Source organism: Mycobacterium riyadhense, from assembly GCF_963853645.1.
GTDB classification, from domain to species: Bacteria; Actinomycetota; Actinomycetes; order Mycobacteriales; family Mycobacteriaceae; genus Mycobacterium; species Mycobacterium riyadhense.
Window position 1 is genome coordinate 2,124,846 of record NZ_OY970456.1, and the last position, 54,685, is coordinate 2,179,530.

Here is a 54,685-nt window from a genome sequence, read left to right on the forward strand (position 1 = left end):
GGTGTACGCGGGCTCGGCGGCGACGATCGGGCTGCGCGCGGCGGCCCCGACGGTGGCCGCTGCCCTGGATCGCGGGGCTGCCTCGTTGACCGAAGCGGTGCGCCAGGGGTTGCCGCCGAATACCGGTGCGCCGGTGTTCGGCGCGCTGGACGGCGGCTACCAGGTATTGGTCGACGAGCTCGTTCGGCGTAGCCGCCTGGAGTGGGTGCGGGCGGCGGTAACGAAGGTTGCACCCGGTTGGCAGGTACACGACACAACCGGCGCCCGCCGGCACGCCGATGCGGTGATTCTGGCGATCCCGGCGCCGCGGGTAACCCGGCTGGTGGACGGCCTAGCGCCGCACACCTTCGCCGCCGCGAGCCGGGTCGTGAGCGCCTCGTCGGCGGTGGTGGCGCTCGCGGTGCCGCGCGAGACCCCGTTTCCGGAGTGCTCCGGTGTGCTGGCGGCCACCGGGGAACCGGTGCACGCCAAGGCGATCACCTTGTCGTCGCGCAAGTGGGGCATGCGGGGCGACGCGCAGCTCTTGCGGCTGTCGTTCGGGCGGTTCGGTGATGCCCCCGAAAGTTCGGCTGTTCGCGCGTCTGACCGCGAGTTGCTGGCCTGGGCTGTCGACGACTTGACGGCAGTGTTCGGAGTGGCCGTCGAGCCGGTTGACGTCCGGGTGCAGCGCTGGATCGACGCGATGCCGCAGTACGGTCCGGGCCACGCCGATCTGGTCGCCGAGGTGCGCGCCGGGCTGCCGCCGGGCCTCGCCGTCGCCGGCAGCTACCTCGACGGCATTGGCGTGCCTGCCTGTATCGGGGCGGCCGGTAGGGCCGTGGCGACCGTGGCACCATAGATTTCATGGCCAAACTCGACTATGACGCCCTGAACTCGACGCTTCGCTACCTGATGTTTTCGGTGTTTTCGGTGCGGCCTGGCGAGCTCGGTGACCAGCGTGACGCCGTTATCGACGACGCCGCCACGTTTTTCAAGCGGCAAGAGGAACTTGGCGTCGTGGTGCGCGGCCTCTACGACGTCGCGGGCCTGCGCGCGGATGCCGACTTCATGATCTGGACCCATGCCGAGCGCGTCGAAGCGCTGCAGGCCACCTACGCCGATTTCCGGCGAACCACCACGCTGGGGCGGGCTTGCTCGCCGGTGTGGAGCAGTGTGGCCCTGCACCGGCCGGCCGAGTTCAACAAGAGCCACATCCCGGCGTTTCTGGCTGGCGAGGAGCCCGGCGCCTATGTGTGCGTGTACCCGTTTGTGCGGTCCTACGAGTGGTACCTGCTGCCCGACGAGGAACGCCGCCGCATGCTCGCCGAACACGGAATGGCGGCCCGCGAGTACAAAGACGTCCGGGCCAACACGGTGCCGGCATTCGCGCTCGGCGACTACGAGTGGATCCTGGCCTTCGAGGCCCCGGAACTGGACCGCATCGTCGACCTGATGCGGGAACTGCGGGCCACCGATGCCCGGCGGCATACCCGTGCGGAGACGCCGTTTTTCACCGGGCCGCGGGTGCCGGTCGAGCAGTTGGTGAGTTCGCTGCCATGACCCAATTTGATCCGGCGGATCCGACCCGTTTCGAGGAGATGTATCGAGACGAGCGGCTGTCTTACGGGTTGCCTGCCGCTACACCTTGGGACATCGGCGGCCCCCAGCCTGTGGTCCAGCAGCTGGTCGCGCTGGGCGCGATCCGAGGCGAGGTGCTCGACCCGGGCACTGGCCCCGGTCACCACGCGATCTACTACGCCTCCAAGGGTTATTCGGCCACCGGCATCGACGGGTCGGCGGGGGCCATCGAACGCGCCCAGGCCAACGCGCTGCAGGCCGGCGTCTCGGTGGACTTCCAGGTGGCCGACGCCACCAAGCTGGACGGGCTCGACGGCCGCTTCGACACCGTCGTCGACTGCGCCTTTTATCACACCTTCAGCACCGAGCCCGAGCTACAGAAGTGCTACGTGCAAGCGCTGCGTCGGGCAACCAAGCCGGGGGCGCGGCTCTACATGTTCGAGTTCGGTGCGCACAACGTCAACGGGTTCAGCATGCCGCGGTCCTTGTCCGAGGACGACTTTCGCGACGTGCTTCCGATTGGCGGCTGGGAGATCACCTACCTAGGACCGACCACCTACCAGGTCAACATGAGCGTCGATACATTCGAAATGATGGCCGCGCGAAATCCAGACATGGCCGATCGGGTGCAGTCCGTGTTGGAACGGTTCCGGGCGATGGAACCCTGGCTGGTCAACGGCAGGGTGCACGCCCCGTTTTGGGAAGTGCACGCCACGCGCGTGGATTGAGTTTCGTCGAGACCGACGTTTTGCAGACAAAGTGCGAGTAGACGTCTGCAAAACGTCGATCTCGGCGCTATACGGCGCCTGGGACCAGGCGCAGCGCGATCGAGTTGATGCAATAGCGCTTGTCGGTTGGCGTGGGGTAGCCCTCACCGTCGAACACGTGGCCCAGGTGGCTGTAGCAGTTCGCGCACAAGACCTCGGTGCGCTTCATGCCCAGCGAGTAGTCGGTGCGCAGGAATACCGCGCTGGAGCTTTTCGGGTCGAAGAACGACGGCCAGCCGCAATGCGAGTCGAATTTCTCTGTGCTGCGGAACAATTCGGCGCCGCAGGCCCGGCATTGATAGATGCCCTGAACCCTGGTGTCGGTGTACTCACCGGTGAAGGGCCGCTCGGTGCCAGCTTGGCGCAGCACGGCGAACTCCTCCGGGGTGAGCCGCTTACGCCACTCGTCGTCGGACAGTTCGAGCTTGGGTGTCATGCGTCCACGCTAGCGCGCTTGGGCGTCAGCCACGCAGGATCCAAGCCGCCGTCGAGCCGGTTCTCCGCCTTCGCGTCCAGATAGCGGAAGTAGAGCACGCTGAAGACCACGATGAGCAGCAGTGACCAGCCGTAGGTGATTTTCAGGTACTCGAGGGCTCGGCCCCACCTCATCCAATTGAAGAGCAGCCAGCGGTCCAGCGTCATGAAGCCATAAATGCCCAACCACGCCGGCCAGTTGCGGACCACGGAGTTGGGCAGCACGACCGTCATTAGGAACGGGAACAGCATCATCGAGTAGTAGCCCTGGGCCAGCGACATGACCAGCCATGACCACAGCAGCAGCACGCCCGAGGAGGTGGTGAACCAGAACAGGGGATCGCGGGTGCGGTAGTAGCGATACAGCAGCCATAAGGCGCCGAAGGCGATCGCGGTGAACAGCAGCCGCAGCGCCACGATCAGCCAGGTGGGCAGGCCGAAGTAGAGGCCATTGCCCTGGATCGAGCTGTTGAAGTAGTCGCGGGTGCCCAGGATGTAGGGCAGCGTGCGGGTAAAGAAGTCCATCGGGTCGCTCACCAGCGGCAGCGCCACCAGATTGACGACGATTGGGACAGCGAGGGCGGCCACCAGCGCCCGCCATTGGCGGTTCAGCAGCGGCAGCAACAGCAGGGGACCGAGTAGGGGTTTGAGCACCAGCGTCAGCCCAATGGCCAGCCCGGCCCACCATTGTCGGCTAACGCTGCCGTCCAGCAGGCAGCGCAGAAACAGCACCTCCAGCAGCAGGATGCAGCCGTTGATGTTGGTGAACACCAGGGTGTTGGTCACGGTCTCGGTGCAGAACATGGCCAGAATCAGCGCGGGGGCGGCCACCGAGGACAGCGTGAAGTTGAACATCCGCAGCAGCAAGTATGCGGCGACGAGGATGGCCACGGTGTTGATCGAGATGAACAGGTAGCGCGACGGCGCGAACGGCAGGTAGCCGAACGGTGCCATCAGCAGGGTGCCACCGGGTGGGTATAGGTAGTGCGGGTCGACGTAGTCGAAGTGCTCGTTGTAAATGTCCCAGCCATGTCGGAAGTTCAGGACCGCGCGGTAAACCGGCTTGAAATCGTCGGTGATATTGCCGTTGGTCGTGAGCACGATGCTGCGGTGCAACACCGACAGGATGGCCGCCGGCCATAACACGGCCCGCAGGATTGATGCCGTTGTCGGTGGGGCGGTGGGGGGACGGAATGCGGCCAGCAGGGATTCGCGCAGGCCGGTTTGGGTCGAGTCAACTGCCGTCACCAGCGCACCGTACACCGGCGGGCGCGCCCGCGAACTTTCAGGCGGGACAGTAGGTGTCGGTGCCGGGCAGCTTGCCGGAGTCCAAATAACCGACCAACGGCGGCACCGTGCACGACGAATAGATGCTGGCGCCGTGGCCGATGCCCTGCCACATCACCCGCTTGCTGGCGGCGTTCGCGTTGATCACGGTGGCCGCCGTCGCGGCGACGCCCTCGTTGCCGACGATCGGATCGTTTTGCACACCCAGTAACAGCACGTCGACCTTGAGTTGCTTTGGTGGTTGGGCCGGTGAGCTGCTGGGCCAGTGCACGCATTTGACGAGGTTCAGCGCCGCGACCGTGCCGAACTGGGGATAAAGCTTGGCCCATGCGACCACCAGCTCGCGAACCCGGTCCGGGGTTGGGCGGTTGACCGCATCGCTGCAGGAGTTGACGAACTGGCCGTCGGTGTCCTGGGTGGCGTCGGCGCGGTTGATCAGATTGGACAGCGGGTTGGTGTCACCCGATCGGGCGGCCGCCAGCGCGTTGGCCAGGTTCGTGGTGGTGCTGATGCGATCGCCGGTGGGAAAGCCCAGTGCGGTGGTGATGGCGTTGGCGATGGACGCCACCGATGCGCGGCCGGGCGCTCTACCGGTTCGGGCGTCGGACAGCAACGCGCTGACCGCGCCCTTCGGGTCGGGGCCTAATGCGCAGTTCACCGCGATGCACTGCGCGGCGAACGCGTCAAGTGCGGCCTGCTGCCCCTTGACTTGTTGCTCGGCGGCGGCTTCGGCGTTGACTCCCAACGCGACCGGGGAGTCGAGGATCAGTCTGGCCACCTTGTCGGGACGCGATCCCGCGTAGGTCAGCGCCACCTGGGTGCCGTTGCCGATGCCGATCAATGCCAGCGCAGGCACATCCCAGAGGTTGCGCAGCCGTTCGATGTCCGAGGCGGCATGTTGGTTGTCGTAGGCCGACTCGCCGGGGGAGAGGGCGTCGGTGCAGTTGGTTGTGGCGGTATTGGAGATTTCGGAAAGGTTGGCCACCGGATCGTCGCCGGATTGGAACTGCGCCTGGTCGCGCATGTCTTCGCGGTCGAAGTGGTCGCGGCAGTCGATCGGGCTCGACATGCCCATGCCGCGGCGGTCGACGGCGACGATGGGGTGGCTCTTGAGGATGTCGGCGCCGGCGTGCGATAGCCAGACCGGCAACTGCGTCGACGACGGCAGGTCGGAGCCCGTGGTGAAGACGAGCGGGCCGGCATCCTTTGGGGTCTGATTCGAGCGGGCGCGGACCACGCCGATGCTCACCGTCGCGGACCCGCCGTTAACCGGGTCGAGATCGGCGTCGTAGCTCGCGCATTCGAGGTTGATGCCCGGTGCTGCGGGGACTCCAGCGTCCGCGGTGACCCGCGAGGTGCAATCGCGCCACGACAAGTCGTTTTTGGGTGCTGCGATCGGCGGCGGACCGCTGGGCGGCGGTGTCGTGGTGGCCGCGCCTTGCGGTTTAGCGCCGGAGCTGGTGGCGAAGCGCGGGTCGGCGCCGAAGACCGGGACGCAGCCGGTCAGCACTGTGGTGACCGCGAACAGGATCGTGGCGGACCTGATGTGCCGACTCATGCCGACCACAGTAGCCGCGCGGCAACGCTGCGCGCCGTGCAGCGGTTCGGCTAGGTCTTGACGTAACGGGTGTACAGGTAACCGGCATCGTCGGTGAGGACGTGCGCACAGCGCATTCGGCTGAGCAGCTGCCCGGCGCCCGTCGCGATGCGTCTAGCCAGGCCGCCGACGACGACAGGTGCGATCGTCAGGCAGAGTTCGTCGAGCATGCCGCGGTCGATGAACGAGCCGAGCAGCATCGGTCCGCCTTCGGTCAGGACGCGGGATAGGCCGCGAGCCGACAGGCTCGCCAGCAGCGCCACCTCGTCGACCCTGCCGGGATCGTCGCCTGAGCAGTCGACTACCTCGGCGGCGCCGGCGAGGCGGCGGCGCATCTCGTCGGCGGATGCGGCACAGGTGAGCACCAACGGTGGCACTTCGGTCCGGGTGAACACGCCAAGATCGCGGTCGATGCGACCCGACTTGGTGACGATCGCCAGTTGGGGTACTTCGCTTTGCTCCCGGGCCTGCCGCCGTTGGCGCTGGACGACGCTCAGGTGTGCGCCGGAGTAACCCTCGATGCGCACGGTGCCCGCGCCGACCAGGATGACGTCGGCGAGTTCGCGCAGCAGGTTGAAGACGAATCTGTCGCCGGGACCGGCCAGCGCACCGCTGGTGCCGTCGGCGGTAGCGCCGCCGTCGAGGCTGGTGATGAAATTCGCTCGCAGCCACGCGCCGTCGCATCCCTCCGGATACCCGTAGAGCCGGGAGAGTTCGGCGTCGTCGAGTTCGCGCTCGGATCCGAGCAGCGTCAGTGCTGGCTCGGCGGCCCCGCCTGCTTGAGAGTCGGGCATGAGCTTGATTGCAACACGCCGCTACAGTGCCTGCATGCACGGGGTGGGTCGGCTGGTGGATCGCTATCCGACGGTGTCGCCGGAGCGGCTGATCGCCCAACTGCGGCCGCCCCCGACGTTCGCGAAGGTGCGCTTTGCGACGTATCGACCCGACGCCGCCGAACCCACCCAGGCTGCCGCGGTCGCGGCCTGCCAGGAGTTCTGCCGGCAGGCCGTCGAGCGGCGGGCCGGGCGCAAGAAACTTTTCGGCAGGCGGGAGGTGCTGCCGGGTGTCGGGCTGTATCTCGACGGCGGATTCGGGGTAGGTAAGACGCACCTGCTCGCGTCGGCCTACTACCAGCTGCCCGACGTGCAGCATCCCAAGGCGTTCGCGACATTTGGGGAGCTGACCCAGCTGGCCGGGGTATTCGGCTTCGTTGAATGCATCGACCTGCTGGCTGACTACACCGCGGTGTGCATCGACGAATTCGAGCTGGACGATCCCGGCAACACCACCTTGATCGCGCGGATGCTTTCGATGCTGGTCGAGCGGGGTGTTTCGGTGGCGGCCACCTCCAACACGCTGCCCGAACAGCTCGGCGAGGGCCGGTTCGCCGCCCAGGACTTCCTGCGCGAAATCAACACGCTGGCAAGGATTTTCAACACCGTGCGGATCGAAGGACCGGACTACCGGCACCGCGACCTGCCGCCGGCGCCGCAGCCGTTGTCGGACGAGGAAGTGGCCGAGCGCGCCGCCGGCCTGCCGGGGGCGACCCTCGACGACTTCGACGCGCTGTGCGCACACCTGGCCACCATGCATCCGTCGCGGTATCTGACTTTGATCGAGGGTGTGACCTCGGTGTTCCTGACGGGTGTGCACGCCATCGACGACCAGAACGTCGCGCTGCGTTTGGTATCGCTGACCGACCGGCTGTATGACGCCGGCATCCCGGTGGTGGCATCGGGGGCGAAGTTGGACACGATTTTCAGCGAGGAGATGCTGGCCGGCGGTTACCGAAAGAAGTATCTGCGGGCCACTTCCCGGCTGTTGGCGCTCACGGCTGGCTGAGCTCCCGAACCATGACGTAATCGTCCTCGAGATGGGTGCCCAGTTGAAATGTTCTGGTGCCGTTGATCGTAAAGCCGTTCTTGACGTAGAAGCGTTGTGCGCGTTGGTTTTTCTGGTTAACCCCGAGCCACACGTAATCCAGGCCCCAGTCGGCGGCGGTGGCTAGCGCGGCATCCATCAACTTCGCTGCCACCCCCTGACCGTGAAAGTCGGCAAGCACATAGAGCTTTGACAGCTCGGCAGCGCGGCTCTCGAGCTCGGGAGCTTCGCGAATTAGCATGGCATAACCGGCAATTCGGCTGTCATGCCGAGCGACGATAATCGCGCGCTGCGGATCGCTGAGGTATGCCAGAAAGTGAGTTGGGGAGAGGTGGGCGTCGATGAACGACGAGACATGCTCGTCGGCAATTCCCGGCGGGCACGCCAGGGGAAAGGTGCCGGCCGCGACAGCGGCCAGCTCGTCGATGTCGACGGTATCCGTCGTCGCGACGTAGACGGTCAGTTCAGAGATTCCATTGCGCGAGGTGCTCGCCGGTCTTGCGGTCCAGCAGCACAACAACGGAGACCGGGTCGCGGTAGGCGTCCCAGTACACCCCGCCGCGGACCACCGATCCCTGCGGTGCGTTGCCCAGCGCGGCGTCCAACCAATCGGGTGCATCGCATGGCCGCGGCTTGTAGGCGTCGGCGAAGGGGGTGACGCCGTCGAAGGCGAAATTGGTCGCCATGATGTAGGAATTGGGCACCCGGACCGCGCGGACCGTGACGTCGGCGCGGGCTACCGAACTGCCGGGGAAGCTCTTGACCGGGACACCGCTGCGCGTGTAACCGAAGCCGGGCGGGGGGTCGACCGGTACCACGCTGCTGACGGTGACGTCGGCGATGTAGGTGCCGGTATCCACCCGCAGCGTGTCGCCGATGTGGCCGATGGGTGCGTCGCCGGCCCACGCGCGGGGCGCGGCGACGTCCACTGCGAGCAGGCTTGCGGCGGCGACCAGCAAGGTGGACAGGAGGAGCAGCCAGCGGTGCATCTTCGCATGATTACACACGCCGTTACGCCAGGGGGAGGGGTTGGCTGCCTCAGGTCGCACCGGCGCTCGTGCCGCCGGTGAGCGATTCGAGCGCGGCGACCAGGTCGACCTCGACACGTTCCTTGTCGACGCCGAATCGGTGCAGCGGTCCAGCTCCATCTTCGAGTTCGAGCAGTGCCAGCAGTAGGTGTTCGGTACCGATGTAGTTGTGGCCCAACCGAAGTGCCTCACGGAAGGTCAGCTCGAGCACCTTGCGTGCCGGGCCGCTGAACGGGATCAGCTCGGGGGTTTCGGCCGCGGCCGGGGGGAGCGTTATGGATGCGCGCAGGACCTCGGTGTCGATCTTCTGCCGTTGAAGCAGCACGGTGGCCAGGGCGGCCGGATCGCTGAGCATGCCAAGCACCAGATGGTCGGGGGTGATCTCGCTGTTGGCGGCTTGGTGCGCGGCGTTCTGGGCGGAAACAACCGCGTTGCGAGCCCGTGGCGTGAAGCGCCCGAAGCCCTGATTGGGATCCAATGTGGTGGCCTCTGCGCGCGGGACGAACCGTTTTTGCGCGGCCTGCTTGGTGACGCCCATGGCCTTGCCGATGTCGGTCCAGGAGGCTCCCGAGCGGCGCGCCTGATCCACGAAATGCCCGATCAAGTGATCCGCGACCTCGCCGAGACTCTCGGCAGCCAGGACGGCGTCGGCGAGCTGATCGAGCGCGTCGCTGTGGACTTGCTTGATGGCGTTGATCAGCTCGTCGAGGCGGATGGGATAGGTGATCTTCGTCGGTTCAGCCATAGCGTCAACATTAGGTTGACGATCGGATAGTGTCAACCTCAGGTTGACGATTGCCGTACGAGATGCATCGGTGGCGTCACTCTGGGACGATCGGAGGCGTTATGAACCTTCAATTGGCGCTGGCAAGCGCCATGGCCGTTGTCGGTGTAGCGGTAACTCTCGCGGGCCCGGCTTATGCCGATGCGACCGATGACCAGTTCCTCTCCGAACTTCGTGCTGGTGGGCTGACCTATCAGGACCCGGATCGCGCGATAGTGGCCGGTAAGTCGGTGTGCCAGTTGGTCAACGAGGGAAAAACCGACACCGAGATCGTCCGCGAACTGCAGAACCGCAACCCGGGATTCACGCAGTACGCCGCGGCCGAATTCACCACGCTCGCGGCCGCCGCGTACTGCCCCAAGTACCTCACCGGCGAGGGGCGAGGGCCGAAGCCGGGTAGCGGCGGCTGATAGCCATGAGACTTATCGTTGCGCTAGTCGGCGTTGCGGCCGTCATCGGCGTTGCCGCGCCGGCACACGCCGACGGCAACGACGACCGATTTCTCGCGACACTGCGACAAGCTGGGCTCACCTATCAGAACGCCGACGGCGCGATAGCGACCGCGAAAGCAGCGTGCGGATTGGTCCAGCGCGGCAGACCGATGGCCGACGTCGTCAAGGACGTCCAAACCAGCAATCCAGGACTGGACGCGGAGAGCGCCGCCAAGTTCACGGCGATCGCTGCCAACTCGTACTGCCCCGAGACCATTCAGCGTTACTAAGGCGGGGCTGGTCGCGACGGTCGACTGCAAATACGAGTTTGGGCTGCACGAACTCTGGTGCGCGATACTGGGATTGAACTTGTGCCTGAGCAAACTTCCGGTTGTGTGTTCTACCTGCATCAACAGGCTATTTACCTGCTGATACACCAAACAGTACTGTTAGAGCCAAGCGGAAGCAAGCGGAAGTAGCTACCGTCTGATGTAAGCTCATGTGGTGCATATGTGGTGCAACAGTCACGCGGCGCAGTGAGCCGCCAGAAGCCGCCGCCACGCTCAACCCGGCGTAGCTTCGGACGGCTGCGCCAATTCCGCAGCGGCCGCTGGAAAGCCTCGTACACCGGCCCCGACGGCAGTCTCTACGAGGCACCGCACACCTTCGCGGCCAAGATCGACGCCGAGGCGTGGCTTACCGATCGACGCCGCGAGATCGATCGCGAACTGTGGTCGCCGCCCGCCACCGGTGAACAGAAACGCACGGCGACCCAGCGGAAGAGGGCGGCCGCCGAGAAGTTCGAGGACTACGCCGCCCGCTGGCTCGCGACCCGCATGGTCAAGGGCCGCCCGCTGCGGCCCCGCACCATCGCCCACTACCAGAAGCTGCTCGACGATCACATCAAGCCCACGTTCGGCAAGAAGCCGATCCGCGACATCAGCATGCCCTCAGTGGACCGCTGGTACGCCCAGACGCTGCCCGACCAGCCGACCATGCGCGCGCACGCCTACTCGCTACTGCGGACGATCCTGGAAACGGCCCGCATCCGGGATCGACTGATCGAGGTCAACCCGTGTGCAATCCGAGGGGCCGGCACCGTGACCCGCAAGATCAAACCCAAACCGGCCAGCATCGAACAGTTGGCGACGATCGAGGCGGAAATGCCCGACCACTACCGGCTCATGGTGTCGCTGGCCGCGTGGTGTGCACTCAGGTTCGGTGAACTGGTCGAGCTTCGGCGCGGCGACGTCGACCTGAAAGAGAACGTGGTCAAGGTCCAGCGTGCGGCGGTGCGCGTTGACGGCGGCTGGCACGTCGGCGACCCGAAGTCCGATGCCGGCATCCGTGACGTTGCGATGCCGCCGCACATTGTGCCCGCTGTCAAGGCTCATCTGGCGCAGCACGTCAGTGTGGGTAAAGACGCGCTGTTGTTTCCCGCGAAAAACGGCGGCCACCTACAACCTTCGACGCTGGGCCGGCACTTCTACAAGGCTCGTGCCGTGGCCAAGCGAAACGACTTGCGCTGGCACGATTTACGACACAGCGGTGCCACGCTGGCCGCGCAAACCGGGGCCACGCTGGCCGAACTGATGAGTCGCCTGGGCCACTCGACCCCACAAGCCGCGATGCGCTACCAGCATGCCGCCCAGGGCCGAGACCGCGAAATCGCGGCGCTGCTAAGCAAACTCGCAGACAACAAGGGGTCATAAATGACAGGCGAACCATCGTCGTGGGCGTTCTGGGGTCCGCTGTTCGGCGGTCAGACAGACAAGTACGTCGTCATGTGCGGATGCGACGACGAACGCAACCCGTTGATAGTGGCCTGGATTGACGACGACCGGCGGGGGAGCGGCCGTATCCATGTTGGCGCAAACCATCACTGGTCTGAGACCAGCTACCGGGGGCATGTCGGCTATCAGGTTGGTCATCGAGCCTGCGGACGCAATATCGAGCTGAATCAGGACAACACGGGTGGGTTGATCGACGCGATACACCAATGGCTGACGGAGGTTGGGCCGGACCGCTGGACGTCGGTCCCTCACCACGCCGACGACTCGCTCATTGAGCGACGGCGGGTGATCCCGTTCGATTTGCTGTGCAGGCTCAACAGCGAACGCGGGAAGCGGCGACAAACCAAGACACGCCGCTAGCTTCCTTGCGGTTCCGGTCGGGGTGATCTACATTCGCGCCTAACCGTCCTCAGAACACCCTCTGGTCAGACGGTCTCTTATGAGACCCGAAAGGCCAGAGAATGCCGGACACTCTCCCCGCTCGCCGCAGATACGCCACACAACAGCAGGCCGCCGATTACCTCGGCGTCACTGACCGCACTATCCGGCAGATGATCGCCGACGGCCGAATCACCGGCTACCGCAGCGGCACTCGCTTAGTGCGCGTTGACCTGAATGAAATCGACGCCGCCATGCGGCCATTCGGCGGCGCCGCGTGAGCCCCGGCGGCGGCAGGCGGCCGCCGGAAAGAGATCGCCCCCCGGTGGTGAACCGAGGGGGCGAGACCGGGCAGGTCACCATCCATGATAAGGCCTATGACCGCCTAGTGGCCGCGCTACACGCCGCCGGCCGTAAGGTCATCGATCGCGGTGACGCCGCCCACGCCCAATGTCCCGCACACGATGACGGCCGGCCGTCCCTATCACTTCGGCGCATCGAGGGGTCCGTCCTGGTCCACTGCCACGCCGGCTGCCAGGCCAGCGACGTCCTGACCGCGCTCAATCTCGACATGCGCGACCTATACGACGATCGCACCGGGCAGATCTACGCTTACGGCGACGGCCGCAGGGTGCGCCGCACGGCCGATAAAAAGTTCTGGCAGTCCGGAAACACCAAAGGCCGCAGCCTATTCCACGCCGAACGCATCGGTGCCGCCACGACCGTCCACGTCGTAGAGGGCGAAAAGGATGTTTTGGCTGTCGAATCCGTCGGCGGCACCGCCGTGTGCTCGGCGATGGGAGCCGGCAAAGCCCACCTGTTCGACTGGTCACCGCTTCGTGGCCGCGAGGTTATCATCGTCGCCGACCGCGACGAACCCGGCCGCAAGCATGCCCGCGACGTCGCCGATATCGTGCGCGGCATAGCCGCATCCGTGCGCATCGTCGAGGCAGCAGCGGGCAAGGACGCCGCTGACCACATCGCCGCCGGGCACGCGTTAGACGAGCTGGTCGACGTCACACCGCCGGAGGTTGACGGGGCCGCGCTGCTGGACGAGCTGCTAGCCGTGATCAAGACGTACGTGGTGCTGCCCGACGATCATGCTGCCGTGTCGGTGGCGCTGTGGATCGCCACCACGCACGCGCTACCGGCGTTCGACTGCGCGCCCCGCTTGGTGATCACCAGCCCCGAGAAACGGTGCGGCAAAACACGTTTGCTCGACATCATCACCGGCACCTGCCACAAGCCCCTGGCAACGGTGGACGCTACCGTGGCGGCCATCTTCCGCTCGCTCGGCGGCGAACACCCGCGCACACTCATCATTGACGAGGCCGACGCCATATTCGGCAGCAAGAAAGTCGCCGAGCAAAACGAGGATCTGCGCAAGCTACTCAACGCCGGGCATCAGCGCGGCAAGCCCGCGCTGCGATGCGTTGGCCCGGCGCAGATCCCCACCGAGTTCGACACTTTCGCGATGGCCGCGATGGCCGGCATCGGCGCAATGCCCGACACGGTGGTCGATAGAGGCGTGAACATCACTCAGCGACGGCGTGCCAGCGGCGAGAAGGTGTCGCAGTTCCGAGCACGCCGAGACGGCCCGATCCTGGCGGCCCTGCGGGACCGGCTGGCCGCGTGGGCGGCCGCTCGTATCAACTCGCTGTCGACGCGCGAGCCAGACATGCCGGTAGAGGACCGTGCCGCCGACACTTGGGAGCCGTTGATCGCGGTTGCCGACGAGGCTGGCGGGCATTGGCCGACGACCTCGCGGCAGGCGTGTAAGGCGCTGGTTGACCGCGCCGCCGACACCGACGAGGACCGCTCCCTGGCCGTTAAACTGCTCGCCGACATCAAGGCGATATTCGCAGATCGGCGTGTGCCATTCCTGGCGTCGGCTGACCTGGTTGCCGAGCTGCGCCGCGTCGAAGACTCGCCCTGGAACGATTTCGAGCTGAATCCCAGCAAACTTGCCTACCGGTTGCGCGAATTCGGCGTCAAGCCCGGCCGAAACACCGTCGGAAGTGTGCGCGGGTACGCAATCGAGGCGTTCGCCGACGCGTTCTCGCGGTACACCCGTCAGAACCCGTCAGGCCCGTCAGAAACCACCGATGAGCAGGGGAAATCGTCTGACAGGTCAGAACCTTCTGACGGGTCAGGGTGTCAGACGGATTTAACCCGTCAGACAGAAACTGCAGATCAAATACCATATCTGACGGGCCAGACGGGTTCTGACGCCCCGCCTGCTAAAAACGGTTCAACGGCACGAAAGTTCACCCCGCCGACTGGCCCCGGCCGCTGCCACAAGTGCGGCTTCCACGTTGCGACCCAAGGCCACCGAGACGGCTGCTCAGCAAAGACGCGTGCGCCTATCGGCGGGATCACACCGACAACTCCGGGCATGACCGACCGGGTTGTGGCTGCCCTCGCCAAGGCGGTGGAGCGGTGACCGACCACACTAACGTCTCCTACGCCCTCGACCTGCGTCCCATCCTCGGTGAGATCGCCCGCCGCTGGCAGCATCTCCAACCCGGCGACCTGACCGCGCCCCAGGCGCTTCGGCTGTTGGGCGTCCTCACTGACATCGCCGAGGGCTCGACATGAGCGCCGCCGACCTGTTCGCCGCCCTCGGCGGCACCCCCACCCTGCCCGGCGCGCTGTGCAAAGGGCAGGCCCCAGTGTGGGACGAGGCACTGCCACCGCAGCGCGACCCCGACCCCGACGACACCGCACAGCGGCTCAGCTTCGCCATGGCGGCCTGCCGGCGCTGCCCGGCGCTAACCCCTTGCCGGGCATGGCTTGCAAGCTTGCCGCCACGCAAGCGGCCAACCGGCGTCGTTGCCGGACAACTACACCCAACCAACGGAAAGGCACCTCAATGACCCACCCATCCATCAAGGCCGCGACCGAGTTGATTCGCTACGCGAAGCGCACCGGCGACGACGCGGTATCCGCGGCCACCGCAGTCGAACTGGCCTGTGCCGGCCTGGACGCTGACCAACTACGGTCCGTGCTGCGCCTCCTCTGGCCCTACATGGCTGAGCTGTACGACTGCTTCCGCCTGTCCAAGGCCGCCGACGAACGACGCGAAGCCGCAGCTTTCGCCGAGATCGCCGCAATGTTTGGAGACCCCGACACCGACGCTGAGGCAGCCAACTGATGCGCAACGAAATCCCGCTCGACAGCGCGACGATCGCCGCGGTGCGCGGTGTGACCATCGCGGCCGCCAACATGGAAGGCGAGCTGTACTCGGTAGCCGTGCAGCACTGGACGCACGGGCTCACCCGAGACGAGCTGGTTGAGGTGATCGTGCTGCTCGGCGTGCTGCTGACCATGCCAACCACTGAGGCGGTCTGATGCCCACCGCCCCGGCCCGCGCTTGCTCAAGATGCCGACGCGCTGTGCCGAAAGGCCAGCGGTGCCAGTGTCATCCGAGCTGGGAAGGCAGTACCCGCGGCGGCTCCACCCGCCAGTGGCGCAAGATCCGAGCCGCCAAACTGCGCGCCACGCCAATCTGTGAATACGTCGACTGTCGTCACCCCGCCACCGAGGTCGACCACATCATGCCGAGAGCTGAAGGCGGCACCGACGACTGGGGCAACTTAGCCTCGCTGTGCGGAGAACATCACCGCGAGAAGACCGCCGAAGACAGCCGCCGAGGCCGGGAACGTCAGCGGGAGGGGGGCGGTCTGTGATCGCGACGCACCGCCCAAGCGGACACCGCTGCGGTGCCCGCGCGTGTGTGCGCTCAGAAAAACGGATCTGAAAATTGGAGGTTGATCCATGGGTGGTAAAGGCAGCGGCCGAATCTCGCGGCCGTCAGCGCTAAAGCTGATCGAGGGACGTTCACCTGGCCGTGATTCCGGCGGTCGCATCGTTGCGCAGACGCCGAAGTTTGTGCGGGAGGCACCGGACCCGCCGGCCTGGCTCGACGGTGCCGCACGGGACGAATGGGATCGTGTTGTCGCGGAATTGGAACCGTTGGACCTGTTGAAGTCGACGGACGCGCAGGCCCTGGCTTGCTATTGTCAGGCGGTCGCGGACCATGCTGCGGCGGTGGCGATTGTGGCCGCCGAGGGTCGCGTCATCACCAATCCGAAGACGGGCCATCAGCATCCGCATCCGGCGGTGGCTGATGCTCGGGCTTCTCGCGCGCAAATCTTGCAGTTCGCGCGTGAGTTCGGTTTCAGCCCGGCCGCTGAGCAGCGTTTGGCGTCGCTGCCCACCGATTCCAGCGACGACAGCAACCCGTTCGCCGGCTAGCTTCCGAAATGTCGTCGTGCGCTGCTAGAATCGGTTGCAAGCTCGGTATCTGTCACGCCGGAAGCCTGCAGGGGTGGGCTAACCCGGATACGCGGTCACCATGCGAATTGTCTGATTCCGCATGTCTATTGGTGACCGAATGAGCATCCTCTACCGTAACGCTGAACTGCAATCCGGCACGGGCCGGACGGTTTTTGGCACCGTCGTGCCTTACGGCGAGGAGATCACCGTCCGTGATTTCGACGGCGAGTATCGGGAGCGGTTCGCGCCCGGAGCGTTTGAGCGAAGCATCCGCGAACGCGGCCACAAGTTGAAATTGCTTGTGTCGCACAGCGCTGTAGCGAGGTATCCCGTCGGTCGGGCTGTCGAGCTACGCGAGGAGCGGTTCGGATTGTTCGCGGCGTTCGAGATTGCAGCAACCCGCGACGGCGATGAAGCGTTAGCCAACATCAAGGCCGGCGTCGTCGATTCGTTCAGCGTGGGCTTTCGGCCTATCCGGGACCGCCGCGAAGGCGGTGTTGTCGTCCGCGTCGAGGCCGCGCTACTTGAGGTCTCGTTGACGGGTGTCCCGGCCTACCCCGGCGCCGAAATTGCTGGCGTGCGGACGCAATCCCTCGTAATTCCCTACTCCACCGCTGTGCGGCGGATGAAACTTCTTGACCTAGGAGACTGACATGACCGACAGCGATATCGGCCGCCTGACCCACAGCGAAGCTGTGCGGGAACGGGACCGTCTGCGCACCGAAGCCCGCGCCATCCTCAACCGTGCCGGTGACGGTGCGGACCTGACCGGCGGTGACGCCGAGCGGTTCGACGAACTCACCAGCCGTGCCGAGGAATGCCAGACCCGCATCCAGCGCCTAGAACGCGCGCATGAGCTGGCGCTGGCCCAGGTCCGCAGCGGCGGCGAGGGTTTTGCCACCGAGGGCGGCGCGGTCGGTATGCACCGCATCGGCGAGCAACGCGACCCGTACGTGATCGACGCCGAGGACCGGCCGCCCGTGGATCGGCAGCGTGACGACGCGATGCGCGTGTTGGACCGCTCCCAAAAGGACGGCCTGTTGACCGCTGGCGGCGCTGAAGTCGTGGAGCGGCTGGTTGGGTCCGGCCCAGCCCCGGCGCGGTCGTGGGCGGTCCGCTGGGTCACCGAAAGCGGCTCCGGGCACTACCGCAACGCGTTCTGCAAGATGATCGCCGACCCGCAGCGCGGGCACTTGCAGTGGACCGGCCCTGAGGGCGAGGCGTGGCGGCGGGTGACCGCGTTGCAGGCCGAGCAGCGGGCAATGAACCTGACCGACTCCACGGGAGGGTTTCTCGTGCCCTTCGAGCTTGACAGTACGGTGCTGTTGAGTTCGGACGGCTCCAATAACCCGCTGCTGAAGATTTCGCGTGTGATTCAGACGGTTTCCGATGTCTGGCACGGTGTCACTTCGGAAGGTGTTGTTGCGGAATGGCTGCCCGAGGCCCAGGAGGCGGCTGATGCGAGTCCGACGCTGACGCAGCCCGCCATCCCCTCCTACAAGGCATCGGTGTTCGTGCCGTTCTCCGTCGAACTACAGGGTGATGCAACCACACTGATGCAGGAGTTGGGCCGGTTGTTGCAGGACGGGGCGGACCAGTTGCTCAGCTCCGCGTTCACAACCGGCAGCGGCGTCGGCTGTCCCACCGGCATCATCTCGGCGCTTGAGGGCGGCTCCTCGGTCGTGACCGGCGACGGCAGCGAAGCCCTGGCCGCCAGCGACATCTACAAGTTGCAGAACGCGCTGCCGCCGCGCTTCCAAGCCCGCGCATCCTGGTGTGCAAACCTGGCTATCCTCAACACGATCCGGCAGTTCGAGACGACCAATGGTGCGTTGAAGTTCCCTGAGCTGTCCGCGAATCCGCCGATGCTGCTGGGCCGCAACATATATGAGAACAGCAACATGGATGGGACGGTCAACGCCGCCGCCACCGAGACCAACCACGTGCTGTTGTATGGCGACTTTCAGCAGTTCGCTATCACCTTGCGCACGGGAAGTTCACTCGAACTCATCCCGCATCTGGTCGGGGCCAACCGCCGCCCCACGGGTGAGCGTGGAGCCTGGCTGTGGACGCGCGTCGGCTCAGATGTGTTGGTCGACAACGCCTTCCGGCTGCTGAAGGTCGCGACGACCGCCTAGTGAGTTCTTCCCTGGCGTGGGCGGGCTGTTTCGGTGCGGGCTTCCTTTCCCCGCCGGTGGGGTGCGGCCCGCCCCACCAGGGAACCGGGGGTAGGCGTGAGGCGTGAAACCGCAGGTCAGACCTACACCGGTGCGGCGGTGTGGCCGAATCGTTGGAACGCGGCCTGGCGGGTGATGCCGAGGGCTACGCCGATTGCTGCCCAGGTGTCCCCGGCCTCGCGGGCGGCATCCACCGCAGCCCGCAGCTCGGACTCCGCCGTCTCAACGGCTTCTTTCGCGGCGATGATGCGGCGCATGTGGCTGGCGTCGCGGGCCTTGGCGGGGTCGACGTCAAGGTTGTTCAGCCATTCGTCGATATCGGTCTTGTGCTTCACACTCATGTCATCACCTCAGGTAGTCGTAGAACTTCGGGCGTAGCACGTCGGCGTGGATGATCCGGGGCGGTTCGTCTGTCGGGATGATTAGCTCTAGCAGGCGCCCGGTCTGGTCGGGACCGATGACCAACAGTTGAACTTCGCCGTGGTATTCAAGTTCGACGTAGCGCAGCGCGTTGCGGTATGCGTGGAGCATGGCGTCGTCGCTGATGCCGTGCTTGCGGGCACTAGCCTTCACCTCCACGTGTAAACCTTACCTTTACAGCAAGGGCGTGTAAAGAGTTCCTTTACAATGCGCATGTCCGTTGTCGCCTATCTGACGACGTAGGGCCGGAAGCCCGGTTCAGGTGCGGAGTCGAGCCAGAGGTCGAAAACCCCGATTATGGCGCGTAGCAGTGAGGGCGGCCACTCTGGGAGGTCGACCATGTCGAGCCGGTCCAGCAATTCGCGTTGCAGGCGGTGGAGTTCGGGGTCGGCGGTCATCGGGTAACCCCGGCACGCTGGTCACCCTCAACGACGTTCTGCAGCCGCTCGCAGAACGCGAGGGCGTCGGTGATCTTCTCGGCCAGCTCCGTTGCCCGATTGCGGCGCGAGCCGGGCGGCAGGGCGTGGGCGGCGTTGAGTGCGGCTGTCCGCGCATCCAGCAGGTTGTGGCGGGCGCACGTCAGGTGCTCGGTTGAGGTGGTGGGTGTGATGGGCAGTGCAGGGGCCTTCCGTGTGGGTTTAGGGAAGTTCACCCGGCCCACCCCAGCAAATGTGGTGCGTATGTGGTGCAAGCCCTTGTTTGGTGGGCTAGTTACCTGCTCTTACCTGCACGAACTGTGGTGCGCGATACTGGGATTGAACCAGTGACCTCTTCCGTGTCAGGGAAGCGCTCTCCCGCTGAGCTAATCGCGCCTTTGGGGATCGAATCTGGAGGTGGAGACGGGAATCGAACCCGTGTGCACGGCTTTGCAGGCCGTTGCCTCACCACTCGGCCACTCCACCGCGGGGGATTGATGCCACTTGCACCTTCGAGCGGATGACGGGATTCGAACCCGCGACCCTCACCTTGGCAAGGTGATGCGCTACCAACTGCGCTACATCCGCGCGCAACGGACGAGATCGTCGCCCGGTGCGAAGCACGACGATAGTCCACGTGAGCGGGCCCACACAAATCTCTAGGTACATTGGGCGCGTTGGCCGTCGGTCGTCGAGGTAGCGCGCTCGATTGCGGTGCGTATCGTGCTAGTCTTCGACCTCGTTCGCCTCTCGGCGCCGGTCCCGTGGCTCAGTGGGAGAGCGTCCGCTTCACACGCGGAAGGTCGCTGGTTCGATCCCAGCCGGGACCACAGCTATCGTTGCTGCTCAAGCGTTGTTTTTGAGGATCATCCCTCGTCGTTGGGCCAAGTACGTGCTTGATCCGCCATACTAGGGTCGTCGCCCTTGGGTGTGCACCCCGTACTGCGTCGAAGCACAAGAGCCGTTCTTTGCACAGGTGCGCCGTTGTTGCGCAATTTCTGCTGCAGCACTTGCTATTTCGCATATTCACGTTGTTAGCTGTGCCGCATGACGACACACGCGATCGCGCCGCCTCCCGATGCCCGGCGAGTATTCGACTGGGAATCCGGCGGCACCGGGTGGGCTCGGTGGTTCGACGGCACTGCGCGCGCCGCGGGGCCCCGACGAGCTCAAGCGGCTCTGATAATCGCCAGCGCCGCCAGCCGAGCTCGCAACGCTCGCCAGCGGGCCCGCCGGCTCGGTCTGCGACTGTCCCAGCGTGGCGCCGTATTCACGCTCAACGACGACGACGGGGCCACTGTCAGGTCACCCCGCTCGCCGCGGTTGAGGCGTACCTCGGGCAGCGGTACACCCCGTGCCGACCCGGCCCGCAACGCACCACCAGTGCGCCGGACATCTGCGCCCTCTCCGAGTTGCGGTTCTGACACATCTCCGCACACGAGCGACTTGCGCGCCTCAGCCATGGCGCGCAGGTCAGCGGCCCCGAAAGAAATGGGTGTACCCCCCAGCCTAACTCCGGCAGCGGTAGCCAGTTTTCTTATCCAGCGAAGCGAATTGTTTCGGCCAGAACCTTGTTTCGTTCGAATTACATTGCAACACAAGCGATTCAGGTGCATTTGACGAGTCGGATCGCCGAGGACAGGCGCGGCATCGGATGGTTGCCGATTTTCGCTAGGGAAGGATTAGGCGCTCGGACCCTTCGTCGGCGGCCCTGAGGTGGGCCAGGAGACGGTGGCCGAAGTCGCTGATGTCGTGGATCAGGATGTGGCCGCTCCGCTCTGCTGGCATCCCCGTGCCGTCGCCGGGGTAAACGGTTGTCGTCGCGAGCGCGACCCCGGTTTGAATGAGCGCCGCCAGCACCGGAACGGCCTCGGCCTCACTCGCCGCCCGCATCACCTCGCCTCGCCGACCGTAGTCCTGGTCCTGTGAGGACGTGGCGGCTTCCGCCAACCGGCGAAGTGCGCTGATATGCACGGGTTCGAGCTTGCTCAGCGTGGACACGATGAGCGACGCCGGTTCGACCTTGTCGTCATCCTTGAATGCCGCAGCAGCAGCCCGTGCGAGGAGTCGGCGCTTGGCCTCCATGCTGGTGTGTGCGGCCGCCTCGATTGCTTGGTTGAGCAGCGGTTCAAGTTCCGGATTCTCATCGATGCGCATCAAAACGGTGTCCGAGCCGACGTCCTCGCATATCTCACGCGCGGTGATCTCGGCGCGATGCCGGACGCGTTCCACGATGGCGTCGAACAAGGTTTGTATCGGACCTCCGACTACCGGGATGGCGGATATGCCGCCGCTGATCAGGACAGCGATGACGGGTCGGGGCTTGTTCATGAAGTCGATACTCCGGTGTCGGGTGGTGATCGCCGGTGTAAGACACGCCCCGGCAGACGGCGCGACCTCAGCTCGGCTTACGGCATACCGGGCGGCGTTCCATCGCGCGTCGCCGGGCGGCGGTAGCGTTCCCTGACGTGGCTGTTTCCGTCCCGAGTGTCTCCGCGGTGAACCGTGCGGGCGATGTCTTACGCAGGCTGCGAGTGGTCGGGAATGTCGTCAGTGTCGCCGCTTGGATGGAGGGTCGGCCCCGAGCAGATCTTCGCTGCATTGGACACGCTGGAAGCGTGGCGCGCGGCGCATGCTCGTCCCCTTGGCGCTGCGACGAACGGACTGCGGTCCCGTGTCCAGACAGTGGGTTGCGGTCATATCGAGGTCTCGCAGCGGCTGAAACGTATTCCCACCATCATCGACAAGCTCGGTCGTGAACCTGGCATGAACCTTGGTCGGATGCACGACATCGGGGGCTGCCGTGCCGTCCTGCGAAGCCTGGAGGAAGTCCAGCGCGTCCAATCCAGATATGCGGGTGACCCTGTCACCGTTCGGACCAGGGACTATGTCGTGAAACCAAAGCCGGACGGCTATCGCGCAGTACACGTAATCGTCCGCTACCAGGGTCGTCTGATCGAAGTGCAGCTCCGCACGCAGGTCCAGCATGAATGGGCTTACACAGTCGAAAGTGTCACGTCACGGTTCGGGTTGGATATCAAAGTTGGCGGCGGCCCTGCGCCGGTGCGAGACTGGTTCGCAGCGGTATCAGAGGCGATGGCGCTTGAAGAAGACGGCCAAACTGTGGGTACAGAGCTACTGCATCGTGTAAATACACTGAGAAGGGCCGCGCAACCCTACCTGCAAGGAGTACGTCGATGACTGCATCGCTGAATCACTTCTTGCTCATGTTCGATCACAGCCGCGCTGAGCTAGTCAAACTGACGGAATTCGGGACCGATGTAAAGAGCGCGATGGCCGAATATGCCCGGCTAGAACGTGAGCACATCAAGGAGTCCGACTCGATCGAGATCGTGCTGATCGGCTCGGATTCGTTGGATACCGTGAAGGTCACCCACGCGAACTACTTCGACGGCACAGTCGCAGTCTCGAAGTACTTCGCCGGCATCTGAAAACTGGCCCGCTAGCAGCGGCCCCCGGAATTCTGTTCGACGAGCGTAGCGGCCATCGCAACCGCGCGCATCTCGGCGTCGTCGATGACTGTGTATCGCTCGGTGGTGGCGATCGGCTCGTGGCCGAGGAGTTGTTGCACGGCGCGGAGGTTGCGGGTGCCGCGGTAGGAGCGGGCCGTGAATCGGTGCCGAAGTGTGTGCATGGTCCAGCCGTCGGGTAGTGCTGCGGCAACGATCTTGCCGACGGTATGCGGGGCGAGGTAGCGGCCATTTACCTAGTGATTCGAGCGAGTTCGTGTGCCACCGCATCGAATGCGCGCAGTGTGTCCAGCATGTGCGGCTCATGGGAGTGCGGTTGGCTGGATAACTTGGCGGCCACCACCTCCGCGGCGCGGTTGACGTAGATCATCTGACCACACATGCCCAGGCACAACACGACGTTGCTGCCCGGGTAGGGGAACCACACTTGGTTGCGGTACATCCCACCGGGCAATTCGGTGTCGTCGGGGCTGGCGGCGAATGCCTGACGCGAGTCCGGGCCGCCATTGAGGGTGTCGGCGACCCACTCCGCCGGCACCACCTGTTCGCCTGTCAACGAGACACCGTCGTGCAAGAACAGCGACCCGAACCGGATCATGTCGGTAAGGCACGCGTTGATGCCGCCGTCGAAAAAGCCAGTGCCGACGGCGTCTACGGCGATGCTGGCGTCGCATTGGGCACCGATGCGACGCCACAGCAGCTCCGACATCAGTTCGGGCATCCGCTGGCCGCCCGCCACCTCGCAGATCCAGCCCAGTACATCGGTTTCGCACGAGCGATATTCGAAGGCGCCGCCGTGAGCCGACTTCTGCCGCAAGGTCAGCAGGAAATCACGCAGCGTGGCGGGGACGCCCGGACTGCTTTTGGGTGCCCACCCGATCGCCTGGTCAAGGACGTGTATCTCCGCGGCCGGGTCGCCGTAATTTTCTGAGAAGGCGATACCCGATCTCATGTCCAGCAGGTGGCGCACCGTCGCTCCGTCGTAGCCACAGGTCGCCAAAGCGGGAACGTATGCCGTGACCGGCGCGTCAAGCTCGATCGCACCAGCCCCGTGCAGCGCGCCGGCCACGGCGGCCACCAGCGACTTGCTCACCGAGAACAGCAGGTGCCGGGTCTGGGCCCCCATCCCGTCGAGGTACTCCTCAGCCACGATCGAACCGCGGTGGCCGACCGCCCACCCGTCGGTAGCGGTGGCCGCCATCACCGCGTCAACGGTGGTGGCAGATCCGTCAGTGCTGGTCACCCGGATCTCGGCCAGCGGAGCACCGGCCGCGGGCAACGCCGCGGCCGGCCCGGTCCCGCGCGAGATTACCGCGGTTGGCACGAAGTCTTCGACGTGCTGGAATGACCAATGCGAATACGGCGCCGACAGCCAGTTGTCGAGTGAGACACCGGCCGGGATCGGCCGGCTCACGCTCGTGCGACGAGCCGCGAGACGATCGGCGCGGCCGGCGTCAGGGGTGTTGAGACGTACTGCGCCTTGATGCCTTTCACCCAGCGCTGGCAGCGCTCGGTGAGGTGGTAGTCGCTGGTCTGCAGGTGTCCGCGGGTCACGAGCACGCCGAGTTGGGCGCCCTCGCAGCGTAAGTCGCCAGGCGCCGCGACGCGCATATAGAAGGCCTCGGACTCGTCGAGCAGCGTGGCCCAGTCGTTGCCCTGGCGCGCAAAGGAAACACGCCCGTCATCGTTGAGCCGCCACACACCGGTGCGTGGGGTCGCGGTGAACATCTCGATATCCGGCGAGGTCTCGCTGATTATCAGCTGACCCCAGACCTCGTCGTCGCCATAGCCGCGCTCCCAGCGTGAGTTGATTTCGTCGATGTCGAGCTCGTACTCCACGTCCATGTACTCGAGCAGGTGGAAGAGGAACAGTGGCATGTCGGCGTAGGCCTCGGTGGTCAAGTTCGTCATCGGGCTCGCGCCGGACAGGCGCGGGTTCACCTCGCCGAGGTAGAGCTCGTCGGAGTCCAGGTCGTGCAACAGGTCTACCTCAAAGTAACCGCGGTACCCCTCGCGGCGCAGGATGTCTCCCAGCTTGCCGACCATCTCTCGCGCCGCATGTGTCTGTGCGGGCGGCAGCACCCCGCGCCAGATGTCGTTGCCGCACCAGCTGCCCTTGCCGGGAGTCAGCTCCGGGTAGCCGACGAGACTTGTCATCGCGGGACCGATCACGGTGCCGTGGCGTGTCACGACGCCCTCGATGCACACCTCGACATTGCGGATGCGTTTCATCACTTTGACTTCTTGCTCGACCAGGTCGCCGGCGTGATCGTCCCAGTCGCGCTGGCCACGCACAAAGAACACCGTGCTGCCGGCGTCGCCATAAGCGGCCACGACGACGAGGTCGTCCCCCAGCCCGGCGCTCTGCGCGAGCGCCGACAGCTCGTCATAGCAGCCGACGCGCCCGATCACGTGAGGCACGCTCGGCACGCCCGCCTCGTCGGCCAGCCGTGTCATGACGAGCTTGGAGCCCAGGCGATGGCGCAGCTCCGCCGGGGGGTGCATGACTTCAAGCCCTGCCTGGCGCGCGAGGGCCTGGGTCTCCTCGTCAAGCATCACGAAGCAGGCCTTGCCGCCGGGCCCTCGTCGCGCGATGAACTGGAGTGTCTCGGGATCACGGAGGAGGTGGTTGCACACATCCCCCATGGACCCGAAATCAATACGGTCGCGCCGCCGGGGCACGAACACGCGCGAATGTTCGCCCTCAAAAGAGTCGTAGTAGGTGAGGTAGAAGAAGTTTCGTACCCAGCGGTACATGCCTAGCAGGTTGAACGGGGTCGGCGAGATGAAGTACAGCGGCACGGTGTTGGTGTGAAAGAACGCGCGTACGTCGGAGATACCGTGCAGCACGCGACGCGGCTCGGGCTCAGGTCCGCCGGCGGGCACTATCACGCCAGCCGCGGTGACGTCGACGGCTGGGCCCGGCGCGCCGACCGCGAGGGGGGCAGGGGCGCTGCGGTCAGCGCGACGGTGGTGAGTTCACATGGCTTCATGCCAAGAGTGTGCACCCGCCCATGGCCGCGTGGAAATGTGGAACGCCGCTCGTGAGCGAGACCAGCTGTACCGCGGATGCCGCGGGGCAGCAGCGCCGCGTTGCCGTTTGACCTGGTGCCGGCCCGCGACCAAGCGTCTTGAGGTTGATGAGGCCAGACCCCTCAAAAGGTTAAAAATTGTCCTCAACCGCCACGGCAGCAATCAGGTCCTCCGACGATTCACAAGTTACATGCCTGAAAATGCAGACGCCGGCCGGCGGCCGTGCAATACGATCACCGAGATCGGTGGGGACATATGACCAGACGACAACCTGATATGCCGGGGGATGCATGGGAGCGTAAGACGTTGACCCCGATCCGCCGAGCTGCCCAGTTGCCGCTCGTCTCCGTCAAAACGGAGCGCGAGCCGGAAGGCCACGTTTTCAGGGAGTGGAGAACGCCACCACAGCGATCGTCGTCCATCCCGCGTCGACGCTTCATCGCACCGGCGATCGCCCACAAAAACCCGAGTCGGTACCGCCAGACTCCAGATGTCCTCCACCGCCTGGACATTCGTCACGCACCGGCCGGTGACGCCGATGCACACCCGAGCGCGACGCTGACCGAGAGAATCCGTGCTATGCCGTGGGCCGTCGCGCCATGACCAGCACAACAGCGGCCGAACAGCTCGACAGCGATCACCCGTGGCCGGGGCTCGAGCCGTTCGAGGAAAGCGCGCGCGCGTTTTTCCACGGCCGTGACCATGAATCAGCGTCGCTGCTGACTCATGTCCTCGAGGCCCCGATCACGGTGTTGTACGGAGCGTCCGGTCTGGGCAAGACGTCGCTGCTGCGAGCGGGCCTGTTCCCGTTGCTGCGTGAGCGCCACTTGCTGCCGGTCCACGTGAGCTTCGACTTCGAGCTGGGCGCAGCACCCCTCGCTCGCCAACTACATCAATCGGTCTGTGACTCGATTCGCGCCGATGTGCCCGATCCGATGCTGCCTTCGCAAGATGAATCCCTTTGGGAATACCTGCATCGCGCCGACTTTGAGTTATCGAACGCGCAGAACGATCCACTTACGCCGGTGATTGTCCTCGACCAGTTCGACGAGCTCTTTACGCTAGGTAAACGGGTCCCGCATCTGGTCCGGGAGTTCCGCAATGACCTGGCTGACCTGGTCGAGAATCGCATTCCCCTCGATCTGGCTGCGCGAATCGAAGCCGACGAGGATGTGGCGGCACGGCTCCATGTGCGGAAGCGCAATTACAAGCTATTGATTAGCCTGCGCGAAGACTGTCTCCCCGAACTTGAAGGGTGGCGCCAGCTTATCCCGGAACTCGGGCACTCGCGGATGCGTCTGCTGCGCATGCGGGCACCCGAGGCACTCGACGCGGTACACAAACCAGCCGAAGAGATGATGCCCCGTTCGCTGGCGCGCCGGGTGGTGGGGATCATCGCGGGGGAGGAGCGCCACCGCGCTCGCGATGCGGCATTTGCCGACGTCGATCATCCTGGCGACGGCTGGGGCGCTGCCGGCGCTCTGGAGGTAGAACCCGCCCTGCTCAGCTTGTTCTGCCGCGAGCTCAATGAGGAGCGGAAGCGGCGCCGGCAGAGCCACTTCGACGAGCGGCAGGTCGAGGACGGCAGGCGTGACATCCTGTCGAATTACTACCAGTCATGCGTAAGCGATCTACCACCGCGTGTCGCGCAGTTCATCGAGTCCGAGCTCATCACCGAGAAGGGATTTCGCAACAGCTACGTGCGCGAGGACGCGGTGCCCTCGCGTCTCACCGACGACGAACTAACCCGGCTAATCGGGGCGCGGCTGCTACGGCTCGAGGAACGCTACGGCGCGCAACGCATCGAACTCACGCACGACGTGCTCACCGGCGTCATACGCGAACACCGCGACCAGCGGCGTGCGGATGAGAAGGCGGCATTGGCAGCCCGCGCGCAAAGCCAGCAAGCCGAACTCGAAGCCACCCAGCGGCGCGCGGCCGCGCTGCGGAAGCGCTCACGGATCCTCGTCGCCGTGTTGGCGGTCACCGCCGTCGTCGCCCTCGTGGCCGTAATGCTCGGTGTGCAGGCCGTCCAAGGCCGACACCAGGCGCAGACCCTTCTGCAGGAGAAGCTGATCGCCCAGCGGCAGATTCTGATCGCCCAGGCGCAGGACATGTTGGCCGGTAACCAGCCAGGTGGGGACGCGCGGGCGTTTCAGCAAATCCTGGCCGCGCGCGCCCTGCCCGTTCCGTCCGACGACGGCCCGCTCTACACCGCGGTGGCCCAGCGAGCCAGCACCCTCAAAATCATCACCGGCCATGCGGGCGCCGTAAACGGGGTGGTGTTTAGGCCCGACGGTCACCGGCTGGCCACCGCGGGTCTCGACAAGACGCTGCGGGTGTGGGATGCCGAGACCGGCCAACAGGTCGGCGCCCCCCTGACCGGCCACGAGGACAACGTGATCGGGGTGGCGTTTAGCCCCGACGGGCGCCTGCTGGCAAGCGCGAGCCTCGACAGGACGGCGCGGGTGTGGGATGCCGAGACCGGCCAACAGGTTGGCGCCCCGCTCCGGGGCCACACCGGCTCGGTGCTCGGTGTGGCGTTCAGCCCGGACGGCAACCGGCTGGCCACCGCGAGCACCGACCGGACCGTACAGCTGTGGGACGCCCGGACCGGTGCCCCGGTTGGGGCACGCCTCGTCGGCCACACCGGCTCGGTGGTCAGCGTGGCGTTCAGTCCCGACGGGCGGCGGCTGGCCACCGGCAGCGACGACCAGACCGTGCGCGTGTGGGATGCCCGGACCGGCCAACCCGTCGGTGCCCCTTTTGTCGGCCACATCGGCCCGGTCCTCAGCGTGGTGTTTAGCCCCGACGGTCACCGGCTGGCCTCCGCAAGCATGGATAAAACGGTCCGGTTATGGGACGCCGACACGGGTCGAGGGATCGGGTCGCCGCTCAGCGGCCACTTTGGGCCGGTGCAGAGTGTGGCGTTTGGCCCCGACGGGCACCGGTTGGCCACGGCGAGCGCCGACCAAACCGTACGGCTGTGGGACGCCGACACCGGCCGTGACCGCGGCCCGGCGCTCACCGGCCACGGCGGCATCGTGAATGGGGTGGTGTTCAGCCCCGATGGGCGCCGGCTGGCCACCGCCAGCAGCGACGGTACGGTGCGGCTATGGGACGCCGGCCAACCGTTCGGCGCCCCGCTCGTTGGCCACACCGGCGCCGTGAACAGTGTGGTGTTCAGCCCCGACGGACGCCGCCTGGCCTCCGCCAGCGACGACCAATCGGTGCGGCTCTGGGATGCCGGCACGGGCCAAGCGGCCGGCGCCCCCCTACTCGGGCACACCGGCGACGTCAACAGTGTCGCGTTCAGCCCCAACGGGCGCCGGCTGGCCTCCGCCAGCGCCGACCAGACGGTGCGGTTGTGGGACGCCGCGACCGGCCAACCGGTCGGCGCGCCCCTTAGGGGTCATAACGGCGCGGTGATCAGCGTGGTGTTTAGCCCCGACGGGCGCCAGCTGGCTTCGGCGGGCGCCGACCAGACGGTGCGGCTCTGGGACGCCGCCACCGGCACGTCGGTCGCCGCTCTCACCGGCCACACCGGCAAAGTTGACAGCGTGGTGTTCAGCCCCGACGGGCGCCGCCTGGCGTCCGCCAGCGACGACGGTACGGTGCGGCTGTGGGACGCCGGCACCGGGCAATCGATCGCCACCGTCACCGGACATGCCGGGCCGGTACTCGGCGTGGCGTTCAGCCCCGATGGGCGCCGGCTGGCCACCGCCGAAAGCGAAGGCACAGTTCGGCTGTGGAACGCGGGAACGCGACAATCGGTCGGTGACCCCCTGAAAGGAAACGGCGGCGCCGTGAATGCCGTGGTCTTTGGCCCCAACGGACGGCGGCTGGCCGCCGCCGAAAGCGAAGGCACGGTGCGGCTGTGGGACGCCACAACCGGCCAACCTTTCGGAGCCTTCCACGAAGGCCACACGGGCCCGGTGCTCAGCGTGGCGTTCAGCCCCGGCGGGCAAAGGCTGGCCTCCGCAGGCGCCGACACCACGGTGCGGCTATGGCCGGCGGATGCGTCGCCGGAGATGTTGTGCGCCAAGCTGACCACCAACATGAGCCGCGAGCAATGGCGCGACTGGGTGTCGCCCGATATGGCCTACGTCAGGCTGTGCCCGGAACTGCCCATCGCCGGTGAGTTCTGAAGCCGCACGATCGGGCTAACAAAAGCCGGGGCTTGTCGGTGACATCGTCCGCGGTTGGCGCACGCGGTTACGGTGCTCCGCCAGGGCCCATCATGCCGCCGGGGCCCATCATGCCGCCGGAACCGCCCATCATGCCCTTCATCATTGCGGGCATTCCCTCGTACACGAACCCGCTCACCTCGCGGGCGTGGGCACGGATGGCTTCGGTGAGCGCGGGATCGCCGGACGTTTCCTCGGCGATTACACCCGTGGGCGTGAGCGTCAACTCGCGGCGGTAGCCGCCGGCGTTGCGGAACAGGGTCGGCAGGCTCTGGCTCATACACATGACCTCGGCGCCTTGGTCGATATGCGCGTACATGCTCGACACGTGCGCCTGCAGCTTCGCGACGAGATCGGGAGAGCGTGATTGGGTTATGGTGCGCACTCCGCCGGGGATCTCCTCGACGGTGCGGGTGATTTCCGAGTGCCGGTTGAACATGTCCATGTAAAGGCTCATGTCGGCCGGGCTGGCGCCCATCATGCCGCCATCGGTGAGGCGGATCCGGAGGACGGGTGATCCCAGGACGCCGCGCAGCGAATACCCAATAGCGACAGTCGCGCCCGCGCCGAGCACAGCGAGCGCCGCCCGCCGTGTGAACCTAATCATGCGACGGTCGTTCGTGCGTCGCCGTCGGCCGCGCCGCTGCGTCCGAACCGGCGTAGCCGCAGCGAATTGGTCACCACGCTCACCGAAGAGAATCCCATCGCGGCGCCCGCAATAACCGGGTTGAGCAAGCCCAGCGCGGCCAGGGGGATCGCGGCCGTGTTGTAGCCGAAGGCCCAGCCAAGATTCTGGTAGATCGTGCGCAGGGTCCGTCTGGAGAGCCGGATTGCAAGCACGACACCGTCGAGCTGGTCGGACATCAGGGTGATGTCGGAGGCCTCGATGGCCACGTCGGTTCCGGTGCCGATCGCAATGCCCAGATCGGCCTGCACCAGCGCGGGGGCGTCGTTGACGCCGTCGCCGACCATTGCGACTACCCGGCCCTCTTGTTGTAGCCGCCGGACCTCGGTGACCTTGTCTTCCGGTAGTACCTCGGCCAGCACTCGGTCGATGCCGACTTGCTTGGCGATCGCGGCCGCCGTGCGGGCGTTGTCGCCGGTGATCATGGCGACCTGCAACCCCATGGCGTGCAGCTGACGGACTACATCGATGGCGTCGTCCTTGACTGTGTCGGCTACCGCCAGTACACCCACTACCTGGTCGTCCCGGCCGACGAACACCGCGGTGCGGCCCTGTTCTTCCAGCTCGATCGCTGCCGCGGCAAGGTGGTCGGGCAGGACCAGATCGTGTTCGTCGACGAGCTTGCGCCGCCCGACCAGCACGCGGCGGCCGTCGATTTCGGCCCGCACCCCGTGCCCGGCCAGGTTGGTGAACGCCTTGGCGGCCGGAATCTGCAATCCGCACTCCTGGGCGGCGGCGACGATCGCCGCGCCGATGGGGTGTTCGGAGCCCGACTCGACCGCGGCGGCAAGCCGCAACACAAGATTGGGTTGGCGCCGCTTGGCGGCAATAACATCGGTGAGGCGCATCTGGGCGCGGGTGAGGGTGCCGGTCTTGTCGAACACGACGGTGTCGATCTTCTTCGACGCCTCCATTACTTCGCCGCCCTTGACCAGGATCCCCATGGCCGCACCCCGGCCGGTGCCGACCGTGATCGCCGTCGGGGTGGCCAGGCCCAGCGCGCACGGGCACGCGATGATCAGCACCGCGACCGCGGCCGTCATGCCCGCCACCGGGTTGGCGGCAAGCAGTGTCCACCCGGCGAACGTGAGGGCGGCAACACCGACGACGGCCGGCACGAACACCGACGAGACGCGGTCGGCCAACCGCTGCACCGGGGCCTTGCCGCCCTGTGCCTGCTCGACGAGGCGCACAATCTGGGCCAGCGCGGTGTCGCTCCCCACTGCGGTGGCACGCACGGTCAGCAGCCCGTCGATATTGACCGTTGCCCCGGCAACATGGTCGCTCACTGCCTTCTCGACCGGGACGGACTCCCCGGTGAGCATCGACTCGTCGACGGCGGCGCGCCCGTCGACGACCTCACCGTCGACGGGGATCTTCTCGCCCGGCCGGACCCGCACCAAGTCCCCGACCTGCACCCGGTCGACCGGTACCAGCAGCTCCTGACCGTCGACGAGCAAACAGGCTTCCTTGGCGCCCATCTCCAGCAGCTTGCTGATCGCCTCCGAGGCCTTGCCCGTGGCTCTGGCCTCGAAATAGCGGCCCAGTACCACGAACGCGATGATCAACGCCGAGGTGTCGAAGAACAGCGGTCCGCCGGCGAACAGCTGGTACGTGGAGTAGCTAAACGCCGTCAACGTGCCCAGCGCGATCAGCGTGTCCATGTTCGCGCTCAACACCCGCGCCTGTTGGACCGCACCCGTGAGAAACGGCCAGCCGGCGACGAACTGCACCGGTAGCGTTGCGGCGAAAGCCAGCCACCCAGCCCACGGGTAAGCACTGAAGAACATCGTCGAACCCATCGCTAGCAGCCCCAACGGCATGGCCAGCCACAGCCGTCGCAACCACTTCCGCCGCTGACGCGTGGCGTCCTCGCCCGGCGCCTTGCACGCGGTGTCTCCCTGGCATCCGGTGCTGGGCCGTTTCGCGGGCGGCCGTTCGGCCGTGCGCCCTAGCGCGCGACGGATCCCGTCCGCGACTTTCCGCACTACGCCGGTGTTGCGTGCAACCGCAGAATGCGGCGGGCGCGTTGGTACCGACTCCGCGGGGATGCGCCGCGCATCGGCGATCGCCGACAGGACGGCACCGGTGTCGCAGCTCGTGGGCGTGTACAGGATCACCACCGATGCCGTACGCGGATAGGCATATACCGCGCACACGCCCGTTACTTTGGCGACCGTGTCCTCGATCGCGACGGCCCGCACCGCGTCGAAACGAAATCCGGTGGCGTGCACACGCATCCGTCCGGCGGCATTGGAGACGACATTCAGCGTCACGTCGGAATCCTTGAGGGTGTCAGTGGTCATGGTCGTTGTCCGAGTCCGCCACCAGCAGCGGGGTAACTGGTTCGCCGACGCGCTCTTTGGCCTCGGCGATGACGTCGGCTGCCTTCAACCGGGCCTGCTCAGCGCTCTCGCTGGCCTTGCGCTCGGCCTCGCGGGCCACGCGCATGCCCCAGGCGGTGACGGTGACGGCCGCCGCGCGCAGCGGAACCTTCGCCACCCCCTTGCGCAGCGCCTCATAGGCCGCAACCCCGACTACGCCGGTCACCACGGTGGGCACCGCCTTGGCCAAGAGTCCATGCAACACCATCATCTAGAACGCTCCCTTCATATCGTTGCCCCGTCACATGGCGGCGGAGGAGTTGACTGTCGCTGATCTGCTGGCTTGCAGACCTGCAGCCGCTTGAACCCGCCGACGCGGGATCAAGGGCCCTTAGTTGCACGCCCAGGTCACGATCCATCCGCCGCCGAGTCTGGTCATGGCGTCGTTTTCTGCCATCCGGCGCGTGCTGCCGACTCCCCCGTAATAGGTCGAGCCGTCATGAGCCACTGCGCCGCAGCGGGTGAAGCTGCTGAGCACTTTGCAGCTGGAGACGCCGCATCGGTTCAAGGCGGCGCTCTCCGCGTATGCCGGATTTCGGTGGCGCCACGCTTTGCCCATTGCGCCGTTTGGGGCGTAGGCGATCGCACCGTAGTAGGTAATTGGAGGGAGAGGCGGCATGCCTGAGATCGAGCCGTTGTCTGGCTGCGCGCCTGCCGGCGGAATGAGCGTGATGGCGATAGCGGCGTCAGCGGCCAGGCCGGCGACGGCAACCGCGGTGTGGTGTCGATGGTGTGTCCTCATTTCGTGACCCTTTCTGAGGGCCGCAAGTTCAGCGTTGGGCCCACCTCGATCGCGTTCAATCCGGGTGTCCCGCACTGCTGGCGGCTGCCGTAAACCCAGTGTTATCCTTCCAGTGCACTGGAAGGTCAAGGGGGAGTCGCATGAAGATCAGCGAGGTCGCCAAACTCACCAACACCAGCACCAAGACCCTGCGCTTCTATGAGGACTCGGGGCTGCTGCCGCCGCCTGCACGCAGCGCGTCCGGGTATCGCGACTATGGACCCGAGATCGTGGATCGGCTGCGGTTCATCCATCGGGGCCAAGCGGCCGGGCTGAGTTTGCAGAAGGTACGTCAAATCCTGGCGATCCACGACCGCGGCGAGGTGCCGTGCGCGCACGTGCGACAGCTGCTGAGCGCCCGTGTCGACGAAGTCCGCGTGCAGATTGCTGAACTCGTCGCCCTCGAAGGCCACTTGCAGGCCCTTCTTGACCATGCGTCGGATGGCCCGCCCACCGAACACGACCGTTCCACGGTGTGTTGGATCTTGGAAAGCGACCTGGATGTGGCCGCACCCGTCGAAGTCGGCCATGCTCGCGACTAGATCGGCACCGCAAGGGCGGGGCGCCGGAAGCCGATAGCAGGTCCGCGAAAGCCGTTGACATGATGGGTTATTCGGCGATTTGTTGGCCCTCCCGGTGAGGAGAACAGCGCACGTCCAAGTCGTCGCCTTAAGATGGGCGCCAACGGAAGGGGTTGCCAGTGGGCGACAGCGACGCGCGCGGGCGGTCGAGGACTGATCTGTGGTTGCCGGCGCTCCTGCTGAGTTTGGCGGGTGTGGGCTGGTGGTGGTCAGTGGTCAGCGCTCGCGGCATGCGCGGGGACGACATGTCAATGGCGGCCATGTCATCGATGTCGTTGGCCGCGTTCCTGATCGCGTGGGCGGCCATGATGGCGGCAATGATGCTTCCCGCGCTCCTGCCCGCCGTCCGCCGCTACGGCCGCGCCGCTGCCGGCAACGCCGCTGCAGTGGTCATCTTCGTCGCCGGATACCTGGCCCTGTGGAGCGCGGCGGGCATTCCCGCCTTTCTGGCGGATGGTCGCCTGAACCCGATGGATCACACTTGTGCTTGGGTCGGCCGCGTGGCCGGCGCTGTGGCGGTAGCCGCGGGGCTGTATCAGCTCACGCCGCTAAAGGCGATGTGCCTGCGGCACTGCCGCTCGCGCATGCCGTGTTTCCTCCCCCATGACAACCAGCCTGACCGTCCGGCCCGAGCATTTCTTGCCGGCGGCCGCTACGGCATGTCTTGCATCGGCTCCTGTTGGATGCTGATGGCGCTGCTGATCGCCTTCGGCACAATGCAACTGGCATGGATGCTGGCATTTACTGTTCTGATCTGGCTAGAGAAAATAGCCCCTTTCGGCGATCGGGTCAGGGGTGTGGCGGCGGCGATGTTCGTACTTTTGGGTGTTGTCTTGCTGGTGCACCCGGCGTTGGTCATCCATCTCGTCTAATCAATGCACGTCGCGGCTACCACGACACAGCGCAGCCGCAGTATCTCGCCGGGCGTGGCGAATCTGTAACGCCTCGGCGGAAATGTCGTAGCCGTCAAGCGCTTTCAGGCCCGCCGCCGGTTAATCGCGACCATTTCCCGTCTAGCTCATTACGTCGTGGAAGCCGCGCTAAGGATTCGGGAGTGGCGAAGCCAGCCGATGGCGACAGCCCGGACAGGGTAGTCAATGACTTAACCTCGGCAAACTTGGGAGGCACGCTGCCCGACACGAAATGTCTGGGAGGGCGTCGCGTGGTCGGTCTGCCGGTTGGCGACCCGTTCCCAGGAGTCCTTCCGCCCCGTTAGCTCCTGTGGTCACTGCAGTCAATGCCAGCCAGCTTTTGACGAACTTTGCCCAATATGGAGGGTTACCACCAGCGTCGCCGGTTTCTGTATTAGGTTGCACTGCAACTGCTTTCATTGTTGCGCTATTTGCCGATAACTCGACGCTCGCTCTTAGCCTCGATCCACGGATGAAATAGCTGGCCATAGGGTGTTGGAATGCGGTAAGTGCCTTCTGAGCTGGGATGATTGATGTTCTCAAGGCATTAACCAAACCAATTCAGAAAGGCACTTCCGGTGCGAGTGTCCCACAGGTTCGCCGCCTCGTCGGCGTTGTTCGACGATGACAATCTCGTGTCGTGCGCTGGCCTGGTACCGATGATGACGCTGGCCGAACAGGCGGGTCTGTCGCAGCTGCTCGAGGAGAGGGTCCGGATCGTGTGCCCGCGCATCAAATCCGGAGCGGCCAACCCGGCTCCGAAGCTGGCGACCCTGATCGCTGGCATGTGCGCGGGTGCGGACTGCATCGAGGATGCTGACCTCGTGCGTAGCGGTGGGATGAAGGTCCTCTTCGGAGGGGTATATGCGCCCTCGACTATCGGAACATTATTGCGGGAGTTCACCTTCGGCCACGCCCGGCAGCTGGAGTCGGTGCTGCGCGAGCACCTGGGCGCCCTGGGCGAACGGGTCGATCTGCTGGCCGGCGCCGACGTGCGGGCATTCGTCGACATCGATTCGTTGCTGCGTCCGGTGTACGGGCACGCCAAACAGGGCGCGTCCTACGGGCATACCAAGATCGCTGGTAAGCAGGTGCTGCGCAAAGGCCTGTCGCCGTTGGTCACCACCGTCAGCACCGATACCGCTGCACCGGTGATCACCGGGATGCGGTTACGCGCGGGCAAGGCCGGCTCCGGGCGGGGTGCGGGGCGCATGGTCGCCGCGGCGATCGCCGCCGCCCGCGCCGCCGGGGCGAGCGGCCAGATCGTGGTGCGCGGTGACGCCGCTTACGGCTCGGCCGCTGTAGTCAAGGCGTGCCGGCGCGCTGGGGCGCGGTTCTCGCTAGTGCTGACCCGCAACCGTGCCGTGCAGGCCGCGATCGAGGCCATCGCCGAGGACGCCTGGACCCCGGTGCGCTATCCCGGCGCCGTGCAAGACCCCGACACCGGCGCCTGGATCTCCGATGCCGAAGTCGCCGAAATCTCCTACACCGCTTTCGCTTCCTCGAAGAGCCCGGTCACCGCCCGGTTGATCGTGCGTCGGGTCAAAGACGCCGCGCAGGCCGACGGGCTGTTTCCCGTGTGGCGGTATCACCCGTTCTTCACCGACAACACCGAACCGGTCGCCGATGCCGACATCACCCACCGCCGCCACGCCATCATCGAAACCGTCTTCGCCGACCTGATTGATGGACCCCTGGCCCGCATCCCATCCAGCCGGTTTGGCGCCAACTCCGCCTGGGTGCTGTGCGCGGCCATCGCCCACAACCTGTTGCGCGCCGCCGGGGTTCTTGCCGGCGGCCGACACCGCAAAGCCCGCGGAGCAACACTGCGCCGAACGTTGGTCAACATCCCCGCCCGGCTGGCCCGCCCGCAACGCAAACCGATCCTGCACCTGCCCAGCCACTGGCCCTGGGAATCAACATGGCTTGCACTGTGGCACACCACAATCGGTCTCCCATCCACCGCTTGACCGACACAACCTGACCCGACGACCAGGAACCAACAGGAAAAGCTGGGCAGACCAGCGGAATAGTCATACCCCGGCCCGCTGAATCAAGATCAAACAATCAACGGTTCACGCAACACGGTCCATCGGTGGTTTGAGGCTTAGCCGCGACGCCACGGCTTCACTCGCCTGATCGCCACGTGCGGACCAATTGATTCTCGTGCGACGCCCTTGACATTCCAGTGTGCTGGAAGGATAACACTGGGTTCATGGCAGCCACCTGCACTGCGGGACCGCCGGATCGGCGGCAATTCGAGGTGAGCCCACACCACTGAATTGCGGCCCTTGGAACGGGGCGCGAAATGAGGACAAACCATCGACACCACACCGTGCTTGCAGTGGCCGCGGCGATAGCCGCTGACGCGGCTGGTGCCGCGGCCTGGGCCGTCGCGGGGACGGTGACCGGAGTGCTCGCGATCGCTAACACGATCTGCCGAGGGCCGGCCAAAAACCTGACCAGATAGCCAGACATGTGGCGTAGTCACCCATCCAAAGGCCCGCCGGATCAGGGCTCGAGCGGAAAGGAAGCCATACCATGTACACCGGCACGACTAGTCACGCCAGCGCCCTGGTTACCGCCATCGTGGCGCTAACCGGCGCCGCAATGCTGCATGGCGGCGCAGCAGCGGCCGATCCAAACCAAGACGACCAGTTTTTGGCACTGCTCGATGAAAAAGAAATCCCCGTCCTCGCGAACGCGCCACGCGTCATCGCCGCAGCCCACAAAGTGTGTCGCAAACTCGATGGCGGCATGCCGGTGAACGACATAATGGACGGGCTTCGTAACGATGCGTACAACAGTGACCCGACTATGCGCCTATACCCCGCCCGCGTCACGACCACCATAACCCGATTCATCACCGCGTCAGTGGAGATCTACTGCCCATACCATCAAAGCAAGGTAGCTTCCATCAGGGCTAATCTCGCGCCGGGATGGACCCAACCGACACACCGGGTCGCCGCGTACACGCATAACGCAGTTAACTCAGGAAGCGATCTGCGGGGGCCGCCGCCGGTGTCGGAGACGACCAACACGCCGGCGGCGTGGCAGGAACCGGCGGGCACCGGTACGGTGCGACTACCGCACTCGGTACATGGCGGCGTTCTTGTGGCGGGCCGCTTCCGGGACGACCGGACGGACTATGACGTGCCCGGCACGATGCTCACCTCGCTGATCGGAGTGGTTCCCGCGGGGGATCCCCTCTTCCCGAACCCGCCGCCGATCCCGGCACCACCGCCGCCGACAGCGCAGATCCTGACGCCACCGCCACCGATCGCGGCACCGCCGCCGCCAAAACAATCGCCGCCGCCACCGCCGCAAGAGCCGCCGCCACCGCCGCAAGAGCCGCCGCCACCGCCACAAGAGCCGCCGCCACCACCGCAAGAGCCGCCGCCACCGCCACAAGAGCCGCCGCCACCACCGCAAGACGCGAAGCCTCCGGCTGACGCTCCTCAACCGGGGGGCGCGGCTGGCAGTGGCGGCACTGGCGGCAGCGGCACTGGCGGCGGTGGCATCGGCGGTGGCGGCGGTGGTGGCAACGATGGTGGTGGTCCGGTGAAGCCGCCTCCGGCGCGACCCAATCCGCCGGGCGTTATCAGGCTCGCACCGTGAGATAGGAACCGAGCCATCGGCTGCTGCCAAAGCCTGGCGCTGATCGCTTCGCGACGATCGGATGATCTCGGCCCAGGCCGCGCGGCAGGTCGCCGCCACTCGTCGCCGGAAACGCCGTCGCAGTGGTCATCTTCGTCGCCGGATACCTGGCCCTGTGGAGCGTGGCGGGCATTCCCGCCTTTCTGGCTGTGGAGCCGTCTCAATCCGAAGGACCACGCTTGTATTTGGGCCGGCCGCGTGGCCGCTGCTGTGGCGGTGACGCTACGGCATGTCTTGTATCGGCTCCTGTTGGATGCTGATAGTACTGCTGATCGCCTTCGGCACAATGCAATTGGCACGGATGCTGGCATTTACTGTTCTGATCTGGCTGGAGAAGGTAGCTTCTGTACGCGAATTGGCAAGTATTACAGAGTCTTTGCGGTGGGTAGCAGCTCGGCGATCAGTGTTTGGACGCGGTCGGCAATGTCGTCGCGGATCGAGCGGACTGTGTCGAGAGGTTGGCCGGCAGGGTCGGGTAGGTTCCAGTCGCGATAGGTGACCCCGGGGAAGTAGGGGCAGCTGTCGCCGCAGCCCATGGTGATCACGACATCGCTGGTCTTTACCTGTTCGCCGGTAAGCACTTTGGGGGTGTTGGCGGTGATGTCGATGCCTAGCTCGGCCATCGCGGCGACGGCGACCGGGTTGATCTGGTCGGCGGGTTCGGTTCCGGCGGAACGGACTTCGATGCGGTCACCGGCCAGGTGGGTCAGCAGGCCGGCCGCCATTTGGGAACGGCCGGCGTTATGGACGCAGACGAATAGGACGCTGGGTTTGAAGACATCAAGCGGCGCAACCTGATTCGCGGTCGGACAGGACATCCGAGTGCGCAGCGCCAGAGACACATAGACCAGCCCCACGAGGACGGGCACCTCGATCAGAGGTCCGACGACTCCGGCCAGGGCCTGTCCCGAGGTGGCGCCGTAGGTGGCGATCGCCACCGCTATGGCCAGTTCGAAGTTGTTGCTCGCGGCGGTGAACGCCAGGGTAGTGGTTCGCCGGTAGCCCAGTCGCAGGGCCGCGCCCAGCAGGTAGCCGCCTCCCCACATGACGGCAAAGTACGCCAGCAGCGGCAGTGCGATGCGCGCAACATCGAGGGGACGGTTGATGATCTGATCCCCTTGCAGCGCAAACAGAATCACGACTGTGAACAGCAGGCCGTAGAGCGCCCACGGTCCAACCCTGGGCAGGAACCGAGATTCATACCAGCCGCGGCCCTTGGTCTTTTCGCCGATCCGCCGCGACAGATATCCGGCGAGCAGCGGGATGCCGAGGAAGATCAGCACCGATTTGGCGATATGCCAGGGTGAGGTGGAGATGCTGGTCTGTTCCAGGCCGAGCCAGCCCGGCAGCACCGCGAGGTAGAACCATCCCAGGACCGCGAACATGGCTACCTGGAAGATCGAGTTCAGCGCTACGAGCACGGCGGCGGCTTCACGATCGCCGCAAGCCAAGTCGTTCCAGATGATCACCATGGCGATGCAGCGAGCCAGGCCGACGATGATCAACCCGGTGCGGTACTCCGGCAGATCCGGCAGCAACAGCCAAGCCAGCACGAACATCAACGCCGGACCGAACACCCAGTTCAGCAGCAACGAACTGAGCAGCAGCTTTCGGTCACGTGTGACCGTGTCGAGCCGATCGTAGCGGACCTTGGCGAGCACCGGGTACATCATGATGAGCAACCCGAGTGCGATTGGCAACGAGATCCCGTCTAGCTGAACCTTTTCCAACGCCGTATTCAAGCCGGTGACCCAGCGACCGAGCAGCAGCCCGGCCGTCATCGCCAGCCCGATCCACACCGGTAGGAACCGGTCGAGCGTGGAAAGCTTGCCCACCACCGCCGGCGCGGCGGCGGGCGTGACCGTCTTCGTCATGCCGGTGCCCCCACGGCAGGCGTGGCATCGGCGTGAACGCTGAGCAGTGTCGACAGCGCGCTGAGCGCCTCGGGAACCACGGCGTAGTACACCCATGAGGCTCGGCGCCGCGAGGTGAGTAAACCCGCGTCGCGCAGCACTTTGAGATGGTGCGATATCGTCGGCTGGCTCACCTCGACTCCCGCGGAAATATCGCAGACGCAGGCCTCGCCGCCGGCGTGACTGGCCACCGAGCTCAGCAGCTGTAATCGCACCGGATCGGCCAGGGCCTTGAACCGGGCCGCCATTTCGGCCGCGGCCCGTGGATTGAGTGGTTCACGCACCAGCGGCGCGACGACGCAACACTCCGTTTGTCCAGTCAGATTCGACATACATCGATATTGACAGTCATCGAATCAAGTCGCAAGTGCGCTGCTGGAGTTGCAACCATGACAAAGGTGGGGCACCCGACTCGGATGCCCCACCTCACTTGGTCGGCGGTCAGCAGCACGATGCCGCGGCGGTTTGGCCGCCACAGCACACGCCCGCATCGTCTCCGTCATCGGCCTGTCGGGGGCCGGCGCCGAAGGTCGCTGAGTCGGCCAGCACGGTATAGACCTCCCAGCGTTCCCCGCCGGGGCCGGTGACCCACACCTTGTCCTGGGTGGCAAAACAACACGTCGTGCCGATCTCCTCCTCGGTGAACATCCCGGCCTCGGTCAGCCGGGCGATCTCGGCATGCACGGTGTCACTGGAACCGACCTCCACGCCGAGATGGTTGAGGGTTCCGCCGGAGCCGGGGTTCTCGAGCAGCACCAACTTCAGCGGCGGATCGGCGATCGCAAAGTTGGCATATCCCGGCTTGCGTTTGGCCGGCTCGGCATTGAACAGGTTGGAGTAGAACGTGATTGCGGCCTCAAGGTCATCGACGTTGAGGGCGAGCTGAACACGGGACATTGGACGACACCTCCCATTGGTTAGACATATATCAAAATAATGTCGATGCCCAGTGTGCCACCTTTTTGATATATGTCAAGCTATCTGGCAGAGTGGGTCCATGCCCAAGTCATTGCCCGTGATCGACATATCCGCTCCCGTGTGTTGTGCCCCGGTAGCCGCCGGGCCGATGAACGACGACGACGCCTTGGCGGTGGCGTTGCGGCTCAAGGCCCTCGCGGACCCGGCGCGAGTCAAAATCATGTCCTACCTGTTTAGCTCGTCGGCCGGCGAGGAGATCAGCGGTGAGCTAGCCGCGGTACTCAACTTGAGCGACGGCACGGTCAGTCACCACTTGGCCCAACTGCGCAAGGCCGGCCTGGTCGTGTCCGAGCGTCGCGGCATGAATGTCTTTCATCGGGTACACCCTGAAGCCCTGCAGGCGCTGTGCACCGTGCTCAACCCCGACTGCTGCACCTGAATTCCCATACCGTTGGGTGCAGGGAAAAACACATAGGGGTTGCGAAACGATGAGCCATAACGAAGGCATCGGCTACTTGAAACTCGAATGCCCGCAAGGCCATCCCGTGGGCAGGATCCTCAAGCAGGTCCCGCATCAGGCGGTGCAATACGACCCCGGCGCCCAGGTTGGCCCGCGCAGGTTCTGGCCGGAGGAAGACGATCAGCCGCAATTCACAGCGCGCTGTCGCTTCTGTGAGAAACCCGTGGCGGATGCCACGGTTACGCTGCAGAGCAAGCTAGGTCAAGTGCTTGCCGACGCGTCCGAGACCTCCGCGACTGCCACGCTGCCCTACGTGTAGCGGCCTTACCCGCTGAGCGTGGCGACGGCGGCTTCATCGATCACGTCCATCACCTCGCCGCGGTGCCGCCACGCCCGCAGCTGTCGCATCGCGCCGTTGCCTTGCGCGGCGATGCGTTCGAATTCCGCTACGACGCGGTCGTATTCACCCAGCGTCTGCAACGCTGGGCGCACCCGTCGTACCAGCGCGCATAGCTGCGCACGCGCCGGCACCGATTCGCACCCACCGATCAAATCCAGCGTGCGCCCCGGCAGTCCCTCGTGGGCGGCCATCCAGTACGCCGCCCGCAGCGCGCCCGGGGGAAGGTGCTCGACATCGTCACCTTGAGTGCGCTCCTGAAGCGCAGTGATCACCGCGGCCCTGATCAGGGTGGCAAGCAGCACCGTCTCGGCGACCGTCGCCGGCACGTCTGCCACTCGGACCTCGACCGTCGGGAAGTTCGCCGACGGGCGCACATCCCAATAGATCATGTTCGGATCCAGAATCACCCCGGCGTTGATCAGCAGGCGCACCGCATGGTCGTACTCGTCGGCTGAGCAGAAGAACGGCGGCGCCCCGGCAGCGGGCCAGCGACGCCACAGCACGCTGCGCCAGCTCGCGAAGCCGGTGTCGGTGTTGCGATACAGCGCCGAATTCGCCGACAGCGCAAGCAGTGTCGGCAGCCATGGGCGCAGCCAGTTGCTGACGTGGATCGCGGCCGCACGATGCGGCACCTGCACGTGCACATGACATCCGCAGATGCCTTGTTCGTGCGCGATCATCCCGAACCGGGCTCCGATCCGGCGGTACCGCGGGGTGTCGGTGACCGGAAACTCATGCGGAGTGGCCGGCGGCAGCCCCAGGGCCAGCAGCCGGACCCCGCAAGCCTGCGCGGCCTGGGCCGCGGTGCGCCGCAGCTCAAGGAGCTCCGCGCCCAGTTGCGCGCTCGTCGTCGCAATGCTGGAGGTCGTTTCGACCTGACAACTGCTCAGCTCCAATTGCAGTGTCACGCCGCGGTGTCCGGCCTCGGCGGCCACCGCGGCGTTGCGCGCGGCCGGTTCGCCGGTTCGCGGGTCCACGAGGAGAAATTCCTCCTCCACACCGACGGTCGGAAGGTCGCCCACCGAGCACCGTGTGCCCATACCCTGCAAGCTACCCGCCCGGCATTCACAAAGTCTCGATATGTAGCCGCACAGGGTGCTCCGACCGACGTATGCTACGGACCACCAGACATGCTGCATTCGCTGCACTCTGCAGAGAGGGTTTGCTGGATGACGGTCGAGTTCAGCTTGCTCGGCGACATCGAAGCCCGAATCGACGGGCGGCGACTGGACATCGGTCATGCCCGCCAGCGCTGCGTCCTGCTCGCATTTCTCATCGATGTCAACCGCCCGATCCCGGTGGACCAACTCGTCGATCGGGTGTGGTCGGACCGGCCGCCGAATCATGCGCGTAATTCTCTTGCCGGTTATGTCTCCCGGCTGCGGAACCTTCTTGCTGACACCGAGGACGCGTGCATTTCACGGGAGCCCGGTGGATACGTCCTCACCGCGGACCCATTGTCAGTCGACCTGCACCGCTTTCGGTCCGTGGTGTCACAAGCGCGGGCCAGCGCTGACCCGCGCGAAGCCGCGGCCTTGTTCGACGGGGCGCTGGAGATCTGGTCCGACGAGCCCTTTGTAGCGCTGGACACGCCGTGGGTAAACGATGTGCGAAGTGCCTTAGAGGCCGAGCGATTTTCGGTCCACCTAGACCGCAACGACGCCGCATTGCGTGTCGGCAGACATGCCGAGCTGCTCGTCGAACTGTCCGCGACGCAGGCCGCCCGCCCGCTGGACGAACGCCTCGCCGGCCAGTTGATGCTGGCTCTGTACCGCAACGGCCGGCAGGCTGATGCGCTGGACACCTACCGCCGGATCCGTGAGCGACTCGTCGAGGAGCTTGGCGTTGATCCTGGCTCGGCGCTGCGCCAGGTACACCAGCAGATTCTCACCGGCGAGGCCGAGCAACCGACAGCCAACAAGGCTGCCGTGCCGCACTCGACGCCGGCGCATCCGCGCGCCTTCGAACGATCACACTCGGGACTCTTGCGGCGCGCGACCAGTTTTGTTGGCCACGAACGCGAATTGGGTCAGGTGACCGACGCATTGCGCACCGGCCCGCTGGTGACCCTGACCGGGGTTGGTGGCGTCGGCAAGACGAGGCTGGCGCTTGAAGTCGCGCGGCGCGAGCAGGAGCGCTTCGCCGACGGCGTGTGGATCTGCGAACTGGGACCTCTGGAGCACGACGATGCGGTCGTGCACACCGTTGCGGCCAGCGTGTGGTTGCGCCAACAGCAGGGCATGGATATCGAGAAAAGCGTCATCGAGTACCTGCGGGTGCGCGAGGTGTTGTTGGTATTCGACAACTGCGAGCACGTGGTCGAGGCTGCCGCACGACTGATCGAGCAGATCGTGCAGCACTGCCCACGCGTATCGGTGCTGGCTACCAGCCGACAACCGCTTGGTGTTGAGGGTGAGCGGATCGTCGGTGTCCCGCCGCTGCGGGTGGAGGATGCCACGCGCTTGTTCGCCGATCGGGCCCGGGCCAGCCGACCCGATTTCACGCTGGACGACCAACCGGCGGGTGCGGTAGCCGAGATCTGTCGCCGAGTCGACTGCCTACCGCTGGGGGTCGAGCTGGCGGCTGCGCGGATGCGGGTGATGAGCAGCCTCGACGTGGCCCGGCGCCCGGACTACCTGGTGCTGCTGCGTGGCGGGGCGCGTAGTGCGTTGCCCCGGCAACGGAGCCTTGCCGAGACGATCGCGTGGTCCTACCGGCTGCTCACCGAACATGAGCAATTGTTGTTTGCGCGGATTTCGGCGTTCGCGGGCTGTTTCGACCTGGAAGCCGCGCACGGCGTGTGCGGAGCGGACGGGGCGAGCGAGGCCGACACGCTCGAGTTGCTCACTCGTCTTGTCGACAAGTCGATGGTCGTGGTTCGCACCGTCGACGACCGCACCCGCTACTCGTTCTTGGAAACGCTGCGTGCATACGGACGAGAACGCTTGCAGGAGAACGGGATTAGCGATCAATTGGCGATGCGCCATGCGGTGTATTTCACCGAACTGGCCGAGCGTGCCGGCGCCGCGATGCACACCGCGCAGGAGCGGGAATGGGTCGAGCGAATGCTGCCCGACTACGACAACCTGCGCGCGGCGTTCGAGCATGCGATGGACGAAGGCAACGTTGGCCTGGCCCTGCGATTGGTAGCGGCCGTCCCGGAGTTGATCGGTTGGCGTATCGGCTTCGAGGTGGCCGAGTGGGCCGAGCGCGTTATCGCCGTCGCCGATCCCGACCATCCGTTGTTTCCCGCCGCTGTCGGGGTGGCCGCCCGGGTCGCATGGAATCACGCCGACTTTGAGCGCGCGAAATCCCTTGCGGCCCTGGCGCAGGGGCGGGTTCCCGGCCGGGGCAGCGCGCGCGTCGTATATCCCGCAGACGTGATGGCCGATGTCGCCCTTTTCGAGGGCGAACCCTTGAAAGCGTTGGCGTACTGGGAGGCCGAGGTGGCGCGCGCCCGGCGTGAGGCTGACCCCATGAGGCTGGGGTGGGGGCTTTTTGTGGTCGCGATCTGTCAGGGCGTCATGCGCAACGACGACATTGCCGCCCCTGTCGCGCAGGAGGCGGTGGAGGTCGCCGAGCGTACGGGTAATCCGACGGCGCAGTCGATGGCTTACTTTTCGCTGGGCTATTTGCTCAGGAAATCCGAACCGGAGCGCGCGCTGGCGCTGTTTGACGATGCGGCGCGGTTGGCCGCGGATGTGCAGAACTTCTGGGTGTACGGAAGTGCGTTGATGCAAGCCGCGTCGATTCGTGCTTTGTATGGCGATCCAGGGGCCGCGGCTCAGATGTTCATCTCGGTGCTCGAGCACTGGGACCGATTCGGCGACATGACCGAACAGTGGCTCGCCCTGCGCTACGTCGCGCGGTTGCTGATCCGGCTCGGTGGTCACGAGGATGCCGCCTTCCTCTACTGGTCATTTGTTAGCGCGGGTAAGCCATGTCCGCTCACCGCCGCCCAGATGGATGTCCTCGTCGACTCTTTGGGCCCAGCTCGTCTCGATGCGCTTCGGGTGCCGCCGATCAGCAACGCCGAGGTCATCGCGCGAGCGCGCACCAGCCTGCAGTGGCACTACGAACACGCGGCAGTGCCCGTCTCTTGACACTCGCAGAGCTGTGACCAGCTCGTTTCATCTTTCGCGAACGCTTTCCGAATGCTGGTGCACAACAGTTTGGCCATGTCAGCGATTTGCTTGTCGGAACCAGATCTCTTGGGGACAATGACCTCGGCATGCGCCGCACCGCGCGTGCCTTGTAAAGGAGCGGTTTAGCTGTGCCAAGTCCTCGGTTACACGATTTCGATCTAGTCATCGACTCTGCGGAAGAGCTGGTTGCACAGGATGGCATGGATGCGGTGACGATTCGCGCGCTGACCAAAGCCACCGGTGTCTCCAACGGCGCGATCTACCGGACGTTCGAATCGCGCGGCGGGCTGCTGGGCCGGGTGTGGGTCCGTGCGGAGCGTCGTTTTCTGGATCTACTGACCAGTCGGGTGCAAGACGCGAAGAGCCAATCAGATTGTGATCCGCTGGATGCGGTGTATGCGGCGGCGGAGACCTCGCTGCTCTACCCCGAGATGTATCCGGGATCGTCGGCGTTGCTCATGACGGTGCGTCGCGAAGAGATAGTGAGCCAAGCGATGCCGCGCGAGGTCGCCGACCAACTCCGTGCGTCGGAGCGCGAACTAGCCGAGGTCATGGCACGGTTGGCGGAGGGTCTGTGGGATCGCCGCGACGCCAGTGCGGTGGACCTGATCGCAACCTGCATCGTCGATCTCCCGAAGTGGATTGCCCCGCGAGGCCAGCGATTCAGCATGCCAATCTTGCGCGACTACCTTCGCGCAGCGGTGCGATCGGTGCTAGAAGTGGGGCCGCCGCCGGCGGGGGCGGCGCAGGAATTGAAGACGCCGACCGCCTCAGCCCACGGGGCGGCCTAGCTCTCGCGCCGTTAGCGAGAGCGAGCCGCGAGCGCGGCGTCGACCGTCGGGTAAATGGACAGGACGCCGCGTAATCCGCAGGCTCGTACGATTCGGGACACGATCTGCTGGCGGCTCACCAGGCGCAGTTCAATGCCGCGGCGCTGACACCGTTCCGCCGCGTCGGCTAGCACCGCGAAGGCACAGCAGCCCATGAAATCGACATCGGTGACGTCCACGATGAACGGTCCGGGCGCGCCGGTGCTGGCGGCTGCCTCGGACACCAACTGGCGCCAGGTGTCTTCGTTGCGGGCGTCGATCTCGCCGCCAGTGTGGATCAGCACCGCCTCGCCGCAGCGATCGGTGGTGGCCCGCAGGGTGCTACGCGGATCACCGAGCTCGTAAACGAGCCGGGTGCTGAGCGCCAAGGGGGTGGCGACAGATCCTGCGATCACCAGGCTCATCGTGCACTTCCTAATCGGCTGGCGCGGCGGCGCTGCCATGGATGCCCGTCCTGCGTGTCTGAAGACAGACCTAGCGGGGATATAGGTCTCATTTGTATAACGAGACAGGGCGGTCTGTCTATACGTCGGAGATAAGAGTATGGTAAGGCCCGCTATGCCAGGCCTCGATTCCGTGTCGCCCACGTCGGCTCGTGAACGAATCTTGATTGCGGCATACGAACTCTTCAGTCGTCGCGGCATCCGCGCGGTGGGCACCAACGAGGTGATCGAGCGGGCAGGGGTAGCCCGTGCGACGCTCTACCGCCATTTCGCTACCAAGAACGACCTCGTGTTAGCGGTGCTGCAGCGCCGCGAAGAACTCTGGACGCGCGGTCTGATCGAGGAGCAGTCGCGCCAGCGCGGCGACACACCCGAGGAACAGCTGCTGGCAATCTTCGACGTCCTGCACGACTGGTTCCAACGGCGCGACCGCTACGAGGGCTGCTCGTTTATCAATGTGTTGCTCGAACTGGGCGCCGACCATCCTGCCGGACAGGCCTGCGTCGCTCATATCGCCAACGTTCGCGACATCGTGCGCAAGCGCGCCGTAGCCGCCGGGCTCGATGACGTCGACGACTTCGCGTGGTCCTGGCATCTTTTGATGAAGGGCGCCATCATCCTCGCGGCTGTAGGTGACCCGAATGCCGCGCACCGCGCCCAGAAGATGGCCCGCACCCTCATCGAGCAGCACCGCCCGGAATTGGCGGCGGTAGACGGCGACGAGGCCATCGGTTGAGTCAGGCGGCGGTGGTCCCGGTTTTCCGGTGATGTTCGGCCTCGAGTTCGGCGATTGCGCGAGATGTGCGTTCGCGCAGCAAGATTGCGGCGGTGATGCCGCAGACGAGGGCGATGACGAGCGCGATCCAGGAGAACCGCTCCAGCCAGCGTTCGGCGGCTACCCCGGCGAAGTAGACGAGCGCGGTGGTGCCGCCGGCCCAGCAGATGCCTCCGGAGACATTGGCTGCCAGGAACCGCGGGTAGGGCATTTTCAACGCGCCGGCCAGCGGACCGGCGAGGATCCGCAACAACGCGATGAAGCGACCGAAGAACACCGCGCGGACGCCCCAGCGGTTGAATGTTCGTTCGGCGAGCGCGACGTGCCCAGGACCGAAGTGCTTGGGGAACCGCCGCCCCAGCCGGTCGAACAGCGGCATGCCGAACCGGCGGCCTATGGAGTAGCCGATGGAGTCGCCGATCACCGCCCCGATCACCGCGGCGGCGCCGACGCCGACCGGGTTGACCGCCAGGTCGTGATGCGACGACATCAGCGCCGCGCTGACCAGCACGATCTCCCCAGGAAGCGGGATGCCCAGGCTCTCCATCCCCACAACACCGCCAACCACCAGGTAGACCGCGAGCGGTGGGATTGACTGCAGCAGGGCCTCCACATCCATGGGACAAGCATGCCTGACGCATGCTCGAGGCGCGTTGCGAAAGCGCCCAAACGGACGTAGCGCGGCGTCAGATCATCACTAGGGCAACGGAGTGCAAACCCTTCTTTGAATTTCACACGAGGTCGGGGCAGAAGCGCTTGCGCAGCCGCTTGAACGCCGTGGGTTCCCGGCAGGCCCGATAGCACTCGTCAAGTCGTCGCGCCAGCACCGGTACCGGAGTGGCCGTGGTGTCCAGTTCGAAGTCGTACTCGGCGTCGGCGTGCGCGGCACGCGCGCTTCCCCGGTTCCACCCGGGGTGGCGGTCGGCCCGTTCGTCCTCCCGGCGCGCCCCTTCCTCGTCGGACACGTGGACTCCTACCAGCCAGACCTGACAGCCGTCGAAGGTCCGCAACGCGTCCACTAACCATTCACGCTTCCAGATCACGTCGTCGGCAATGACGTTCATGCCGACGTCGAGGTAGGCCCTGATGGCTAGGTAGCGGGCATGCATGGCCTTGTCCAGGAGCGGACCGGGGTGGATGGTGAACCACGGAAGGCCGTCGGCCTCGACCACGCTGTCCCAGGTGTAGTACTCGGGCCGTACCCGCGCCAGGTCCAGCTGCTCGGGCGGCAGCGCGAACCAGAACAGGTCGATCCCGACGTGCATCCAACATTCGGCGGCAAGATCCTGAAACGCGAGGGCGAGCGACGTCTTTCCCGCGCTGGATCCGCCATTGAGGAGGATGAGCTTGCCGCTTGCCATACGCGGATGAGGTTATCGCACCCGCGGGGCGCCCGCGAGATGTTTGCTGGGCGCGATGGTTCATGGTTCCGTCAAGGTCGTTGCCCCAGCCGCCTACTCGGAACCAGAATTCGGACGTCAATCACGGGATCTGCCGGGGGTATCGAGACCGACGCGTTGTCAGCCAAATGCCCTTTGTGGTGTTCGCTGTGGGGATAGGATTTGTTGCTGCTGGGTGCTCCAAGGTCAATCGTTGTCCTGCTGGGAGGTCGCGGATGTCGTTTGTAATTGCGGTGCCGGAATCGGTGGCGGCGGCGGCTTCGAGCTTGGCGGGCATCGGTTCGACGATCAACGCTGCTAACGCGGCGGCGGCGCTGCCGACGACGGCGATAGTGGCGGCGGCCGCCGATCAGGTGTCGACTGCGGTGGCGGCCCTATTCGGCTCGCACGCTCAGGCATACCAGACTCTCGGTGCGCAGGCCGTGGTATTCCACGAGCAGTTTGCGCGGTCTCTCACCGCGGGTGCGGGCGCCTATGCCGCCGCTGAGGCCGCCGCTGCATCGCCGATGCAGGATCTGCTGGGCGCGGTGAACGCCCCTGCCCAGGCGCTGTTCGGGCGCCCGCTCATCGGTAACGGCGCGAACGGGGCCGACGGGACCGGGGCCCCCGGTGGCGACGGCGGGATCTTGCTCGGTAACGGCGGCAATGGCGGGTCGGGTGCACCCGGTCAGGTCGGGGGCGCTGGCGGTGCCGCCGGGCTATTCGGCAATGGCGGCGCCGGCGGCAAGGGTGGGGACGGGATAGCCGGCTCCGGTGCTGCCGGTGGGCCCGGTGGTCGCGGTGGGTGGTTGCTGGGCAACGGCGGAACCGGTGGTGCCGGCGGCGCCGCGACGGCGGCGGGTGCGACCGGAGGCGCCGGCGGGGTCGGTGGGACGACGGGGTTCATCGGCAACGGTGGCATTGGCGGCATCGGCGGCGCACGGGGGCTCGGCGACACCGGCGGCGTCGGTGGGACCGGCGGGGTTGGCGGCATATTTGGCAATGGCGGGATCGGCGGCCACGGTGGGCTTGGTGGCACCGGTGGTGGCGGTGGTGCCGGTGGCGTCGGCGGGGCTGCCAGCTACTTGGGTAGCGGCGGTACTGGCGGTGCTGGCGGCGATGGGGCAGCCGGTGGTCACGGCGGCGCCGGGCCAGTAGTGATCGGCAATGGCGGTAACGGCGGTCTTGGCGGGGCTGGAGCGGTCGGTGGCGATGGCGGCGCTGGTGGGACGCTGCTGGGCGACGGTGGTGCTGGTGGGCAGGGCGGCGCGGCGGTGGCTGGCATTCTTGGCGGTCTGCCCGGCAAGGGCGGCAACGGCGGCAATGCCAACTGGTTCGGCTCCGGTGGCGCGGGTGGGCAGGGCGGTAATGGTCTCGCGGGGACGAACGGCGTCAACCCCACCCCGAGTGGGACAGCCGCAACCGGCACCCCCGGCACGAATACCGCGGTCACGAACAGCCTTCCGTTGCTTGGTGACCTGACTGTCACCGGCAATAACGGCGGAGACGGCGCCAACGGTGGCGCTGGCGAGACCGGCGGCACCGGCGGGGCCGGCGGGAACGTGACGGTCACCAACAACGATACGATCAGCGGCAACCTCACGGCCACGGCTGGTGCCGGCGGGAATGGCGGCCTAGCCGGTGCTGACGGCAATGGCGGCGCCGGCGGGGCCGGCGGGAACGTGACGGTCACAAACAACAGCACCACGATCTTTGGTAGCAGTACTGCCACCGGTGGTGCCGGCGGTGCCGGCACCAACGCTGGCGTCAGCGGTGGCGCGGGTGGTGCCGGTGGGGCCGGCGGGAACGCCACAGTGACGAACAACGGCACGATCGTGGGTAGCAATAATGCCAACGGCGGTGTCGGCGGAAGCGGCGGTACCGGCAATGCGGCACTGGGCATGGCCGGCACCGGCGGCACCGGCGGTGCCGGCGGCAACGGCGGACATGGCGGGATGTTCATCGGCAACGGCGGCGCCGGCGGCGCCGGAGGAACGGGGGGTGTCGGCGGCGCAGGCGCGCCCGGCTTCGCGGGCGGCGTCGGCGGGACGGGTGGCGGTGGCCTCGCCGACGGCACCGGCACCGGTAACGCGACCGGCGGCACCGGCGGTGTCGGCGGCGTCGGTGGCGTGGGCGGCACCGGCGGCGTAGGTGGCAGCGGCGGTGTCGGCGGTGACGGCGGCGCAGCTGGGAAGTTCATCGGTATTGGCGGCGCCGGGGGTGCTGGCGGTGTCGGCGGTGTCGGGGGCGTCGGCGGCATCGGTGGTGGCGGCGGTAACGGGGGTGCCGGCGGAGCAGCCACCACCACCAGCGGCGGCGTCGCAACCGGTGCTAGCGGCAGTAACGGTGTGCTAGGCGGCAACGGCGGCGCCGGCGGTGCCGGGGGCGCGGGTGGTACCACCGGTGGCAGCGGGGGAGCTGGCGGCCTGATCGGATGGGCCGGCGCCACGGGCGCTGCCGGCGCCGGCGGCAACGGCGGTATGGGGGGCCAGGGTGGCGCTGGCGGCAGTGGCGGCGACGGCGGCAACGCCGTTGGTGGAGCCGGCAGCATGGGCGGCACGGGTGGAAACCTCGCGTTGGGCGGCCAGGGTGGCGCCGGCGGCGCAGCCGGCGGGCCGGGAGGCACAACCGGAAACGTCGGTCTGCTGGGCGTTCCCGGCGACCCGGGCAAGGCCGGGACCACCACGATCCTCCCGTGATGTCGGTTCGGCGGCCCTATCACAGGTACCGTCAGTGTCATGCCAGCGAAGAGGGATCGGCCTGCTAAGGACGCGGATTCGCTTGTGCCGCAATATCCAATCGAATCGGTCGACAACGCGCTGAAGCTGCTGTTGCTGTTGGGTGAGCAGCCGCAGATCCGGTTGAGCGAGGCAACCCGCTATCTGGGTGTGGCGTCGTCGACCGCGCACCGGCTGCTGGCGATGCTGACCTACCGGGGCTTCGTCCGGCAGGACCCGGTGTCCAAGGCCTACCTGCCCGGCCCGGCGTTAACCGGTGTGGCGTTTGCGATTTTCGGCCGCATCGATATTCAGGGCGCCGCACTGCCAATCATGCGCAGTCTCAGCGAGAGCCTGCGGGAAACGGTTCACGTCGGCATGTTGGATGGCGCTGGTGTCCGGTTTGTCGCCGCGGTTGAAGGGCCGGCGGCCGTGCGGGTGGCCTCCCGACTGGGTCGCACGATGCCGGCGCATTGCACCTCAACGGGCAAGGTTCTGCTGGCTGCCCTGCCGCAACCGGAATTGCGTCAGCTGCTTCCCGACGAGAACCTGGACCGCATTACCTCGCGCTCGATCGGCAGTCGCACCGAATTGGAGGACGAGCTCTCCCGCATCCGCGAGCGCGGCTACGCCGTCAATCGCGAGGAGAGCGAGGAAGGCGTCGCCTCAGTAGCGGTATCGATACCCACCCACGCCCCGGGATTGCGGCTGGCGCTCAATGCCGCGGCGCCACAGAACCGGCTGCCTACGTCGAAGTACTCGTCGTTGGCAGCCGTACTTATCAAGGCGGCCAAGGAGATTGGTGATCAGCTGGGTTGATCCCCAACCGGGCGACTTCATGGCGCCAGGCGGCGTCGGTATTAAAGGCTGGCCCCAAGTCCGGCAGGTCGTCCCAGTCGGCGTCGTCGATCTCGTGCAGGGCGCCGCCAGCTGCGCGCACTCGCAATGACATTCGGGCCAACTGGTCGAGGCTGATCGCCTGCAACACCGCCCGCTGGACCGTGCCGGCGGCGCTGGTGATGCCGTGGCCGCGGCAAATCACCAACGGCCCACCGCGCATCGCCGCCACCATTTCCTTACCCAGCCGCGAGTTTCGGATCAGTACGGCGCGTTCGTACACGGGCACGCCGCCGCGTGCGAGCCAGGCGCCGGGAATGTCGTGGGCGCCATAGATCGGCCGGATCGCGATGCCGGCCAGATCGGCGGCGACGACGGCCGGTGGATGCAGGTGCGCCACCGCCCGGTGCCGCGCATCTGCCAGCATGGTTTGGACGTGGATGGAAAGCTCGTTGGGGACGCGGTATCCGTCGAGTTCGCCTGCGGCGCCCGCGGTTCCGCCAAATGTGATGAGCCGGACGTCGGATGCGCGGGTGAACGCCACGCCGGTATCGGTGTCGCTGCGGCAGCGAATGAGTAGATGCTCGTCGTCGATCCGCAGGCTTAAGTGGCCGAGGATACCGTCCACCAAGCCGCGTGCCGCCGCGACCCGGCAGCCTTGTGCCACCAGAGCGCGCTGCCGGTTCAGCGGATCTGTCATGTGGATCTCGGTGTGCCGAGGCGGAAGCCGCCGTCGGGGTGGATGGTTTCGCCGGTGATGCCGCGGGACCGGTCGGAGGCCAAGTACACATAGCTCCACGCGTGGTCTTCGCCGGAGAGTGCGACGTTCAGCGGGGTACGCACGGCCAGATCCCGCGCCCGGTTGGGTGTTTCGTCGAGGCGGACGTCGG

At 66.0% G+C, this 54,685-nt stretch carries 60 protein-coding genes, 4 tRNA genes and 2 pseudogenes (2 of these 66 only partly in view); 35 read left to right on the top strand and 31 right to left on the bottom strand.

All coding sequences use genetic code 11. The annotated features are described in order from the left end of the window. The 3 genes in view from AADZ78_RS09645 to AADZ78_RS09655 are tightly spaced (at most 5 nt apart) and all read left to right on the top strand, a layout consistent with a single transcriptional unit that may run on beyond the window. Positions 1–838 carry the 3' portion of a protoporphyrinogen oxidase gene (locus AADZ78_RS09645; RefSeq protein ID WP_085248745.1) on the top strand. 506 nt of this gene lie to the left of the window's left edge, so 838 of the gene's 1,344 nt are visible here — the last part of the coding sequence; its start codon lies beyond the left edge, outside the window; its stop codon occupies positions 836–838. Between the two features lie 5 nt (positions 839–843). Beyond that, entirely contained in the window at positions 844–1,539 is a 696-nt protein-coding gene (hemQ, locus tag AADZ78_RS09650) for a hydrogen peroxide-dependent heme synthase (protein WP_085248747.1), read from the top strand. After that, positions 1,536–2,285 (top strand): class I SAM-dependent methyltransferase, encoded by a 750-nt coding sequence (locus AADZ78_RS09655; protein WP_085248748.1) that lies wholly within the window; start codon positions 1,536–1,538, stop codon positions 2,283–2,285. The genes hemQ and AADZ78_RS09655 overlap by 4 nt, the downstream gene beginning before the upstream one ends. A 67-nt stretch (positions 2,286–2,352) precedes the next feature. Here AADZ78_RS09655 and msrB read toward each other — a convergent pair whose 3' ends face one another. From msrB to AADZ78_RS09675, 4 genes are read right to left on the bottom strand one after another with little or no spacing between them, the layout of a single operon-like run. Then, positions 2,353–2,760, bottom strand: coding sequence for a peptide-methionine (R)-S-oxide reductase MsrB (gene msrB, locus AADZ78_RS09660; RefSeq protein ID WP_085248750.1), 408 nt, complete (start codon positions 2,758–2,760; stop codon positions 2,353–2,355). Next, on the bottom strand, positions 2,757–4,061 hold the full coding sequence (aftC, locus tag AADZ78_RS09665) for an arabinofuranan 3-O-arabinosyltransferase (RefSeq protein ID WP_085248752.1): 1,305 nt from the start codon (positions 4,059–4,061) through the stop codon (positions 2,757–2,759). Before aftC ends, msrB begins: the two co-directional genes overlap by 4 nt. A gap of 22 nt (positions 4,062–4,083) precedes the next feature. Beyond that, complete coding sequence (locus AADZ78_RS09670) at positions 4,084–5,643, bottom strand: alpha/beta hydrolase (protein WP_085248754.1); 1,560 nt, start codon at positions 5,641–5,643, stop codon at positions 4,084–4,086. 50 nt (positions 5,644–5,693) lie between these two features. After that, a complete protein-coding gene (locus tag AADZ78_RS09675; protein WP_085248756.1) occupies positions 5,694–6,476 on the bottom strand; it encodes a pyrimidine reductase family protein in 783 nt (260 codons plus the stop codon). Here AADZ78_RS09675 and zapE point away from each other — a divergent pair. Continuing rightward, positions 6,475–7,524, top strand: coding sequence for a cell division protein ZapE (zapE, locus tag AADZ78_RS09680; protein ID WP_085248758.1), 1,050 nt, complete (start codon positions 6,475–6,477; stop codon positions 7,522–7,524). The genes AADZ78_RS09675 and zapE overlap by 2 nt on opposite strands. Here zapE and AADZ78_RS09685 read toward each other — a convergent pair. Genes AADZ78_RS09685 through AADZ78_RS09695 form a run of 3 tightly spaced genes read right to left on the bottom strand, consistent with a single transcriptional unit; the run spans position 7,511 to position 9,336 of the window. After that, entirely contained in the window at positions 7,511–8,035 is a 525-nt protein-coding gene (locus AADZ78_RS09685) for a GNAT family N-acetyltransferase (protein ID WP_239655360.1), read from the bottom strand. The genes zapE and AADZ78_RS09685 overlap by 14 nt on opposite strands. Continuing rightward, complete coding sequence (locus AADZ78_RS09690; protein ID WP_239656764.1) at positions 8,028–8,552, bottom strand: hypothetical protein; 525 nt, start codon at positions 8,550–8,552, stop codon at positions 8,028–8,030. The genes AADZ78_RS09685 and AADZ78_RS09690 overlap by 8 nt, the downstream gene beginning before the upstream one ends. Before the next feature lie 49 nt (positions 8,553–8,601). Next, on the bottom strand, positions 8,602–9,336 hold the full coding sequence (locus AADZ78_RS09695; RefSeq protein ID WP_085248762.1) for a Clp protease N-terminal domain-containing protein: 735 nt from the start codon (positions 9,334–9,336) through the stop codon (positions 8,602–8,604). A 101-nt stretch (positions 9,337–9,437) separates the two neighbouring features. Here AADZ78_RS09695 and AADZ78_RS09700 point away from each other — a divergent pair, with 101 nt between their 5' ends. From AADZ78_RS09700 to AADZ78_RS09765, 14 genes are all read left to right on the top strand, one after another. Next, on the top strand, positions 9,438–9,785 hold the full coding sequence (locus tag AADZ78_RS09700) for a DUF732 domain-containing protein (RefSeq protein WP_085248764.1): 348 nt from the start codon (positions 9,438–9,440) through the stop codon (positions 9,783–9,785). A 5-nt stretch (positions 9,786–9,790) separates the two neighbouring features. After that, the gene (locus AADZ78_RS09705) at positions 9,791–10,096 is read left to right on the top strand and encodes a DUF732 domain-containing protein (RefSeq protein WP_085248766.1); all 306 of its coding nucleotides are present in this window, start codon (positions 9,791–9,793) and stop codon (positions 10,094–10,096) included. 225 nt (positions 10,097–10,321) lie between these two features. Further along, entirely contained in the window at positions 10,322–11,518 is a 1,197-nt protein-coding gene (locus AADZ78_RS09710) for a tyrosine-type recombinase/integrase (protein WP_239656763.1), read from the top strand. Further along, positions 11,519–11,959 (top strand): hypothetical protein, encoded by a 441-nt coding sequence (locus AADZ78_RS09715; RefSeq protein WP_085248768.1) that lies wholly within the window; start codon positions 11,519–11,521, stop codon positions 11,957–11,959. It begins immediately after the preceding gene. A gap of 101 nt (positions 11,960–12,060) precedes the next feature. Further along, positions 12,061–12,258 carry an excisionase family DNA-binding protein gene (locus tag AADZ78_RS09720; protein ID WP_085248770.1) on the top strand — a complete coding sequence of 66 codons (198 nt, stop codon included), beginning with the start codon at positions 12,061–12,063 and terminating at the stop codon, positions 12,256–12,258. A 47-nt stretch (positions 12,259–12,305) separates the two neighbouring features. Beyond that, positions 12,306–14,420, top strand: coding sequence for a DUF3631 domain-containing protein (locus AADZ78_RS09725; RefSeq protein ID WP_239656762.1), 2,115 nt, complete (start codon positions 12,306–12,308; stop codon positions 14,418–14,420). After that, on the top strand, positions 14,417–14,575 hold the full coding sequence (locus AADZ78_RS09730; protein WP_169726205.1) for a hypothetical protein: 159 nt from the start codon (positions 14,417–14,419) through the stop codon (positions 14,573–14,575). Before AADZ78_RS09725 ends, AADZ78_RS09730 begins: the two co-directional genes overlap by 4 nt. Beyond that, positions 14,572–14,853 (top strand): hypothetical protein, encoded by a 282-nt coding sequence (locus AADZ78_RS09735; protein WP_085248773.1) that lies wholly within the window; start codon positions 14,572–14,574, stop codon positions 14,851–14,853. The genes AADZ78_RS09730 and AADZ78_RS09735 overlap by 4 nt, the downstream gene beginning before the upstream one ends. After that, the gene (locus AADZ78_RS09740) at positions 14,850–15,131 is read left to right on the top strand and encodes a hypothetical protein (RefSeq protein WP_085248774.1); all 282 of its coding nucleotides are present in this window, start codon (positions 14,850–14,852) and stop codon (positions 15,129–15,131) included. Before AADZ78_RS09735 ends, AADZ78_RS09740 begins: the two co-directional genes overlap by 4 nt. Further along, entirely contained in the window at positions 15,131–15,328 is a 198-nt protein-coding gene (locus AADZ78_RS09745) for a hypothetical protein (RefSeq protein WP_085248775.1), read from the top strand. The genes AADZ78_RS09740 and AADZ78_RS09745 overlap by 1 nt, the downstream gene beginning before the upstream one ends. A 44-nt stretch (positions 15,329–15,372) precedes the next feature. Next, on the top strand, positions 15,373–15,666 hold the full coding sequence (locus AADZ78_RS09750) for an HNH endonuclease (RefSeq protein WP_239656761.1): 294 nt from the start codon (positions 15,373–15,375) through the stop codon (positions 15,664–15,666). Positions 15,667–15,754: 88 nt separating this feature from the next. Further along, entirely contained in the window at positions 15,755–16,234 is a 480-nt protein-coding gene (locus tag AADZ78_RS09755; protein WP_085248777.1) for a phage terminase small subunit P27 family, read from the top strand. A gap of 139 nt (positions 16,235–16,373) precedes the next feature. After that, positions 16,374–16,907 carry an HK97 family phage prohead protease gene (locus tag AADZ78_RS09760; RefSeq protein ID WP_204803442.1) on the top strand — a complete coding sequence of 178 codons (534 nt, stop codon included), beginning with the start codon at positions 16,374–16,376 and terminating at the stop codon, positions 16,905–16,907. Position 16,908: 1 nt separating this feature from the next. Next, positions 16,909–18,393: a phage major capsid protein gene (locus tag AADZ78_RS09765; RefSeq protein ID WP_085248779.1), complete on the top strand. Its 1,485-nt coding sequence runs from the start codon at positions 16,909–16,911 to the stop codon at positions 18,391–18,393. Between the two features lie 122 nt (positions 18,394–18,515). Here AADZ78_RS09765 and AADZ78_RS09770 read toward each other — a convergent pair whose 3' ends face one another. The 7 genes from AADZ78_RS09770 to AADZ78_RS09800 form a co-directional block, all read right to left on the bottom strand. Beyond that, a complete protein-coding gene (locus AADZ78_RS09770) occupies positions 18,516–18,767 on the bottom strand; it encodes a hypothetical protein (protein ID WP_085248898.1) in 252 nt (83 codons plus the stop codon). A gap of 10 nt (positions 18,768–18,777) precedes the next feature. Further along, the gene (locus tag AADZ78_RS09775) at positions 18,778–19,011 is read right to left on the bottom strand and encodes a hypothetical protein (RefSeq protein WP_085248780.1); all 234 of its coding nucleotides are present in this window, start codon (positions 19,009–19,011) and stop codon (positions 18,778–18,780) included. Positions 19,012–19,079: 68 nt separating this feature from the next. Then, entirely contained in the window at positions 19,080–19,250 is a 171-nt protein-coding gene (locus AADZ78_RS09780) for a hypothetical protein (protein WP_169726203.1), read from the bottom strand. Beyond that, on the bottom strand, positions 19,247–19,504 hold the full coding sequence (locus tag AADZ78_RS28985) for a hypothetical protein (RefSeq protein ID WP_169726204.1): 258 nt from the start codon (positions 19,502–19,504) through the stop codon (positions 19,247–19,249). The genes AADZ78_RS09780 and AADZ78_RS28985 overlap by 4 nt, the downstream gene beginning before the upstream one ends. Before the next feature lie 85 nt (positions 19,505–19,589). Next, a tRNA-Val gene (locus tag AADZ78_RS09790) sits at positions 19,590–19,664 on the bottom strand. Positions 19,665–19,680: 16 nt separating this feature from the next. Beyond that, positions 19,681–19,754 (bottom strand) — tRNA-Cys (locus AADZ78_RS09795). Positions 19,755–19,783: 29 nt separating this feature from the next. Continuing rightward, positions 19,784–19,856, bottom strand: a tRNA-Gly gene (locus AADZ78_RS09800). A gap of 170 nt (positions 19,857–20,026) precedes the next feature. On the opposite strand from AADZ78_RS09800, the gene AADZ78_RS09805 reads away from it, so the two are divergent. Next, positions 20,027–20,098, top strand: a tRNA-Val gene (locus tag AADZ78_RS09805). An 841-nt stretch (positions 20,099–20,939) separates the two neighbouring features. Here AADZ78_RS09805 and AADZ78_RS09810 read toward each other — a convergent pair. Then, positions 20,940–21,599 (bottom strand): hypothetical protein, encoded by a 660-nt coding sequence (locus AADZ78_RS09810; protein ID WP_085248782.1) that lies wholly within the window; start codon positions 21,597–21,599, stop codon positions 20,940–20,942. A 183-nt stretch (positions 21,600–21,782) separates the two neighbouring features. Here AADZ78_RS09810 and AADZ78_RS09815 point away from each other — a divergent pair, with 183 nt between their 5' ends. Together AADZ78_RS09815 and AADZ78_RS09820 are read left to right on the top strand one after the other, a co-directional pair. Then, complete coding sequence (locus AADZ78_RS09815; protein WP_085248783.1) at positions 21,783–22,469, top strand: RelA/SpoT domain-containing protein; 687 nt, start codon at positions 21,783–21,785, stop codon at positions 22,467–22,469. Then, complete coding sequence (locus AADZ78_RS09820) at positions 22,466–22,720, top strand: hypothetical protein (protein WP_085248784.1); 255 nt, start codon at positions 22,466–22,468, stop codon at positions 22,718–22,720. Before AADZ78_RS09815 ends, AADZ78_RS09820 begins: the two co-directional genes overlap by 4 nt. Positions 22,721–22,731: 11 nt before the next feature. Here the strand turns inward: AADZ78_RS09820 and AADZ78_RS09825 are convergent. From AADZ78_RS09825 to AADZ78_RS09835, 3 genes and pseudogenes are all read right to left on the bottom strand, one after another. Beyond that, positions 22,732–22,971 (bottom strand): annotated as a pseudogene (locus tag AADZ78_RS09825) (tyrosine-type recombinase/integrase); the annotation flags it as partial. A gap of 20 nt (positions 22,972–22,991) precedes the next feature. Next, positions 22,992–24,173 carry a serine hydrolase domain-containing protein gene (locus AADZ78_RS09830; protein WP_085248786.1) on the bottom strand — a complete coding sequence of 394 codons (1,182 nt, stop codon included), beginning with the start codon at positions 24,171–24,173 and terminating at the stop codon, positions 22,992–22,994. After that, positions 24,170–25,651 carry a biotin carboxylase gene (locus AADZ78_RS09835; RefSeq protein WP_139828484.1) on the bottom strand — a complete coding sequence of 494 codons (1,482 nt, stop codon included), beginning with the start codon at positions 25,649–25,651 and terminating at the stop codon, positions 24,170–24,172. The genes AADZ78_RS09830 and AADZ78_RS09835 overlap by 4 nt, the downstream gene beginning before the upstream one ends. Before the next feature lie 740 nt (positions 25,652–26,391). Here AADZ78_RS09835 and AADZ78_RS09840 point away from each other — a divergent pair. Continuing rightward, positions 26,392–29,940 (top strand): hypothetical protein, encoded by a 3,549-nt coding sequence (locus tag AADZ78_RS09840; RefSeq protein WP_085248788.1) that lies wholly within the window; start codon positions 26,392–26,394, stop codon positions 29,938–29,940. Between the two features lie 67 nt (positions 29,941–30,007). On the opposite strand, the gene AADZ78_RS09845 is transcribed toward AADZ78_RS09840, so the two are convergent. The 4 genes from AADZ78_RS09845 to AADZ78_RS09860 form a co-directional block, all read right to left on the bottom strand. Further along, complete coding sequence (locus AADZ78_RS09845) at positions 30,008–30,586, bottom strand: hypothetical protein (protein ID WP_085248789.1); 579 nt, start codon at positions 30,584–30,586, stop codon at positions 30,008–30,010. Continuing rightward, a complete protein-coding gene (locus tag AADZ78_RS09850; protein WP_139828488.1) occupies positions 30,583–32,904 on the bottom strand; it encodes a copper-translocating P-type ATPase in 2,322 nt (773 codons plus the stop codon). The genes AADZ78_RS09845 and AADZ78_RS09850 overlap by 4 nt, the downstream gene beginning before the upstream one ends. Before the next feature lie 55 nt (positions 32,905–32,959). Further along, positions 32,960–33,256, bottom strand: coding sequence for a DUF1490 family protein (locus AADZ78_RS09855; protein WP_085248899.1), 297 nt, complete (start codon positions 33,254–33,256; stop codon positions 32,960–32,962). 123 nt (positions 33,257–33,379) lie between these two features. Further along, complete coding sequence (locus AADZ78_RS09860) at positions 33,380–33,790, bottom strand: DUF4189 domain-containing protein (RefSeq protein ID WP_085248791.1); 411 nt, start codon at positions 33,788–33,790, stop codon at positions 33,380–33,382. 140 nt (positions 33,791–33,930) lie between these two features. Here AADZ78_RS09860 and AADZ78_RS09865 point away from each other — a divergent pair, with 140 nt between their 5' ends. From AADZ78_RS09865 to AADZ78_RS09890, 6 genes and pseudogenes are all read left to right on the top strand, one after another. After that, on the top strand, positions 33,931–34,371 hold the full coding sequence (locus AADZ78_RS09865; protein WP_085248792.1) for a hypoxia response transcriptional regulator: 441 nt from the start codon (positions 33,931–33,933) through the stop codon (positions 34,369–34,371). Positions 34,372–34,670: 299 nt separating this feature from the next. After that, a complete protein-coding gene (locus tag AADZ78_RS09870) occupies positions 34,671–35,282 on the top strand; it encodes a DUF2182 domain-containing protein (RefSeq protein WP_239656599.1) in 612 nt (203 codons plus the stop codon). Between the two features lie 617 nt (positions 35,283–35,899). Beyond that, positions 35,900–37,291, top strand: a complete 1,392-nt coding sequence (locus AADZ78_RS09875; RefSeq protein ID WP_085248794.1) for an IS1380 family transposase — start codon at positions 35,900–35,902, stop codon at positions 37,289–37,291. Positions 37,292–37,629: 338 nt separating this feature from the next. Then, the gene (locus AADZ78_RS09880) at positions 37,630–37,791 is read left to right on the top strand and encodes a hypothetical protein (protein ID WP_169726206.1); all 162 of its coding nucleotides are present in this window, start codon (positions 37,630–37,632) and stop codon (positions 37,789–37,791) included. 71 nt (positions 37,792–37,862) lie between these two features. Next, positions 37,863–38,939: a DUF732 domain-containing protein gene (locus tag AADZ78_RS09885; protein ID WP_085248795.1), complete on the top strand. Its 1,077-nt coding sequence runs from the start codon at positions 37,863–37,865 to the stop codon at positions 38,937–38,939. Positions 38,940–39,231: 292 nt separating this feature from the next. Beyond that, positions 39,232–39,276: pseudogene (locus AADZ78_RS09890) on the top strand (hypothetical protein); the annotation flags it as partial. A 67-nt stretch (positions 39,277–39,343) separates the two neighbouring features. On the opposite strand, the gene arsB reads toward AADZ78_RS09890, so the two are convergent. The 3 genes from arsB to cadI form a co-directional block, all read right to left on the bottom strand. After that, positions 39,344–40,852 (bottom strand): ACR3 family arsenite efflux transporter, encoded by a 1,509-nt coding sequence (gene arsB / locus AADZ78_RS09895; protein WP_085248798.1) that lies wholly within the window; start codon positions 40,850–40,852, stop codon positions 39,344–39,346. Beyond that, the gene (locus AADZ78_RS09900) at positions 40,849–41,223 is read right to left on the bottom strand and encodes an ArsR/SmtB family transcription factor (protein ID WP_085248799.1); all 375 of its coding nucleotides are present in this window, start codon (positions 41,221–41,223) and stop codon (positions 40,849–40,851) included. The genes arsB and AADZ78_RS09900 overlap by 4 nt, the downstream gene beginning before the upstream one ends. A 109-nt stretch (positions 41,224–41,332) precedes the next feature. Continuing rightward, entirely contained in the window at positions 41,333–41,788 is a 456-nt protein-coding gene (gene cadI / locus AADZ78_RS09905) for a cadmium-induced metalloenzyme CadI (RefSeq protein ID WP_085248800.1), read from the bottom strand. A gap of 100 nt (positions 41,789–41,888) precedes the next feature. Between cadI and AADZ78_RS09910 the strand changes: the two genes are divergently transcribed. Together AADZ78_RS09910 and AADZ78_RS09915 are read left to right on the top strand one after the other, a co-directional pair. Further along, entirely contained in the window at positions 41,889–42,248 is a 360-nt protein-coding gene (locus AADZ78_RS09910) for an Rv2640c family ArsR-like transcriptional regulator (RefSeq protein WP_085248801.1), read from the top strand. Positions 42,249–42,297: 49 nt separating this feature from the next. Continuing rightward, positions 42,298–42,588, top strand: a complete 291-nt coding sequence (locus AADZ78_RS09915) for a hypothetical protein (protein WP_085248802.1) — start codon at positions 42,298–42,300, stop codon at positions 42,586–42,588. A gap of 5 nt (positions 42,589–42,593) precedes the next feature. On the opposite strand, the gene AADZ78_RS09920 is transcribed toward AADZ78_RS09915, so the two are convergent. After that, positions 42,594–43,691, bottom strand: coding sequence for a glutamate--cysteine ligase (locus AADZ78_RS09920; protein WP_139828489.1), 1,098 nt, complete (start codon positions 43,689–43,691; stop codon positions 42,594–42,596). 147 nt (positions 43,692–43,838) lie between these two features. On the opposite strand from AADZ78_RS09920, the gene AADZ78_RS09925 reads away from it, so the two are divergent. Together AADZ78_RS09925 and AADZ78_RS09930 are read left to right on the top strand one after the other, a co-directional pair. Further along, a complete protein-coding gene (locus tag AADZ78_RS09925) occupies positions 43,839–46,772 on the top strand; it encodes a BTAD domain-containing putative transcriptional regulator (RefSeq protein WP_085248804.1) in 2,934 nt (977 codons plus the stop codon). Between the two features lie 170 nt (positions 46,773–46,942). Then, a complete protein-coding gene (locus tag AADZ78_RS09930) occupies positions 46,943–47,605 on the top strand; it encodes a TetR/AcrR family transcriptional regulator (protein ID WP_085248805.1) in 663 nt (220 codons plus the stop codon). 11 nt (positions 47,606–47,616) lie between these two features. Here the strand turns inward: AADZ78_RS09930 and AADZ78_RS09935 are convergent, their stop codons facing one another. After that, positions 47,617–48,048, bottom strand: a complete 432-nt coding sequence (locus AADZ78_RS09935; protein ID WP_085248806.1) for an anti-sigma factor antagonist — start codon at positions 48,046–48,048, stop codon at positions 47,617–47,619. 154 nt (positions 48,049–48,202) lie between these two features. Here AADZ78_RS09935 and AADZ78_RS09940 point away from each other — a divergent pair, with 154 nt between their 5' ends. Beyond that, the gene (locus tag AADZ78_RS09940; RefSeq protein ID WP_085248807.1) at positions 48,203–48,823 is read left to right on the top strand and encodes a TetR/AcrR family transcriptional regulator; all 621 of its coding nucleotides are present in this window, start codon (positions 48,203–48,205) and stop codon (positions 48,821–48,823) included. Between the two features lies 1 nt (position 48,824). Here AADZ78_RS09940 and AADZ78_RS09945 read toward each other — a convergent pair whose 3' ends face one another. Beyond that, positions 48,825–49,481, bottom strand: coding sequence for a DedA family protein (locus AADZ78_RS09945; protein WP_085248808.1), 657 nt, complete (start codon positions 49,479–49,481; stop codon positions 48,825–48,827). A 112-nt stretch (positions 49,482–49,593) separates the two neighbouring features. Further along, positions 49,594–50,223, bottom strand: a complete 630-nt coding sequence (locus AADZ78_RS09950; RefSeq protein ID WP_085248809.1) for a phosphotransferase-like protein — start codon at positions 50,221–50,223, stop codon at positions 49,594–49,596. Positions 50,224–50,477: 254 nt separating this feature from the next. Here AADZ78_RS09950 and AADZ78_RS09955 point away from each other — a divergent pair, with 254 nt between their 5' ends. Both AADZ78_RS09955 and AADZ78_RS09960 read left to right on the top strand, forming a co-directional pair. Further along, positions 50,478–52,940 (top strand): PE family protein, encoded by a 2,463-nt coding sequence (locus tag AADZ78_RS09955; RefSeq protein WP_085248810.1) that lies wholly within the window; start codon positions 50,478–50,480, stop codon positions 52,938–52,940. Positions 52,941–52,979: 39 nt separating this feature from the next. Continuing rightward, on the top strand, positions 52,980–53,777 hold the full coding sequence (locus AADZ78_RS09960) for an IclR family transcriptional regulator (RefSeq protein ID WP_085248811.1): 798 nt from the start codon (positions 52,980–52,982) through the stop codon (positions 53,775–53,777). Here the strand turns inward: AADZ78_RS09960 and AADZ78_RS09965 are convergent. Next, the gene (locus AADZ78_RS09965; RefSeq protein WP_085248812.1) at positions 53,740–54,495 is read right to left on the bottom strand and encodes a class II aldolase/adducin family protein; all 756 of its coding nucleotides are present in this window, start codon (positions 54,493–54,495) and stop codon (positions 53,740–53,742) included. The two genes, AADZ78_RS09960 and AADZ78_RS09965, sit on opposite strands and share 38 nt — an antisense overlap. Further along, positions 54,492–54,685, bottom strand: partial view of a 3-(cis-5,6-dihydroxycyclohexa-1,3-dien-1-yl)propanoate dehydrogenase gene (gene hcaB / locus AADZ78_RS09970; protein ID WP_085248813.1) — the 3' portion only. Its footprint extends 607 nt past the window's final position; the window shows 194 of its 801 coding nt (coding positions 608–801); its start codon lies beyond the right edge, outside the window — the gene reads right to left on this strand; its stop codon occupies positions 54,492–54,494. The genes AADZ78_RS09965 and hcaB overlap by 4 nt, the downstream gene beginning before the upstream one ends.

Excerpts from the sequence above, each read along its gene's own strand:
- hemQ (WP_085248747.1), top strand. The coding sequence starts at position 844 with ATGGCCAAACTCGACTATGACGCCCTGAACTCGACGCTTCGCTACCTG.
- AADZ78_RS09655 (WP_085248748.1), top strand. The coding sequence starts at position 1,536 with ATGACCCAATTTGATCCGGCGGATCCGACCCGTTTCGAGGAGATGTAT.
- msrB (WP_085248750.1), bottom strand. The coding sequence starts at position 2,760 with ATGACACCCAAGCTCGAACTGTCCGACGACGAGTGGCGTAAGCGGCTC.
- AADZ78_RS09670 (WP_085248754.1), bottom strand. The coding sequence starts at position 5,643 with ATGAGTCGGCACATCAGGTCCGCCACGATCCTGTTCGCGGTCACCACA.
- zapE (WP_085248758.1), top strand. The coding sequence starts at position 6,475 with ATGAGCTTGATTGCAACACGCCGCTACAGTGCCTGCATGCACGGGGTG.
- AADZ78_RS09675 (WP_085248756.1), bottom strand. The coding sequence starts at position 6,476 with ATGCCCGACTCTCAAGCAGGCGGGGCCGCCGAGCCAGCACTGACGCTG.
- AADZ78_RS09690 (WP_239656764.1), bottom strand. The coding sequence starts at position 8,552 with ATGCACCGCTGGCTGCTCCTCCTGTCCACCTTGCTGGTCGCCGCCGCA.
- AADZ78_RS09695 (WP_085248762.1), bottom strand. The coding sequence starts at position 9,336 with ATGGCTGAACCGACGAAGATCACCTATCCCATCCGCCTCGACGAGCTG.
- AADZ78_RS09700 (WP_085248764.1), top strand. The coding sequence starts at position 9,438 with ATGAACCTTCAATTGGCGCTGGCAAGCGCCATGGCCGTTGTCGGTGTA.
- AADZ78_RS09705 (WP_085248766.1), top strand. The coding sequence starts at position 9,791 with ATGAGACTTATCGTTGCGCTAGTCGGCGTTGCGGCCGTCATCGGCGTT.
- AADZ78_RS09715 (WP_085248768.1), top strand. The coding sequence starts at position 11,519 with ATGACAGGCGAACCATCGTCGTGGGCGTTCTGGGGTCCGCTGTTCGGC.
- AADZ78_RS09720 (WP_085248770.1), top strand. The coding sequence starts at position 12,061 with ATGCCGGACACTCTCCCCGCTCGCCGCAGATACGCCACACAACAGCAG.
- AADZ78_RS09735 (WP_085248773.1), top strand. The coding sequence starts at position 14,572 with ATGAGCGCCGCCGACCTGTTCGCCGCCCTCGGCGGCACCCCCACCCTG.
- AADZ78_RS09740 (WP_085248774.1), top strand. The coding sequence starts at position 14,850 with ATGACCCACCCATCCATCAAGGCCGCGACCGAGTTGATTCGCTACGCG.
- AADZ78_RS09745 (WP_085248775.1), top strand. The coding sequence starts at position 15,131 with ATGCGCAACGAAATCCCGCTCGACAGCGCGACGATCGCCGCGGTGCGC.
- AADZ78_RS09755 (WP_085248777.1), top strand. The coding sequence starts at position 15,755 with ATGGGTGGTAAAGGCAGCGGCCGAATCTCGCGGCCGTCAGCGCTAAAG.
- AADZ78_RS09760 (WP_204803442.1), top strand. The coding sequence starts at position 16,374 with ATGAGCATCCTCTACCGTAACGCTGAACTGCAATCCGGCACGGGCCGG.
- AADZ78_RS09765 (WP_085248779.1), top strand. The coding sequence starts at position 16,909 with ATGACCGACAGCGATATCGGCCGCCTGACCCACAGCGAAGCTGTGCGG.
- AADZ78_RS09780 (WP_169726203.1), bottom strand. The coding sequence starts at position 19,250 with ATGACCGCCGACCCCGAACTCCACCGCCTGCAACGCGAATTGCTGGAC.
- AADZ78_RS09810 (WP_085248782.1), bottom strand. The coding sequence starts at position 21,599 with ATGAACAAGCCCCGACCCGTCATCGCTGTCCTGATCAGCGGCGGCATA.
- AADZ78_RS09815 (WP_085248783.1), top strand. The coding sequence starts at position 21,783 with ATGTCTTACGCAGGCTGCGAGTGGTCGGGAATGTCGTCAGTGTCGCCG.
- AADZ78_RS09820 (WP_085248784.1), top strand. The coding sequence starts at position 22,466 with ATGACTGCATCGCTGAATCACTTCTTGCTCATGTTCGATCACAGCCGC.
- AADZ78_RS09840 (WP_085248788.1), top strand. The coding sequence starts at position 26,392 with ATGACCAGCACAACAGCGGCCGAACAGCTCGACAGCGATCACCCGTGG.
- AADZ78_RS09845 (WP_085248789.1), bottom strand. The coding sequence starts at position 30,586 with ATGATTAGGTTCACACGGCGGGCGGCGCTCGCTGTGCTCGGCGCGGGC.
- AADZ78_RS09850 (WP_139828488.1), bottom strand. The coding sequence starts at position 32,904 with ATGCGTGTGCACGCCACCGGATTTCGTTTCGACGCGGTGCGGGCCGTC.
- AADZ78_RS09855 (WP_085248899.1), bottom strand. The coding sequence starts at position 33,256 with ATGGTGTTGCATGGACTCTTGGCCAAGGCGGTGCCCACCGTGGTGACC.
- AADZ78_RS09860 (WP_085248791.1), bottom strand. The coding sequence starts at position 33,790 with ATGAGGACACACCATCGACACCACACCGCGGTTGCCGTCGCCGGCCTG.
- AADZ78_RS09865 (WP_085248792.1), top strand. The coding sequence starts at position 33,931 with ATGAAGATCAGCGAGGTCGCCAAACTCACCAACACCAGCACCAAGACC.
- AADZ78_RS09870 (WP_239656599.1), top strand. The coding sequence starts at position 34,671 with ATGTCATCGATGTCGTTGGCCGCGTTCCTGATCGCGTGGGCGGCCATG.
- AADZ78_RS09880 (WP_169726206.1), top strand. The coding sequence starts at position 37,630 with ATGAGGACAAACCATCGACACCACACCGTGCTTGCAGTGGCCGCGGCG.
- AADZ78_RS09885 (WP_085248795.1), top strand. The coding sequence starts at position 37,863 with ATGTACACCGGCACGACTAGTCACGCCAGCGCCCTGGTTACCGCCATC.
- arsB (WP_085248798.1), bottom strand. The coding sequence starts at position 40,852 with ATGACGAAGACGGTCACGCCCGCCGCCGCGCCGGCGGTGGTGGGCAAG.
- AADZ78_RS09900 (WP_085248799.1), bottom strand. The coding sequence starts at position 41,223 with ATGTCGAATCTGACTGGACAAACGGAGTGTTGCGTCGTCGCGCCGCTG.
- cadI (WP_085248800.1), bottom strand. The coding sequence starts at position 41,788 with ATGTCCCGTGTTCAGCTCGCCCTCAACGTCGATGACCTTGAGGCCGCA.
- AADZ78_RS09910 (WP_085248801.1), top strand. The coding sequence starts at position 41,889 with ATGCCCAAGTCATTGCCCGTGATCGACATATCCGCTCCCGTGTGTTGT.
- AADZ78_RS09915 (WP_085248802.1), top strand. The coding sequence starts at position 42,298 with ATGAGCCATAACGAAGGCATCGGCTACTTGAAACTCGAATGCCCGCAA.
- AADZ78_RS09925 (WP_085248804.1), top strand. The coding sequence starts at position 43,839 with ATGACGGTCGAGTTCAGCTTGCTCGGCGACATCGAAGCCCGAATCGAC.
- AADZ78_RS09935 (WP_085248806.1), bottom strand. The coding sequence starts at position 48,048 with ATGAGCCTGGTGATCGCAGGATCTGTCGCCACCCCCTTGGCGCTCAGC.
- AADZ78_RS09940 (WP_085248807.1), top strand. The coding sequence starts at position 48,203 with ATGCCAGGCCTCGATTCCGTGTCGCCCACGTCGGCTCGTGAACGAATC.
- AADZ78_RS09945 (WP_085248808.1), bottom strand. The coding sequence starts at position 49,481 with ATGGATGTGGAGGCCCTGCTGCAGTCAATCCCACCGCTCGCGGTCTAC.
- AADZ78_RS09950 (WP_085248809.1), bottom strand. The coding sequence starts at position 50,223 with ATGGCAAGCGGCAAGCTCATCCTCCTCAATGGCGGATCCAGCGCGGGA.
- AADZ78_RS09955 (WP_085248810.1), top strand. The coding sequence starts at position 50,478 with ATGTCGTTTGTAATTGCGGTGCCGGAATCGGTGGCGGCGGCGGCTTCG.
- AADZ78_RS09960 (WP_085248811.1), top strand. The coding sequence starts at position 52,980 with ATGCCAGCGAAGAGGGATCGGCCTGCTAAGGACGCGGATTCGCTTGTG.
- AADZ78_RS09965 (WP_085248812.1), bottom strand. The coding sequence starts at position 54,495 with ATGACAGATCCGCTGAACCGGCAGCGCGCTCTGGTGGCACAAGGCTGC.